The sequence below is a fragment of the Nonlabens xiamenensis genome, from assembly GCF_003865345.1.
In the GTDB taxonomy this organism is placed as follows: Bacteria; Bacteroidota; Bacteroidia; order Flavobacteriales; family Flavobacteriaceae; genus Nonlabens; species Nonlabens xiamenensis.
On sequence record NZ_RMVE01000003.1, the window covers coordinates 115,344 to 173,014 of the forward strand.

General features: G+C 38.5%; 47 protein-coding genes (2 of these 47 cut by a window edge). 39 read left to right on the forward strand and 8 right to left on the reverse strand.

Features of this window, described 5'->3' with window-relative positions; all coding sequences use genetic code 11:
- The 31 genes from EGM47_RS09000 to thrC form a co-directional block, all read left to right on the forward strand.
- Nucleotides 1-262, forward strand: the final stretch of a protein-coding gene (locus tag EGM47_RS09000; RefSeq protein ID WP_124980478.1) for a diacylglycerol kinase catalytic domain-containing protein. Its footprint begins 671 nt before the window's first position; 262 of the gene's 933 nt are visible here — the last part of the coding sequence; its start codon lies beyond the left edge, outside the window; it ends in the stop codon at nucleotides 260-262.
- A gap of 73 nt (nucleotides 263-335) precedes the next feature.
- Nucleotides 336-866 (forward strand): hypothetical protein, encoded by a 531-nt coding sequence (locus EGM47_RS09005; protein ID WP_124980479.1) that lies wholly within the window; start codon nucleotides 336-338, stop codon nucleotides 864-866.
- 158 nt (nucleotides 867-1,024) lie between these two features.
- Nucleotides 1,025-1,546, forward strand: a complete 522-nt coding sequence (locus tag EGM47_RS09010; protein WP_124980480.1) for a hypothetical protein — start codon at nucleotides 1,025-1,027, stop codon at nucleotides 1,544-1,546.
- Between the two features lie 610 nt (nucleotides 1,547-2,156).
- The gene (locus EGM47_RS09015; protein WP_240642375.1) at nucleotides 2,157-2,816 is read left to right on the forward strand and encodes a metallophosphoesterase family protein; all 660 of its coding nucleotides are present in this window, start codon (nucleotides 2,157-2,159) and stop codon (nucleotides 2,814-2,816) included.
- A 177-nt stretch (nucleotides 2,817-2,993) separates the two neighbouring features.
- Nucleotides 2,994-3,653 (forward strand): hypothetical protein, encoded by a 660-nt coding sequence (locus EGM47_RS09020; protein WP_124980481.1) that lies wholly within the window; start codon nucleotides 2,994-2,996, stop codon nucleotides 3,651-3,653.
- Between the two features lie 278 nt (nucleotides 3,654-3,931).
- Nucleotides 3,932-4,486, forward strand: coding sequence for a hypothetical protein (locus EGM47_RS09025; protein ID WP_206052154.1), 555 nt, complete (start codon nucleotides 3,932-3,934; stop codon nucleotides 4,484-4,486).
- A 143-nt stretch (nucleotides 4,487-4,629) separates the two neighbouring features.
- Nucleotides 4,630-5,613 carry an SH3 domain-containing protein gene (locus tag EGM47_RS09030; protein WP_124980482.1) on the forward strand — a complete coding sequence of 328 codons (984 nt, stop codon included), beginning with the start codon at nucleotides 4,630-4,632 and terminating at the stop codon, nucleotides 5,611-5,613.
- 159 nt (nucleotides 5,614-5,772) lie between these two features.
- Complete coding sequence (locus EGM47_RS09035) at nucleotides 5,773-6,159, forward strand: hypothetical protein (RefSeq protein WP_124980483.1); 387 nt, start codon at nucleotides 5,773-5,775, stop codon at nucleotides 6,157-6,159.
- Between the two features lie 449 nt (nucleotides 6,160-6,608).
- The gene (locus tag EGM47_RS09040; RefSeq protein ID WP_124980484.1) at nucleotides 6,609-6,827 is read left to right on the forward strand and encodes a hypothetical protein; all 219 of its coding nucleotides are present in this window, start codon (nucleotides 6,609-6,611) and stop codon (nucleotides 6,825-6,827) included.
- 164 nt (nucleotides 6,828-6,991) lie between these two features.
- Nucleotides 6,992-7,882, forward strand: a complete 891-nt coding sequence (locus EGM47_RS09045) for an ATP-grasp domain-containing protein (RefSeq protein WP_124980485.1) — start codon at nucleotides 6,992-6,994, stop codon at nucleotides 7,880-7,882.
- A gap of 66 nt (nucleotides 7,883-7,948) precedes the next feature.
- Nucleotides 7,949-8,812, forward strand: a complete 864-nt coding sequence (locus EGM47_RS09050; RefSeq protein WP_124980486.1) for a hypothetical protein — start codon at nucleotides 7,949-7,951, stop codon at nucleotides 8,810-8,812.
- Between the two features lie 205 nt (nucleotides 8,813-9,017).
- Complete coding sequence (locus EGM47_RS09055) at nucleotides 9,018-9,863, forward strand: DUF4262 domain-containing protein (RefSeq protein WP_124980487.1); 846 nt, start codon at nucleotides 9,018-9,020, stop codon at nucleotides 9,861-9,863.
- A gap of 131 nt (nucleotides 9,864-9,994) precedes the next feature.
- A complete protein-coding gene (locus tag EGM47_RS09060) occupies nucleotides 9,995-10,510 on the forward strand; it encodes a DUF7738 domain-containing protein (protein WP_124980488.1) in 516 nt (171 codons plus the stop codon).
- Nucleotides 10,511-10,716: 206 nt separating this feature from the next.
- Complete coding sequence (locus EGM47_RS09065; RefSeq protein WP_124980489.1) at nucleotides 10,717-11,295, forward strand: hypothetical protein; 579 nt, start codon at nucleotides 10,717-10,719, stop codon at nucleotides 11,293-11,295.
- A 401-nt stretch (nucleotides 11,296-11,696) separates the two neighbouring features.
- On the forward strand, nucleotides 11,697-12,266 hold the full coding sequence (locus EGM47_RS09070; protein ID WP_164510851.1) for a hypothetical protein: 570 nt from the start codon (nucleotides 11,697-11,699) through the stop codon (nucleotides 12,264-12,266).
- 146 nt (nucleotides 12,267-12,412) lie between these two features.
- Entirely contained in the window at nucleotides 12,413-13,147 is a 735-nt protein-coding gene (locus EGM47_RS09075) for a flavodoxin family protein (RefSeq protein ID WP_124980491.1), read from the forward strand.
- 310 nt (nucleotides 13,148-13,457) lie between these two features.
- Nucleotides 13,458-14,051 (forward strand): hypothetical protein, encoded by a 594-nt coding sequence (locus EGM47_RS09080; RefSeq protein WP_124980492.1) that lies wholly within the window; start codon nucleotides 13,458-13,460, stop codon nucleotides 14,049-14,051.
- 523 nt (nucleotides 14,052-14,574) lie between these two features.
- Nucleotides 14,575-15,423, forward strand: coding sequence for a hypothetical protein (locus EGM47_RS09085; protein WP_124980493.1), 849 nt, complete (start codon nucleotides 14,575-14,577; stop codon nucleotides 15,421-15,423).
- A 122-nt stretch (nucleotides 15,424-15,545) separates the two neighbouring features.
- Nucleotides 15,546-16,265, forward strand: coding sequence for a hypothetical protein (locus tag EGM47_RS09090; RefSeq protein WP_124980494.1), 720 nt, complete (start codon nucleotides 15,546-15,548; stop codon nucleotides 16,263-16,265).
- A gap of 528 nt (nucleotides 16,266-16,793) precedes the next feature.
- Nucleotides 16,794-17,549 carry a carboxylesterase family protein gene (locus tag EGM47_RS09095; RefSeq protein WP_124980495.1) on the forward strand — a complete coding sequence of 252 codons (756 nt, stop codon included), beginning with the start codon at nucleotides 16,794-16,796 and terminating at the stop codon, nucleotides 17,547-17,549.
- Nucleotides 17,525-17,998: a CPBP family intramembrane glutamic endopeptidase gene (locus tag EGM47_RS16645; RefSeq protein WP_124980496.1), complete on the forward strand. Its 474-nt coding sequence runs from the start codon at nucleotides 17,525-17,527 to the stop codon at nucleotides 17,996-17,998. The genes EGM47_RS09095 and EGM47_RS16645 overlap by 25 nt, the downstream gene beginning before the upstream one ends.
- A gap of 471 nt (nucleotides 17,999-18,469) precedes the next feature.
- Nucleotides 18,470-18,745 carry a hypothetical protein gene (locus tag EGM47_RS09105; protein ID WP_124980497.1) on the forward strand — a complete coding sequence of 92 codons (276 nt, stop codon included), beginning with the start codon at nucleotides 18,470-18,472 and terminating at the stop codon, nucleotides 18,743-18,745.
- 186 nt (nucleotides 18,746-18,931) lie between these two features.
- The gene (locus EGM47_RS09110) at nucleotides 18,932-19,363 is read left to right on the forward strand and encodes a PH domain-containing protein (protein ID WP_124980498.1); all 432 of its coding nucleotides are present in this window, start codon (nucleotides 18,932-18,934) and stop codon (nucleotides 19,361-19,363) included.
- 638 nt (nucleotides 19,364-20,001) lie between these two features.
- The gene (locus EGM47_RS09115; protein ID WP_124980499.1) at nucleotides 20,002-21,822 is read left to right on the forward strand and encodes an AAA family ATPase; all 1,821 of its coding nucleotides are present in this window, start codon (nucleotides 20,002-20,004) and stop codon (nucleotides 21,820-21,822) included.
- A gap of 4 nt (nucleotides 21,823-21,826) precedes the next feature.
- A complete protein-coding gene (locus EGM47_RS09120; protein ID WP_124980500.1) occupies nucleotides 21,827-22,462 on the forward strand; it encodes a 4Fe-4S single cluster domain-containing protein in 636 nt (211 codons plus the stop codon).
- Nucleotides 22,459-28,650, forward strand: a complete 6,192-nt coding sequence (locus EGM47_RS09125) for a protein kinase domain-containing protein (RefSeq protein WP_124980501.1) — start codon at nucleotides 22,459-22,461, stop codon at nucleotides 28,648-28,650. Before EGM47_RS09120 ends, EGM47_RS09125 begins: the two co-directional genes overlap by 4 nt.
- On the forward strand, nucleotides 28,647-29,987 hold the full coding sequence (locus tag EGM47_RS09130; protein WP_124980502.1) for a V-type ATP synthase subunit I domain-containing protein: 1,341 nt from the start codon (nucleotides 28,647-28,649) through the stop codon (nucleotides 29,985-29,987). The genes EGM47_RS09125 and EGM47_RS09130 overlap by 4 nt, the downstream gene beginning before the upstream one ends.
- A gap of 376 nt (nucleotides 29,988-30,363) precedes the next feature.
- Nucleotides 30,364-31,179: an alpha/beta hydrolase gene (locus tag EGM47_RS09135; RefSeq protein WP_124980503.1), complete on the forward strand. Its 816-nt coding sequence runs from the start codon at nucleotides 30,364-30,366 to the stop codon at nucleotides 31,177-31,179.
- A 355-nt stretch (nucleotides 31,180-31,534) separates the two neighbouring features.
- Entirely contained in the window at nucleotides 31,535-33,979 is a 2,445-nt protein-coding gene (thrA, locus tag EGM47_RS09140; protein ID WP_124980504.1) for a bifunctional aspartate kinase/homoserine dehydrogenase I, read from the forward strand.
- Between the two features lie 2 nt (nucleotides 33,980-33,981).
- Nucleotides 33,982-34,920 (forward strand): homoserine kinase, encoded by a 939-nt coding sequence (locus EGM47_RS09145; RefSeq protein ID WP_124980505.1) that lies wholly within the window; start codon nucleotides 33,982-33,984, stop codon nucleotides 34,918-34,920.
- On the forward strand, nucleotides 34,917-36,209 hold the full coding sequence (thrC, locus tag EGM47_RS09150; RefSeq protein WP_124980506.1) for a threonine synthase: 1,293 nt from the start codon (nucleotides 34,917-34,919) through the stop codon (nucleotides 36,207-36,209). The genes EGM47_RS09145 and thrC overlap by 4 nt, the downstream gene beginning before the upstream one ends.
- A 239-nt stretch (nucleotides 36,210-36,448) precedes the next feature.
- On the opposite strand, the gene EGM47_RS09155 is transcribed toward thrC, so the two are convergent.
- Entirely contained in the window at nucleotides 36,449-37,522 is a 1,074-nt protein-coding gene (locus EGM47_RS09155) for a sialidase family protein (RefSeq protein ID WP_124980507.1), read from the reverse strand.
- A gap of 162 nt (nucleotides 37,523-37,684) precedes the next feature.
- Here EGM47_RS09155 and EGM47_RS09160 point away from each other — a divergent pair, with 162 nt between their 5' ends.
- Nucleotides 37,685-38,899, forward strand: coding sequence for an RsmB/NOP family class I SAM-dependent RNA methyltransferase (locus tag EGM47_RS09160; protein ID WP_124980508.1), 1,215 nt, complete (start codon nucleotides 37,685-37,687; stop codon nucleotides 38,897-38,899).
- Between the two features lie 19 nt (nucleotides 38,900-38,918).
- On the forward strand, nucleotides 38,919-40,946 hold the full coding sequence (locus EGM47_RS09165; RefSeq protein ID WP_124980509.1) for an endonuclease: 2,028 nt from the start codon (nucleotides 38,919-38,921) through the stop codon (nucleotides 40,944-40,946).
- Nucleotides 40,947-40,992: 46 nt separating this feature from the next.
- On the opposite strand, the gene EGM47_RS09170 is transcribed toward EGM47_RS09165, so the two are convergent.
- Nucleotides 40,993-42,000 carry an alcohol dehydrogenase gene (locus EGM47_RS09170; protein WP_124980510.1) on the reverse strand — a complete coding sequence of 336 codons (1,008 nt, stop codon included), beginning with the start codon at nucleotides 41,998-42,000 and terminating at the stop codon, nucleotides 40,993-40,995.
- 183 nt (nucleotides 42,001-42,183) lie between these two features.
- Between EGM47_RS09170 and EGM47_RS09175 the strand changes: the two genes are divergently transcribed.
- From EGM47_RS09175 to purL, 3 genes are all read left to right on the forward strand, one after another.
- Nucleotides 42,184-43,458 carry a M48 family metalloprotease gene (locus EGM47_RS09175; protein WP_164510852.1) on the forward strand — a complete coding sequence of 425 codons (1,275 nt, stop codon included), beginning with the start codon at nucleotides 42,184-42,186 and terminating at the stop codon, nucleotides 43,456-43,458.
- A 13-nt stretch (nucleotides 43,459-43,471) separates the two neighbouring features.
- Nucleotides 43,472-44,992 carry a DUF6770 family protein gene (locus EGM47_RS09180; RefSeq protein WP_317126885.1) on the forward strand — a complete coding sequence of 507 codons (1,521 nt, stop codon included), beginning with the start codon at nucleotides 43,472-43,474 and terminating at the stop codon, nucleotides 44,990-44,992.
- Between the two features lie 163 nt (nucleotides 44,993-45,155).
- Nucleotides 45,156-48,800 carry a phosphoribosylformylglycinamidine synthase gene (purL, locus tag EGM47_RS09185; RefSeq protein WP_124980513.1) on the forward strand — a complete coding sequence of 1,215 codons (3,645 nt, stop codon included), beginning with the start codon at nucleotides 45,156-45,158 and terminating at the stop codon, nucleotides 48,798-48,800.
- Between the two features lie 95 nt (nucleotides 48,801-48,895).
- Here the strand turns inward: purL and EGM47_RS09190 are convergent, their stop codons facing one another.
- Nucleotides 48,896-49,480 carry a hypothetical protein gene (locus EGM47_RS09190; protein ID WP_124980514.1) on the reverse strand — a complete coding sequence of 195 codons (585 nt, stop codon included), beginning with the start codon at nucleotides 49,478-49,480 and terminating at the stop codon, nucleotides 48,896-48,898.
- Between the two features lie 184 nt (nucleotides 49,481-49,664).
- On the reverse strand, nucleotides 49,665-50,528 hold the full coding sequence (locus tag EGM47_RS09195; protein ID WP_124980515.1) for a helix-turn-helix domain-containing protein: 864 nt from the start codon (nucleotides 50,526-50,528) through the stop codon (nucleotides 49,665-49,667).
- A 181-nt stretch (nucleotides 50,529-50,709) separates the two neighbouring features.
- On the opposite strand from EGM47_RS09195, the gene EGM47_RS09200 reads away from it, so the two are divergent.
- Nucleotides 50,710-51,285, forward strand: a complete 576-nt coding sequence (locus EGM47_RS09200) for a hypothetical protein (protein ID WP_124980516.1) — start codon at nucleotides 50,710-50,712, stop codon at nucleotides 51,283-51,285.
- Nucleotides 51,286-51,419: 134 nt separating this feature from the next.
- Nucleotides 51,420-52,676, forward strand: a complete 1,257-nt coding sequence (locus tag EGM47_RS09205) for an MFS transporter (RefSeq protein WP_240642377.1) — start codon at nucleotides 51,420-51,422, stop codon at nucleotides 52,674-52,676.
- 54 nt (nucleotides 52,677-52,730) lie between these two features.
- On the opposite strand, the gene EGM47_RS09210 is transcribed toward EGM47_RS09205, so the two are convergent.
- The 3 genes from EGM47_RS09210 to EGM47_RS09220 all read right to left on the reverse strand — a co-directional run bounded on the left by EGM47_RS09210 (nucleotide 52,731) and on the right by EGM47_RS09220 (nucleotide 56,392).
- Complete coding sequence (locus tag EGM47_RS09210; RefSeq protein ID WP_124980518.1) at nucleotides 52,731-53,645, reverse strand: EamA family transporter; 915 nt, start codon at nucleotides 53,643-53,645, stop codon at nucleotides 52,731-52,733.
- A gap of 118 nt (nucleotides 53,646-53,763) precedes the next feature.
- A complete protein-coding gene (locus tag EGM47_RS09215) occupies nucleotides 53,764-55,143 on the reverse strand; it encodes an NAD-dependent succinate-semialdehyde dehydrogenase (protein ID WP_124980519.1) in 1,380 nt (459 codons plus the stop codon).
- A gap of 190 nt (nucleotides 55,144-55,333) precedes the next feature.
- On the reverse strand, nucleotides 55,334-56,392 hold the full coding sequence (locus EGM47_RS09220) for an NAD(P)-dependent alcohol dehydrogenase (protein ID WP_124980520.1): 1,059 nt from the start codon (nucleotides 56,390-56,392) through the stop codon (nucleotides 55,334-55,336).
- 178 nt (nucleotides 56,393-56,570) lie between these two features.
- Here EGM47_RS09220 and EGM47_RS09225 point away from each other — a divergent pair, with 178 nt between their 5' ends.
- A complete protein-coding gene (locus tag EGM47_RS09225; protein ID WP_124980521.1) occupies nucleotides 56,571-57,026 on the forward strand; it encodes a tRNA (cytidine(34)-2'-O)-methyltransferase in 456 nt (151 codons plus the stop codon).
- A gap of 49 nt (nucleotides 57,027-57,075) precedes the next feature.
- Here EGM47_RS09225 and EGM47_RS09230 read toward each other — a convergent pair whose 3' ends face one another.
- A protein-coding gene (locus EGM47_RS09230; RefSeq protein ID WP_124980522.1) for an OmpA family protein crosses the window boundary here: on the reverse strand, nucleotides 57,076-57,671 show its 3' portion. It continues 91 nt past the right edge of the window; 596 of the gene's 687 nt are visible here — the last part of the coding sequence; its start codon lies beyond the right edge, outside the window — the gene reads right to left on this strand; the stop codon is at nucleotides 57,076-57,078.

Below are 57,671 nucleotides of genomic sequence, written 5' to 3' on the forward strand. Positions count from 1 at the left end.
TAAACATCCCAAACTAAAAGAGAAGGATTTACTTTTTGCCGTTAGAGAACCGTTTAAAAGTATTAGAACTCAAACAGAAATAACAGCGGGAATTATAAGAAATAGCACTTTAACAATAGAATCATTTATGCCAAATAATGGGATAATCTTTAGTGACGGAATAGAAAAGGACTTTTTAAATTTCAATAGTGGCTCAATAGCGACTATCGGAATCGCCAAAGAAACAGCAAACATAGTAATGAATAACGCCATACAACAATAAATATAAGTAATAGCCGCCTATCGGCAGGCTACTACTCATATTCAAACCGTTGTTGTTAATTTGAGAATAAACTATGGGAACACATATTGACTGTATAATTCCGAAAGAAAAGGAATATTCAGTTGAGGAAATAAGACAAAAACTGAAAAGTGCTTTTGACAGACTGAAATCTGAATTTTTGCATTTAGAGGAATACGGAACATTCACAAAAAAAGTAAATGGGAATTGGTGGATTAGCTATATTCCTTCCGAAAATGGAAATCCTGAATACATTACTGGAGAAGGAGATAGTTTTCATATTGATATTTATAAAAAAGTCATCCATATTGGTTGTATAGAAAGATTCTCAAGTTTATACTTAAACGAAAAAAATGTTTCAGCTGAATTGTTAAAAATAATAACTGAATTAAGTAGAGAATTTAGAACATCAGATAAGATATTAATTGGAGCTGGTGGATTTGGAGAAACAGACCTAATAATGGATATGGCTTTCAATGCAAGTGCGGATTTTGAACAAATTTGCGGAAAAATGACCGAATTGAATGGAATTCCTGCAAGTGATTTGATTGAATTAAAAGACAGGTCTTGGTATCTGAAAAAATAAAAAAACTGCCTCTAACGCCGTGTATAATTCATTGCTAGTACTTGCCTATTTACAAATCCCGATAGCTATCGGGACGCGGATTTTCTTTTCGATTTGTATTTGCTAATTTAGTTGCTGAAACACGCCATTAACCTTATACATAAACGTTAGCACACATTATGACAATCGAATGGAAAATAAAAAATAAAATTAAGCAAACTTCAATTAGAGGTCGATTCGCTTTTGGAGTATTCTGTCTTGAAAAATACATTACTGAAAACGACTTAAAAAGTAAGTGGATTGAAAAGCTAATTCCAATTTTATGGCAATTCACGAATACGGATAGAATGGATTTATGGGAGGAGAAGATTAGCGATTTAACACCACTAAATATATTGGATGAGTCGCCAAGAAATTCTCATTCTGATTATCCAAGCTTAACTGAATCGGAATTCATTGAATTGAAAAAGTATTATGGCGAACTTGACAATGAATTTGTGCAAATGATTAATGAAACAATTGAAATAGGTTTAAGTAACATATATGGTGGAACTGGGGATTTTAGTGAAAGTACTTATGATTCAACTATACTCGTTTATAAACTAGCGAATAAGCTTTTAACTGAAAAACCGAATTTTGACAATTTTTATAAATCAAAATTTACCGAATTTCACGGTTGGGGAAATAATGTGAATAAATAATTTTTTAAATAAAAAACATGTGCTATCAACACCTATGTGGCATGCCGCGATTTAGCTGGGTTTTGCTTAAATTTAGAAAAACAATAATTGGTCTCGGCTGAAAGCACCACCGATGGACTTGCGCCGCAGCCGCATAAAATTGCGGAGTTCACCTTTTCGGTGCTATGCAATTCACGTGCGGCACGCCACATAGCCAGGACCCTTACCATCTATAACCCTATGACTTCAGAGCTTTAAACTTTTACGCCGATTTAAAGCTTGAAAGATGCCTTAAGTACTCTCTCACACCCCACTCTTTGGCAAATCAACTCTTGAGCAGATTGAGTAGCGGAAACCAGTTGCAGCGCCATATGTGGACCCGCTGATCAGCAAGCAAACAAAACGAGCAGAGACTAACAATTAAAACTTAGTAGCGAACATAACTCCAGTGTTTATGCAACTGCGGACTTTGAAGTTGACGGCGAATCTGTCAACTCATCTTAAGAGTACGCGGCGCTCAAAAAGAAGTCATGAATGTCATTGAGAGCATAACAGATGGTAACAAGGGCTATGATTCATTGCTATGGAATTTTGAGCCGAAAATTCCTATCTTGCCAGCAAAGACTTTGTGATGAGCGAAAATCCTAGCGGATTTTCACCGCAACGAAATCAAAAGCTGGACCGTTGTGCAACATATGAAAACAAATCGAAAATGAAACAATTTATCTTACTTTTTCAACCTTTTAGTAAAGGTGGAGTGGTACAAATTGATTTTAAATCGGAAAAACCAGCATCTGACTTTATTGAATTTACCAAATTGGATGGATATAATGTTTATCAATATATCCAAAGCGATTTCACTTACAATATGTCTATTGCAGAATTAGAATCTGAAAATATAGGATTTAAAAAGCTATACCGAGAAAAGAAGACTTGGTTTGGACTTTCAAAAAAGACTGTAATAGATTTACTAATTGAACAACAAAATGGATTTTATTACCCATACGGTTTTGGAAATTATCTGTACTTATTTTCAAAGCAAAAAATTAACCAATCTGAATTTGAAAAGTGGTTGAACAAGGAATTCCCAAGTCGATTTGGTGACATTGACGGAACATTTGCAGGATTCAATTCGGAACTTTCTAATTTGATGAATGAAGATGACTATCTAATAGCAACGAATCACGATTACCAAGAACATTTCGGATTGACAGGTAAAGCGGAAATAATTGAACAAATTATTTTGAAATTTAATGACTTAAATTTAGCAGAATACGAAACGGAAAAATAGATCTGAGAATCAAAAAAAACGTAGCACAGCAATTTATAACCGCAATTACGATGGTTTCGACTACGTCCGAATCCACTCGGAATTTCGCACGTCAGTGCTTAACCGAAAATCAACGCCTATTAACCCGAAACTGAAAGTAATACGGGACCGTTATGCAAGCTAGGACAAAGCATATATATGAAGAGATTCAGGAAAATATTAATAATGGTTTTAATCATCATTTCCCTTGCTATAACAGGTGTTTTGATATACGGATACTTTAAGATTAGTAACTGGAGCGAAATCTGTTCAAAAGAAGAGATGAAGTTTAATGCGCAGAACCTAAATGATATAGAAAAACTATCTCCGAATTTTTATAATGTGTGGGATAAACTATTTCCTGATTCAAGAAATGTTTCAATGACAAAACAATCAAGAGGAGAAGTTTTTCACGAAATCGGATTACAAAAAGGCTGGAAAAACTGTATGTGCGATGAGATTGGATACAATTCATGGAACAATCACAACTTTGAATGGAAATACAATCATAAAAAACTTTTGCAAACAGCAGGATATAGAAGATTTGGGTTTGGTTTAAATAAATATTCCTCGCCCGACAAATGCTTTGACTTCTGGATAAACCATGACTTTTATTTTAGGGCTGAACAGAGATACTTTACTAGCTTGAATGAATTTTCAAATATTTTGTATCAAAAAGACATTCATGAACTATCGGATAATGAAATTATTGAAATGATTTCATATAGACTTATGGAAACATACCCTGTATACCGCGAAAAAAGATTTAAAGAAAAGAAGGATGAATTAATAAGAAAATGGAAGAAAGCCAGTTTATAAAAATGCATAAACATAATAGACTGAATAGCAATATTTTCAAGGGCTGTAGCCCGCTTAAACTTTCTTGTAACGTATTTTATCAATTTCCGATAACCGCGAAATTTGACGTCACGAAATAAAATCACGGAAAAATACTGTAAGCAACACCGTATATAGCTCATGGCTTAAAAGGATAGACCTATTAATTTTCCTACATTTTAACTACCTTTAACAAAACGAAAAAAACCACCTAACAAAACGCTACAAATCATATACAATTACGTTGTGCAACATTTGAAATGACATTCGAAATTGGAAAATATCAAATTGAATTATTAAACGAATCTGACTTCAAATCAGGATCGAAGGATAACGTGAATGAATATTTAAAAAACTATTTAACGGAATCTGATTTTAAACTACCGACAAAAATCGGAATAAAAACATTCAAGAATGGAACTGAATTAGATAGTGCAATAATTGGAGCTGAAGGTGGGGCAACTGGGTTGCACAAAACTTCCCAAATTATTGAATCAAATCGGATTTTAATCTGTTGTTGCGATTCAATTTTCTGTTTGGAATTACCTACTCTAAATCTAAACTGGAAAACTAAAGTTGACCAAGCAACTGCTTTTGAGATTTTCAAAATAGAAAATGGTTTTATAGTTCACGGAGAATTAGAAATAACCCGAATTGAAAATAATGGCCAAATTAAATGGCAGAATTGTGGGGCGGACATTTTTGTCTCGCAAAACGGAAATGATAACTTTGAAGTTCAAAGCAATTTTATAAAAGCAACTGATTGGGACGATCGAATATATAAATGGAATTTAAACGGAGTAGAAATTGAATAAAAAACGTTGCATAACAATATATAACCGCAATTACGGCGGATTCGACTATGGCCGAATCCACTCGGAATTGCTAAAGTACCAAATCGAAAATTAACGCATATTAACCCTTAATTCACGGTTATACGAGAGCGTTGCCTACAATTATGAAAAACATTATTCTGACTATAATATTTCTTTTATTTACAATATCTATTTTTGGACAAGATAGAATGTATGTAACAGCCGAAAGTGGATTGGTTGTTAGAGATAAACCATCTTTGAAGTCCAACAAAATTGTTCACATACCGAAAAATACAATGACTTATGTTGAAGAAAAAACAGGAATCAATTTAGCCATTTTAGATGAAGGAAAAGAAATTAAAGGAGAATGGATTAAAGTATATGGATTTGATAATAAAAACACTAAAGGCTATGTTTTTGGTGGTTTTTTGACAACAGAAAAACCTGAAATTTGGTTTTCTGGAAAACAAGCATATTATAAAACTTACGATAATCTACAAGAAGGAACATTTGAATCAAATAGTTTATCTGAAAAATATTTGATTAGAGATTTACCGATTATTGAGCCAAATATTGAAACCCTAAATCCAAAAGATTTTCCTCACTTTCTAAATCCACAAAATAGAAAAATCGTGCTTTTCGAAAACCATAAAATGAATGACTTAAAACCAGCTGGAATTCTTAACGGTTTAACTCAAGTTAGAATTGATTCTACTTTTTACAAGCTCAAATTTAAAGATTTGACTAATTGTGTTTGGAATAGAATTGACATAAACGGAAAACATTATTACACAGATGTGGATATTCACGACTTTTCTTTATCAAAAGAATTAGTAAATCTAAAACAAAAAGTTGAAATTATTGGTCAATATGATGGTTATGATGGAGCATATCATTTAGGATATCCTGAACATTTTTTTCTAATTTTCACGGACAATAAAAACCATGTAATATACAAAACAAAGGTTCTGGAATTCGATCTGAATGATGAATTTGCTATGGAAAAAGATATATTAAAATTAAACTGGAACCAAAATATTAAGTGCTATGAAATCACATTAATCGGACGTCAAGAAAAAGTGAGAATTAACTGGAATGGAAAAAAAGCTGAAATAAAAAAACTGTAGGCAATACCGTATATAATTTATTGCTAGTTCTGGCCTACTCACGAATCCCGATAGCTATCGGGACGCGGATTTTTCATTCGGTTTTTGTTTGCTAAATTATGTGCTAAACAACGCAACAAAACCTATACAAACATGTTGTGCAAAATTTGAAATGACCAAGTGATAAAGTCGAAATTCATACAAGACATTCTAACATTACTTCTTGACGGAGACAAAGACGGTGAAGAAGTAAAAGAACAATTAGACTTCATTTCTGAGACTGAATTGAACTACACAGGAGTTGGAGTTTTTATCTCATTTGAACACGCAGAAGGTATTGAAGATTTTAAAACAACTAAATCTAATTTGGTTCTAAACGGAGTGACTATTAAATCACCAGAATTGGAAATCGGAGCCGATTCAACTTTGTTCTTCAAAAATGGATTTATAGACTATTTAGAATTATGGTCATTCAATGGTGAATATCCTAAAAACGAACTGACCAAATACGAATTAAAGCAAGAATGGGCCGGTTCACCCGAAAAGAAAATAGTGAGAAACAAATAAAAATTTGCACAACAAAACCTATACGCAATGCCCATTGGGACACTGCGCATAGCCAAAACGTTCGTTCCCCACAATATGTGAAAACAGAATATGACACAAACTTTACTCTTCATTTTAGTAATCGGAATAGGATTATTTTAAGCAATTAAATACGGAAATAAAGCCAAAAAAGATATTGCTGAATATGAGCAAAAACTGAAAAACAAACGGAACAAAATCCTTATCCCGATATGCGGAAAATGGCATTTTTAGTTACCGCCGAATAATTGGAATTAAATGAGACTAAAGAAAATGACGTTTACGGAATAATAGCGGAAATGGATATGGGAGGAGCAATTGCAACAGTTTTAACTTTTATTCCAGGAGACATAAGTTTATATTTAAGTTCTGGGGCATGATTTATTGGCGCAGGACAACACGAAGAGGTTCGGAAAATTGTAAAAAGATTTGTGGAAAACGGACAACATTTTTTAATTAAAACAAACAAAATTGAGGAACCTGAATTACCAAAAAGCGGAATGACAAACTTCAATTTTTTAATTGGAAATGGAATTTATAGCATAGCTAAAAATACAAGTGAACTTGAATCTGGAAAATCGAAACTTTCAAATCTGTTCGCTGAATTGAACGAAGTAATAACACAAATCCGACTAAAAAGCGGTGGATAAAAAATACTGAGGGTAACAATGGCTATGCGCAATTGTTCAGTTCTTGCTCATCCGAAAATTTCTGCGAAATTTTCTATGATTTGGGAATATTTGGGAAGACAATGCTAACGAACGCAACTGCATATAGCCTAAACCGATGTTGTGCATTACGGAAAAACTAAATAATGAGAATAATATATTGCGATAGCGTATTTGATAATAAAATAATCGAACCTAATTATGAGGAGGAAAAGAATTCGGCTTTGAATGCTGGATTTGACTTTTCGCTAATCAACTTCGAAGAATTGATCGATGGTAATATTGCTACTTCTTTCAGGTTTGTGAAAGAACCTGAAAATAAAGAATTGGGGGTTTATCGCGGTTGGATGCTTACTCCAAATCAATACCAAAATTTGTATGATGGACTTCTAAAAAAGAACATTGAGTTGATAAATTCTCCAGCTGAATACAAACACTGTCATTATTTACCTAATTCGTACCAAAAAATAGAATCGAAAACTCCCAAATCAAATTGGACAACTGAATTAGATGTTGATTCTATACTTAAACTGACTAAGGAATTTGGGGATAGACCAATAATCTTAAAAGACTTTGTGAAGTCTGAAAAGCATAATTGGAAAGACGCTTGCTTCATTCCTAAAGCTTCAGATTTTGATAAAGTAAAATCTATAGTCGATAAATTCATTGTATTAAGAGGAGATTCTTTAAACGAAGGCTTAGTATTTAGACAGTTTGTAGAACTTGAATTTCTGGCTGTACACTCAAAAAGTGGAATGCCTATAACTAAGGAGTTTAGAATCTTTTTTGCAAATAAGAGAATAGTTAAAGTATTTGATTATTGGGATGAAGGAGAATATGGAGAAACGAAACCTGAACTTGATGACTTTTTCGAAATAGCACAAAATATTGACAGTAATTTCTTTACAATGGATATTGCTAAAAAGAAAGATGGTGACTGGATTATTATGGAACTTGGAGACGGACAAGTCGCCGGATTACCAGATAATGCGGATAGAAACGAATTTTACAATAATCTTAAAGAAAACATACTATAACAATAGGTATAGTGCATGCCCTGCGGGACACGCACCATACCCAAATCATTGCATGTAATTAGAAAAATGACAAGAATACTAGCCATAATAATGATTCTAGCTTCTGCAAATACGTTTGCTCAAGACTCCAAATATTGTTATGCAGAATGGTGTAGTCTCCCGAAAAATCACGAAGCTCATTCTGACCCATACTACAATGCACATCTGTGTGAGAACTTTGATTCTAAGCAAGCTGATTTTAGTGCAGAGTATTTAAGACTTCAAACAGAAAGGCTATCAAAAATAACTTCCAATAAAACTGAACAATTAGTCAAGTATAACTTTGATACTGACTCATTATTTAACACAGGTGAATTTCAACAAAATGGAATCATAGGGTTAGATTACAAAAGAATTAGAATCCATATTTCTGACACCAAACAAAAAGAAGGTGTATTAGAATTTATAATTAATGGTAAATCAAATGTTTCAGGAAATATCTGTGACTTTAAGGGATCTTTAAAAGTTCTCCAAGTGTACGAGGTTATTGAAAATTATGATTTTCCTGGACAAGCTACACTTTTTGCAGAGTATGAATTCTTTGAAGACAGCACTCAAAATAATGTGGGAATATTCAAAGGAATATTTGAATGTTCTATTGTGATTGACCACCAAACAAAAGAAATTAAACTTGACGAAAGTTTTGCACTTGCGGACGGTTATAATAACCGCACTTACGTAGGCACTTGGGATAGTTATAATTCCGGAAAAAGAAAAAAATGCATTTGGGGTGACTATCGTTTACCATTCACATTTGACTTTGACCGTGGAGATGGCGAAATGATGGTCAATGTAAAGTATGTGAAGAATGGATGGGAAACATTTGGAGATGGTTCAGAATATGAATATACCAAAGGTAAACCCAAACTAAAAAAACAATGGTGGAAATAAAAAAACTACAGGTCACACTGCATATAGCAAATAGGGCGTTCAGTGCTATGTACCAACACCGCCAAATCGTTGCTTTGGCTTTTAAAATGAATAAAATAAAAAAAAATACGACGTTTTGGCTCAGTGTAATTCCGATAGCTATCGGGATGAAAGATTATCGCTTTCCACTGCCCTACTTGCCATATACTAACCTTTGCCGCCAATTATGAAAAAACCGAATTCAAAAACTTTAAAAACCCTTCTTGCGATTTGGATTTTGACAATTTTAGGATGTAACAAACTAACCGAAAACAGAGAGCAAAAAACAATGACTAACCCATATGAATTGAAAACATATGCTGACCCTGAAAAGAAAATTATTGAAGATGTCGAACAATTCGGATTTCACATTGCTTTCATTCCCGAAGATGAATACTTACCAGGATTTGCTTACACAATTGGACTAAAGAAAACCTATAATCATCCAGAAATAATATTATTTGGACTTAACAAGCAATTACTCGGTGGAATTTTAAGCGAAATTGGAGAAGAGATAAAAAACGGAAAGAAATACAATACAAATACGGAATATGAAAATATAATCTCAAATTTTCCTGTAAGGTTCCTTGAAATAAAAAAAGAGCATTATCAAGATTATCTTGGATACGCTGGCTGGTTTTATGATAACAAATTTGACTTTTCTGCTTATCAATTGGTTTGGACTGACAAAGAAAATAATTATCCTTGGGATGATGAATTTAACGAAAACTGGAAATTTAAGCAACCCATTTTGGATAGAAATACGGACTTCAAATTTTATGAGGAACGGAATTTAGGAGTTTTTACCACTCAAGAAACATTGGATGGAAAACCAATTTTGTGGGTTTATCACAATGAAGATGGCGATTGGCAGTTTCACAGCGAAGAAAATCCTAATTTGGATAATGCTAAATTGGTAAGTTTAGAAAGTTTGGTCAAAATCGACCCCACTCTGAACGAAATATACTATCTGAATTTCGGACAATCAGCTCAAAGAGAAACTGCGGAATCAAAATGGAAAATAATAGAATAAAAATAACTGGTGGCAACAGCTTGTATAGCTCCTTGCGACAGAATTCCTAAATCGGCATTCATTGCAATTTGCTATCTTCGCTATACGGCGGAACCATAGTCCAACCATTAGAAAATATTAAAAACATAATAATGATAAAAAATTTAATACTGATTGTATCAATTTTTATTTCGAGTCTGTTAGTAGCTCAAAATGATGTAAATATTGAGTTTATAAATGAAACCAATGTCATTCTAAATGATTTAAAAATAGATAAAAACACATCTTTCGAGGAGATTAAAGAAATTCTCGGAGAACCTGAAATTTACAAGGAATATCCAACCGGAAAAATAAATTATCACTATGCTGATAATGGAATTACATTACAAACAGTAGATGGAAAATTACTTTTATTAGGTTTTAACTACAATTGGGATGGAGATAAAACATTTCCAGAATCTACTTTTACAGGTAAATTAAAAATTGACAGTATTCCGTTTGATAAAAACTCAAATCAAAATAAGCTAGATGAAATTAAAAATACAGAATTTTTAGAAGTAATTCCAGGATTCATTATTTCGAAACCTAAAACTGACCAAAAAAATATACTTATAGCGCTGGGATTTAAAGATGATAAAGTGACGCAAATAGGATTTGAGTTCCATTAAAATAAAAACAATTGCTAACACGTTGTATAAACAATAGCGTAGGCTTTCCGAAAAGCGGTAACTATAAATCCACTACTGCTCATACACAAAACCATTAACATTCATTTAGAGTAAATAAAATGTCAAAACAAATTTTAATCTAATTAATTACCTTATTGGGTTTTACTTCCTACGGACAATCATTTGAAGGGACTATTACCTATAAAATGGAAGTACTTAATCCTAATCCTGAGATGATTCCCGACAGCACTTGGGAAGAAGGAATAAAAAGTCAATTTGGCGAAAAAGGTTATATGGTTCAAAAGTACTTTTATAAGAGAGGGAATTATATTGCAGAAATAGAAGCAGGAGAATCGAAGGGATTTCAAGCATACAATTCAGAAGACGGACTTCTATATTCTTGGCAAGACAAATCTGACACGGCAATTACTTTGAATAGTAAAAAGTATTTGGACGAATTGATTGAAATAATTGATTCAGAAGAGACAGATACAATTTTAGGGATTCCTTGTAGAAGTGTGATAGTGAAATCAAAAATGGGAAAAATGACACTTTTTTATAATTCAGACTATCTTAAAATGGATTCTAAATTTTACGAAGGTCATAAATATGGACATTGGGAACAAATTCTTAAAAAGATAGGGGGGTTACCATTAAAAATGGAACAGAAAGGGTTAATGACCCACGTTGTTCAAACGGCAATAGAGTTTGAAGAAATATCTATTGATGATAAAAAGTTTGAGATTCCAACGTTTAAAGAAGTGATTGAAAATCCAATGAATTGAAAAAACGAAAAGCTAACGAGTATATAAAAAATAGGCGAGATAGTATTATATTCAATGCTTTTGGCTCGTTTCAATCTTTGTGCTTAACCGAAATTTTGGTGCTTCGAAAACGCCACAAGCCATATGCCAACCATTGCAAGGGAAGCCTTCACAGCAACCTCTACTCCTGCGAAGATATCTCTGCATCCAAAATAACATCCAGAATATCTTAGTGGGTGTAACGATTGATAAAAGGACTTTAATTAATGAGTTCGCTATTGACAAAAGCAAGCGATTTTCCAGATCGTAACAACAGTATTATAGAAAATGTCGGACAATGCCCTGAGCAGCAGTTGTAGCTTCAAAATTTTCGGCGTAATTTCAATGCAATGAAATTATAGTATAGGTGTCACCTGCCAATAATGAGAATGGAATTAGAAGATTTGGGATATACTAAAAAATGGGTTGATTATGGATTTCTTACGGAAGAAATCCTGGACTATCAATTGTCTGAATTTCAAAAGGGTGAAGATCAAAATTGTGAACATTACCGATATGGAACCTTTAAGAATTGGATCAATCAGAAAAGCGGATTCACAAATCTTGAAATCAAGCAATTTATCGAATTGGCGCTTGAAGATTCTGATCTAATTATGGCCGGTTCAGCGGTTAAGGATTTATTCACTAACCCTAAGATCTCAAATCACCAATACGACTTGATTAAAAAAGAACTATCTAAATTTGGAGATTGGACGATTAAATTGATTCATAGAGAAGGTTTAAAGAAAAGACTTGAAAGTGAACCGTTGACCAATGAGCTTGTTCACTCGTGTATTCATCACCTACAATCATTTAATGAAAACTTTCTTATTGAATTGATTATAGATAAAGCAGATAGAATTGAGATGATTAACCAGTTCACTACAAGTGACTTCGGTAAAAAAATCAGGAACTTGGCAAACGAAAAAATTGAATGTATAAAAAGACACTAACAATTTATAACCGCAACTACGGCGGATTAGATAACATCTTATTCCACTCTGAAATGCTAAAGTCTGTGCCTTACCGAAAATAAATCTCTATTAACCTGTGAATGATGGGTATTGATAACGGCTAGCATTCACTTAAAAAAAACAATATGAATAGAATAGACTTCAGTAAATTAAAAGCAATTTATATTAATTGCACGCTCAAAAAGACACCACAAAAAAGTCACACCGAAACTTTAATGGATGTGTCTAAAGCCATAATGGCCAAAGAACATGTCAAAATTGATGAAATAAGATTGATCGACCATCAAGTAGCAAGTGGTGTATATCCAGATATGACCGAACATGGCTGGGAGGTTGATGAATGGCCAGAATTAACAAAAAGAATTATGGATGCTGATATTTTGATTGTAGGAACACCCATTTGGTTGGGCCAGCAATCATCTGAAGCTCAAAAATTAATTGAAAGATTGTACGCATTAAGTGGTTTGACTAATGAAAAAGGTCAATATAAATTTTATGGCAAAGTTGGAGGCTGCGTGATCACAGGAAATGAAGATGGCGTCAAGCATTGTGCAATGGGAATTTTATATTCACTACAACATATTGGCTATTCAATACCACCTCAAGCAGATTGTGGATGGCTTGGAAAAGTTGGTCCAGGACCAAGTTATGGAGATAAAGAGTGGAAAGGGGAAAAATTAGAAAAACCTGTAGGCTTTGATAGTGATTTCACAAATAGAAATACTACATTTATGACTTATAATTTACTTCATTTGGCATTGATGCTTAAAAACAATGGTGGTTACCCCAAATATGGGAACTCTCGAGAAGAATGGGAAGATGGAGAACGTTGGGAATTTGAAAATCCAGAATATAGATAATGATGTAAGTCAAATGTATGGAATACTCTATTGAAATTGTAGCAAAAACTATTGGCGAAGAAATTGGGATGAAAAATTTCCTTGATGAGGAATTTATGTTAGCTTTTTAAAATTTGGATGATGCGCTGAACAGAGTTGGTAACAGCGTTAGAAACGCAGAAACAAAGGTGCTCACATTGCAAAATATTAATGGCGGTTAAAGTGCGCTAAAGCGAAAGTGAAATAGATCAATTAAACGACAACATCAAACGGGATAGGTAAGTGCATAAAATCCGCTAGCATTTTTAATGTTGACATTAATAAGTACATCATGAAGAAAAAGACCATATCATATTTACTTATAATATTTATTGTAATCAGCTGTGGCGATAGTAAAACAGACAATGATAAAGAGCAGGCGTTAACTTCTTATGAGATCGACAAGAATCAGGAAGATTCTACTTTAGAGGTTGCCGATCATGATTCTATTTACAGAAATTCAGAGGCCGATTTTCAATCACATGTCAATAGCAAAGTGAATATAGATAGCTTAATTACAAAATATCCTCCCAATCAGTATAGTGAACTGAGAAGTCATATGGAGTGGCTTGTTGAGGAATGGAAAAATGTGCCAAATCCTATGACTGCAAGGTATGAAGGAAATGACTTTGGAGATTATCATCATGTCTATTTCAAAGCTTCGAATGGAATAAACTATGATTTTGGACAAGCAAATAATAATTATGGACAATTTGAACTACATGAACTTTCTGGACATTTTATTGACAATCCAGCCTTTTTAGAACAAGAGTTTAAAGTGTTTTGGGATTGGAAATTGTCTAAGTTTTTATGTTGTGAAGGCGAGTATGGAGAGGCCGAAGCATATTTACCCACCATAACAAATCTAGAATTAATTAAAAAATAAATCCAATTGATAGGTGGTTTATCAGAACTGTTACCATCCATTACACTATTGACAATACAATACCCAAGGCTTTACTTTACCAGATGATAAGCTTGAAAGATCTGAGTAAGCCTATTCCCTATTCCATTGTTAACCAAATCGGCTCTTGAGCGGATGATGTATAGAAAAACAGTTCCAGCGTCATTTGTGAATCCAGCAGCGAATAAGACAAGCCGATACACCCAAATCAACTTTAGTACAGTATAAAACTCCAGTTTTCAAACAGCTGCAGTATTCTATACTCCTGCGAAGATGTCTCAGCACTGAAAAGGCCGTCCTGAATTTCGTCGTGGAGGTGACTGATGATAACATGGGATATATTTCACTGCATGAGTTGGCTGTTGCCAAAAGGATGCGATTCTCTAGATCGCAGTAACAGCAGTTTAGAAAATTAGGATAAGGCACTGGGCTAAAATTGTAGCTTCAACATTTTGGGCGTATTTTCCATGCAACGAAATCATAAACCAAACTATCAGCATTTATTATGACAAAAAACATCGCAATTTTATTAATGCTTGTTCTTTCATTCAGTTATTGTCATTCTCAAATTCCTATTGAAAAATTTCGAGCAGAAATAGAGCGTTTAGACACGGAAAAGCAAATAACCCAATATTGGAATAATCTATATAAAATTGACCAAGAAATATTAGTGAACACGACTGATTTAAAAGTAACCGATAGTATTTCTATTTCGAATATGATAAAGACCGCTTTAATTTACGAAATTCACGGAACTAAAGGTTATAACTCAAATGGATATAGCGGATTTGTGCCAATTCTTAATCTTTCTCATAATCGAATTGGTAAAAGCCAAATAGCATATTGGCCAATTATTGAAAAATGCAAAGAAATAGGTGGAGCTATCGAAAGCTTCGGTGGAAAATATCCTGCATATCAACTTGAAAGTGTAGCTCTTACTTTTTACAATTACTCACTATTCAATCAAGAGGACAAATATTCAGCTCTCATTAGTAAATTAAGTAAAATTGAAACTGGAAATATTGTTGACGAACTTCTAAAATCGTTCGAGGAACAAAATGAATTACGAAAATTTAGTGAAGTTGAAATCCTTAATAGTTGGTATAGACAATCATTTAATGACCGAACGGACAAAGGGGAATTTTCCATTGTAAGGATGTCAGATGATAATTTATATTTAAAAAAATACAATAGAATTCAAAAGCTCGAATTAATTAAAACAGATGCCAAGTCAAAAATTTACCGAATAGAAGACGAACCTTTTGGTTGGAATTACCTTTATGGAAATGATGGGAGTTTAACTTTAATAGATGACAAGGAAAACGTATTAATTAATTATACACTCGCTAAATAACAAATGCGGTCTGATTAAATAAAAAGTAGGATATTGCAATTAAATAAAATACGTTCCGGCGGACCATAATTCGGTTTCAAAATCCCTCACTTGCCATAGCCATGGACGTCGTGCTTCATTAGATGAATGAAATAATTCAAAATAATATCAAATTTTCTGATTTGGCTTATGATGTCAAGTTGAGAATTGATTTTCTCGAACAAGTTACAGAAAGTGATTTAGATGCCATCGATTCAGAATTAAGTACTGGACTTATGAAATTGGGCATAGGATTTGACTCTGCTCACGGTATTAATTTTATTTCAGCAGCTCTTCTCGATTTTGGAGAATCTCCAAAATTTAGCGATTTAAGGAAGTGTGTCAATGAAGTTTTAACCACTTACGAATCAATAATTAAACAGATTACCTTTAACAAATCAGAATTTACTCAGGCGAGCTTTGACTTTATAACAGAGAAGAAAATTGAGTTTGAGAAGATATTGAAGGAAACCAAATCAGTTTTTTCTAAAGTAGATTTTAAGCCCATAAGCTCCTCTCCTGATAGTCCTGAATACAGACATTTCTCCGGCTCAGATACAGAAGAGACGATAACACTGTTCATTTCAGAAATCAACTATGACCAAAAAGATTGGGTTAGATTCTCTGTTGGCTGCAAAAGGCTCAATGAAAATGAAATTGCCGCCCTATTGGGTCAAATAAATCAAATTCACCCAAACGCTGTGCAAATCAAATGGAACGGGTTGGAATATAATTATGAGATTGAAAAGTGGGAGCTGCCCAAACATTATAAATTATTTGAATTAATAAAAAACGAAAGCACTACAAAGCCAAAACTGAATTGAAACGCAGTTCAGCCAAACCGTCACCATCCATAACGCTATTATTAAAAAAATTACCCAGAGCTTTTCTTATGCCGATGATAAGCTTGAAAGATCTGAGTAAGCCTCTTTCCTATTTCATTGTTAACCAAATCGGCTCTTGAATTAATAAGAAAAAACTAAAACAATTACGGCGCCAACTTCAAATGACCAATTCATACACGGAAATGGTCGATCGGAGTTAGTCAATAACTTCCTGATAGCACAACGGATCTCTAATTCAACACCATTGCGGTATCTCAAGTTGATTGCAAATTCGTCCGCTCTTGTGAAAAGCAAGTAGCACTCAAAAAGACTTCCTGAATAGTATAGCAGACGTTACAGATTGAGACAATTGCGATCATTCATGACGACGAAATTTTGTGGTTAAAATTTCTATCTTTCAGCAATCGCTTGATAGTTGGTGAAAATCTTTTGCAAGTTTTCTCTGCGAAGATATTATAACCAGAGGCGTTGGTAGCAATAATTATAACCTTGATCTAACTTTAAAAAATGAAATTATCTACTCTTTTATTAGTCTTTTTATGTATTGGAAGTATTTCTAATTCATTTTCACAATCCTCACTTTTTAGTTATGAAAAGTATATTAGTGCCAGTGGTGATACATTAAATTATAGACAACTTGTATCTGATTATGATCCGAAAACCAAATATCCCCTGGTCATCTTTTTGCACGGTGCAGGGGAACGCGGCAATGACAACGAAGCTCAATTAAAATGGGGAGTTTTAAATTTCGCTTCAAGCGAAAATATGAAAATGCACCCTTCCATTATTATCGCACCTCAATGCCCTAAGAATATGGTTTGGGCCAGCTTTTCTGAGGATAACGTGTCTCTTCAACCTTCACCAACAAGGCCGATGAAACTTGTAATGGAACTGATTAACGAAGCTATTGCAAAATTACCTGTTGATACTGATCGCATTTACATAACAGGACTCTCAATGGGAGGTTTTGGGACTTATGATGCCATAACACGGCATCCAGAACTATTTGCTGCAGCAGTACCTGTTTGCGGAGGAGGTGATGTTACAAAGGCACCATCGATTGCACATATTCCTATCTGGATTTTTCACGGAGCACAAGATGCGACCGTAAATCCCGTTCTGTCGCAAAATATGGTTGAAGCTTTAACTAAAGAAGGAGCTCATCCAGGATACACACAATACCCTACAACTGGACATTTTTCTTGGATAGCTGCTTACAGCGATAACATGATGATGGATTGGTTATACAGCCAACGGAAGTAATTTTTGATCCATATCATCATTCTAAAAAAGCGCAGCCATCAAAGTACCCTGTAAACAGCCTTATCAGGGCATTTAAACGTGCCATTGCTATTTTAATTATCCTGATAATCATGTGGGTCTTCGCTGCATTTGGAGAGGAGTTTTTATTTAGGGGATTCTCCTTGAAAGGATTGGCGAACTTATTCGGAAGCTCTAATAAAGCTTGGTTGTTAGCAGCGCTAATTTCCTCTGTGTATTTTGGGGTTTCGCATTCTTATCAAGGATTGGTGGGAGTCATCTCTGTACTTCTATGGTCATTTTTAATATCTCTGATATTCTGTAAAAACAAGAAAAATTTACTTTTATTGGTCCTCATTCATGGATTTAGTGATACCATTGGTCTCAGTTTAATTTATTTCAATAAAGATCATCTTATTTCTGAATGGATAATACAAATGCTTTTAACGTAAATTAAAACTGTAGCGACCAATGACCTAAGCTAAAATGCAAGTCATTTCATATTTTTTTCTTGTATAGTTTTAACATTAAGACAGTCCCGAATTTGCTAGGACGAAAGCTTGTTTTATCATTTCATTGCAGACGGCGATCAACGCTATTTTTACTTTTCCCTTTGGCCAAAAGTCAATCATACAAAGCCTTGTATTGTATGAAAAACAGGGAAGTCTTCAACACAACGAATTATTTGCACTTATTCCTGACAAACCTTCGAAAATGGCAGATGTTTGAATAGAAGATAGAATTATAGCGTACTTCAAGAAAGAGAAAATGATGGATCTGGCTAACAAATAAACAAAGTAGTGCCGATAGAGCCAAATGATGATCAATGGGAACCAAGACAATTGAAACCAATAAAAATCTGTATACCAATGATACATCATATTCATATCTTTATACTATCAACCAAACAACATGGGTAGAGGATGAATTTTAAGAGTTTAAACAAGAAGAAAATCTGGGAAAACTACTGTTCAAAGCATGCTGATTTTATTTCAGAATTGAATGTTAACGAATGGGTTTTTCATACAGAAAATAATTTCCGCGAATTTGCGACTTATGGATTTATAAGTAGTACTAAAGACACTACCTTTTCTTTTCAAAATTTAAATAGTCAGCAGTACGAAAAACTATTTGATTTCATCAACAATTACTTTGATATGGACATGCTGTATTTTACGCATTTCAATGACAATATTTGATAACAAAATCAATTGGGTGATTTAATTCTACAATCCTTAAAATGACCATTGCTGGTAACGAACTTACCTCCTATTCCATTTCTCAATTCCCTGCCTTTTTTTATTTTTATAGGACTATCAGCTAAACACTTAAATAGCCGTCCGCAAAAAAACCTAAGCTTAAATAAATTTAAGGAGACCAAAAAAATGAAATTTAACAGTAGAAAAGACATATTATTTAGTACAATTATTTTTGGAATGAACGCCTTTCTGATAGGTGTTACTATACTCGGAATACTTTACGGTGAATTGGGGGGAAATAATTACTGGATCTTAATACTCCTGTTAGCAGTTATAGGATTTCTGTTTTGGATATATTTTGGAACGAACTATGAATTGAACAAAAACAATGGACTGATCTACAGAAGTGGCCCCTTTCATGGAACAATAAGTATTGACCGAATAACTGAAATTGTAAAGGGAAAAACACTCTGGGTAGGATTTAGACCAGCGACTGCTAGAAAAGGCCTGATTGTGAAGTATGATAAATTCGATGAGATTTATATCAGTCCCAAAACAAATGATTCTTTTATTAGAAAAATATTAGAACTGAACGGAGAGATAAAGATTTCGGAATGAAACTCTGAACTCTAAAATACAACTGACGTAAATACAAAAACTACCTCTATTATGATTCTGTATACTGTCCTTGTTCAATATTTAGTAGCTTTCTCAATCTCGTTTTACAGCACGCAAGCTTTAACCTTGTAAATACTGCAATTGGCGGCTCAAGAATAAATTACACAATGATGGGTTTGTTTATCTGTGTAGTAATTCTTGAAGTCCATGGAAATTGTCAAGCAGAGATCTGCCTATTTGGTGTTCTCAAATGACTAGACTTCGTAAAGCCTTCAGAGAGTAAAGCCTTAAAGAATATCATTCAGATATAAGATTAAGAGGAACCAACCTAGCTTAAATACATTGAACTACCCTCCCACTCAACCAATAATTGGTCATTAAAATCTAAAGAGCCGGTCATTTTAGTAATAAACATCATATTTTTAATGCGCGTTACAGCAAATAATAAGTGGAATTTGTACGCATTAAATAGGAATACAGAACGTCATTATCTTGAAACGATTTTTGAATAAGCATTATATATATGCTTAAATACCCAATGACTTGAGATAAAGTTGGAGATTTCTTGGCATGATTTGGACGAAAAACATAATTAAGGTACATATTGTTGGGTCAGATTCCGAAAACATATGAATAGAATGAAAAGCACCAAACAAAGATGGTTAAGAGATTTTATACGATTTCTTCCACTTAAAAGTCAATTTGTCCTTTCTGGAAACACCAAAGATCTTCAACTCCTTCTTAATGAGTCAGATAGTTTTGGGTGGCATACCTTGGAAGAAGTAATTGACGCAGAATTGAAGAATTACGGTTATCGACATGTTGTTTACTATAATCCTTTACAGGGTTTTAGCGTTCCTTTTTATCAGGGTACGCCCGAAGAAAAGGAAGAGCTTTACAAGCGGTTGGGCATCCCTTTAACGAAAGAAACGGTCTATAATAATCTGCCTAATTTTGATAAAGTTCTTAAAAATATTGTGGAATGTCGGGACTTTCCTGTTGCACTGGTCATTGACTTTGCTTCTCAATTTTTGATGAATCCAGAAAGCCTATTGAAGGTGGAACACGATACTTTTGGTCAGGCCCATGTATTATCACAAAAAACAACCACCCAACCCTTTGGCTCTCCAAGTAAAGCCTTTTACAACACGGTTATATGGGTAGTGGATAAGGAAGGTGACCTACCAGACTGGATGATCATCAACAACCCCAAGATCAGGCATATTCCTATTGGAAGACCTGATCATTATTCCAGAAGGAGATTGGTTACTCCCATGATCCATGGAATGCTCAACGATCAGGATAAGACAACACAAGTGATACAGGATTTTGTAGACGAAACAGAAGGTTTATTACTACTGGATTTAGTGGCCATCTTAGAATTGGCGCGATCTGAATCTATACCCATCGTAGATATCGCAGATGCCGTAAGACGATATAAACTTGGAGTAACTGAAGACCCTTGGATGAACATCGATCGTTTGAAAATTGAGCATGCGGAAGAATTTATCAAATCCAGGGTCAAAGGTCAGGATCATTCTATCCAGCATTTGATTGATATTGTAAAACGTGCCATAACTGGTGTGGGCTCTTCCAAGCGCAACAACCGTCCAAGAGGAGTCGTGTTCTTGGCAGGCCCGACAGGAGTTGGAAAGACCGAACTTGCCAAAACAGTAACTAGTTTGCTGTTTGGTGACGAAAGCTCCTATATCCGATTTGACATGTCAGAATTCAGTGCTGAACATGCATCACAACGCTTGATCGGTGCACCACCAGGCTACGTGGGTTATGACGTGGGTGGAGAATTGACCAACGCTGTTCGAGAGAAACCGTTTAGCGTCGTGTTGTTTGATGAAATTGAAAAGGCACATCCTCGCATTTTGGATAAATTTCTGCAAATTTTAGATGATGGTGTACTCACTAGTGGACGCGGAGACAAAGTCTATTTTTCTGAAACCCTGATCGTGTTTACTTCTAACCTGGGAATCTATAAAGAGACCTTGACTGGAGAACGTGTTCCTAATGTCAACTACAATGATACATTTGATGTAGTGGAAGCAAAAGTGAAGGAAGAAATTGATCGCTATTTTAAATTTGACTTGAATCGACCAGAGTTACTGAACCGTATTGGAGAAAACGTCATTGTATTCGACTACATAAGAAAAGACGTGGGAGAACTCATATTTGATATGATGATTGACGATCACATCAGGGCCATAGAAGAACAATTAGAAATTAGGTTGAAGCTGGATTCAAACGTCAGGAATCAGCTAAAGGAATTGGCCGTAGCTGATTTGTCCAATGGTGGACGTGGTGTTAGAAATATGATTGAATATCATTTTATCACGCCGATTTCAAGAGCATTATTCTCGTTGAATCCTTCCAAGGGAGAGGTAGTAAACGCTACTGAAGTTTTTAACAAAAACAGATCTACCCATATCAAATTGCAAAGAAGCTAGCAATATGAAGATTGAAATATCACGACTGCACTTCCCGGTAACCACCCTGGGACCAGGAAAACGCATCGGCATCTGGTTTCAGGGATGTTCAATTCATTGTACCGGATGTATTTCGGTAGACACATGGCAATTTGGAATTAATTCTGTCTCGTTGGATGAAGTAAAACTATTATTGAGCGAATGGTTGCCCAAAAGTGATGGTATCACAATTACAGGAGGAGAACCTTTTGATCAGGAAGCCGCATTTTTTGAATTATTGGAATTTTTAAGACCCTATCAACAATCTGTTTTGGTATATAGCGGCTACTCATTTCAAGAGTTACAAAAGAAAGTAGAGATGGATAATGGATGGATAGATGTATTAATCTCAGAACCCTATGACCATACACAACCACAAACCAAAGCTTTAATGGGAAGTGACAACCAACAAATGCACATGCTCACGCCTTTAGGTGAGATGGATTTTAATAGTTTTCAAAGTCATGGATTAGAAAAAAAATTAGATGTGCATTTTGAAGAAGACAGGGTTTGGATGACAGGTATTCCTAGTAATGGGATGACTGAAATTGTCAAATCTGCTCAAGATGACCGTGTATTCTTAAGACACACTCAAGGTGCAATAAAAAAGAAGGAATCATGAAATTTGTACGAGTATGTCCATCATGTGGAAGTCAACGTCCCGTCCACGAAATGTACTGTCAATCCCAAATGGAAGACCAAGCTTGTGGTTGGTTGCTCATGAATGTCAGACAAACGCCTGTTGGCGGAAACGTTGAGATAAATATTGAAAACCAAAGGGATCAGCGCTACTGTGAAAACGGTCACGAAGTTGGTTCGGATGATTTTATGTGCATGGAATGCGGCGCCGATATTAGAGACGGTTCGTCAGTTGAGGTCCAAGAAGTGATACCTCAAAAGATTGACACTTATACGGTTCTGGAGAATATTCAAAATTCTAATGCAACAAAAGAATGTTTTTTGGTCCAAAATGATCAGGAGCAAGTCTATTTTCTGACACTCTATCACAAGGATTTCGAACCTGATACAGCAATTTACCAGGTACTTCAAAAATCAGATACGGACCATGTGGCAGAATTGATTCACACCGGTCAGTGGGAAGATCGTTTTTATGAAGTCACCGAGCGCATCACAGGAGGATCAATTGCAGAATCAAACTACCTGGAGGAAGAAAGAATAGAGAAATTAGTCGATGAAATTGGAAGGGCTTTACGAGATCTTTCTGAAGCTGGAATACGACATAGGGACTTGAGCCCAGATAACATATTAATTCGTGAAAAGGAAAGCTTCGATTTGGTCCTGATTGATTTTAGTTCGGCTCGATTGTCTGATTATGATCTGGATACTGATACGCCCTTAGAACTCACTCGGTATACAGCTCCAGAGGCGATTATCGGCGCGGTGAGTCCGTCTTCAGATTGGTGGAGTTTGGGAATGATCGTTTTGGAGCAGGTGACCAAAGGAAGCTTTTTCCAAGATGTGAACAACAAAGCATTTATGATCCACTTGGTGACCAGAGGAGTACAATTGCCAACGGAGATCGACGAGCGATTTTTGCTTTTACTGCAGGGATTATTATGTAGAGATCCCTTGAAACGATGGAATTGGAATCAGGTCGAAAAATGGTTGAATAATGAACCCCTCGATCCACCTGACGAATTTAATTCTTCTGACCAACAGAAATATGGTAAATCCATCAAATTAGGTGATGAAATCCATACCAACCCGAGCTTCTATGCTTTATCAGCGGCCGAAGAAACCCATTGGAAGGATGGCCTGGAAGCTTTTACATCAGGAAGCTTATCCAGTTGGTTGGAGGAAATCATCCCAGATGAAAAGCTCAAATCTAGGATAAGACATCTTAGAAATATGGAGGATGTTGACCTCGAGTGGCGGTTCTCATTGGCTTTAATGCTTTTAAATGAATCTCTCCCACTAACATGGCGAGGCCAAATTATCATACCCGCTTGGTTGTTGAGCAATACTGAAACAGCCACACAACTTATAGAGGGTAAGATACCGGCCTATCTAGAAGAAATCGACCGTGAAAAATGGTTGGTCCATCTAAAATATAGAAAACAAAACATTACCAAAAAGGCAGCGAGTCTGGAAATCCAACTCAATGCAAATAGATTCAAGCTCAACTCCCTGAGTACGTCACGGGTTCGATTGAATGCCGAAATAGAATTGTTGCGCCAACTCTATCCTGATGCCAACAATATTAGTTTATCAGATTTGATGGCTGATCTCAGGCCTAGCGAAGAAGATTTAATTCTTATCCTCAGCGCCAAACGTAATCAGCTAATTTCTCTGGAGAAGTTGGTTAATGATACAGTTAATTTGGCAAGAAGAAATGATATAAATGTCAACCCCAATTTTTACAAGGAGTTTCTCATCAAATCCAGATTGAAAATTTATGATCTACTTACTCGACATCTGGAAGGCTTTTCAAAAAGCCAAAACCATGCCTTGAATCGCTGGGCTGATCAATTCAGAATTGAAAAACGTTTGTCGCTCATCCAGTCGGTTTTGTGCCTTTCACTACCTAAGGAAGAATGGATCACACCGCCCAAACACGAATACGCCACTAGACTTTTACGATTCTATGAGAAAAAAATAGTTCATGCCTCTTCTCGTGGACCACTGGTAAGACTCATCCTTTCCACCAACTCTGCACGTTTAGATATTACTGAATTAGGAACCGCATTGAAACCAGCCGAGAAGTTCTTACAACCTATAATTTGTAGAACTTCTAAGACTGAAACCGTAGATCCTATAGCGTTTAGTGAGCATCCCCTATTAGAACGTCGTACAAGAAGAATGTTGCTGAAAGCGGCCAATTTTAAACGGGACACTGGATTAGATTCCTTGTATTTGGGATTTCCATTTTTAATAAGCCCAGGAAATTCAAATAAACGCCCCAGGATACTACCTATTCTATTGTGGCCAGTCGATCTTGAATTGAAAAATCGCCGCCAACCAAGGTTGGACATTGGATTTGACAAATACAACAATGAGGTGCGCATCAACCCAGCCTTGTCCAGTGTTTTTGACGATGAATCATTGAATAGAATCAAAAAAATCTGTTCAGAGATTCTAGCCACACAAAGTTTGACCATTCAAGAAATAATGGATGCCTTAGGGTCTTTTATCACACCTAAAAATACCAGCCTTACAAGCCATCCCACCGTCTCATATCAACTGAGTGAACCAGGCTTGGAGTTGTATTGTTCAGCAGTTTTTTTTAATGCCAATTTTACAGGGCAAGCCATTAGTGAGGATTTACGAAGACTACAAAGTTTGGCTCATTCTGACACAGCAATGGAAGCCTTATTGAAGATCCGAGAGCCTGAAATCTCCACGTTTCAAGACAAAATAAAAGAAGTAGATCGGTACACCGTTGTGGCGGTCGATCCTTCCCAAGAAAAAGCCGTATTACAAAGTCGTTTAAATCCGGGTATTGTCATTGAAGGTCCCCCGGGAACAGGTAAAAGTCAGACGATTGTGAATATTATTGCCGATTGTATTGGTCGTCAGGAAAAAGTATTGGTGGTCTCACAAAAAAGAGCCGCAATTCAGGTGATCTTGAAACGTTTGGAAGCCACTGGATTGGATCAGCGCGCAATCGCTATCACGGATATCAATAAGGATCGGCAAACAACCATACAAAGTGTCCGTGAGCAGGTACCCGGATTTATGGAGAAAATCCAGTACCAAAATGTGCTCAGAGGGATAGATATTGAAAGAACAAGTCTTGCCAAACAGATCGACCGGATTGAATCAAGCTTAAATGTATTAGCTGAAGAAATTCATGTGGTGGATGACCTTTCAGGTAGCACTTACAGAAATATTCTTTCAGAATTGATAGGCCTACAAACTTTTGCCTATATCGATGTGCCCGAAGCTCGAAGGTTTCTTGAAGTTAAAGATATTGACGAACTCAATACACTCATCCAACAATCAAAAAGTTTAATTCAGCTTTGGTTACCATCGCATTACGAAACCAGTACTTTACATAATCTCAAGCTTGCACAGATTGATCAATCCACTAAAGAAGCAATTGGCAATGATTTAAAACATTTCTTTGAAGCGGAAGAAAAACGCATCGACTGCCTTAAAAAAACCTCAAATGCATTTGACGGCACCCAAGCTCAATATTATGGTAGCTGGTTGGAAGAAAATGCCCGTCCAATTAAAAATACTTCAGAAAATGTCATCATCAACGTGCAAAGCTGGTTTGACCTGTTGTACGACGATTACAATACATCTTCGATTGCCCAGGATATCTCTGAAAAGCTTGAGGCGATCTACCGCCGTGTTGGAGAATTGATCGCGGATTTTCAATTCGACTATTTTTCAGAAAGCTTACATACGATCGACGATAAAACTTTGCAAAAGTTAGCAAACAGCTGTGATTATTGCTTGAGCACTTCCTTTTTGAAATACCTGAATCCTTTTGGTTTCCTTCATATGCTTCGTGTCAAAAGGTTCTTGCAGCCACTACAAATCAAAGCTATACCTGAAACTTTAAAAGAGTTTAAAATTGCTCTTGAACAAGAACGTTCATTTCGGAAATACAGGTTTCAGTTCTTTAGACAATTGGAAAGACTCAAAATAACTAAAAAAGATATTAATGATCCTAAGTATTTACGCTTAAAAATAGGAAGCACTAATAGCGAATTGCAGGAAGCCATTCAAATGGTAAACCGCATCAAGGCATGTCCATTAAAAGATGAAGCCAAAAATCTGTTGAAGACAGGATCAATACTACAATATCAAGAGTTTGTTGCTAGGTTGCATGATGCGCATGATCGCTACAAATCCAGGCTATTCTCTCAAGAAGTACTTCGACCCTTAACGAAATGGCTGCAGCCTAATGTCGCAGAGGACTTTTCTGAGAATATCAGAAGGAATGAATCTGATGTTGATATCTTAGAACAAATGCTTCATGATATGGAGCATTACATCCAATTTCAAACCTTCAGAATGCGTCTGGGAACACAAGGTGAATACGATTCACTTTTAAGATTTTTCAGTCACCTCAGAAAGTACGAGCATAAAATAAATGAATTCCCTTCACAAGAATGGAGTAGCCTTATCCAAAATACCATCCGCAGAGAAGGGTTGCTAGGATGGAAACACCGCATAGAGCAAGCCTCGCCTACCTTATTAATGAGCGAGCAGGAGATACAACTGAACGTGGAAACATTGGAGGATCTGCTGGAAAAAATCCGCACCTTGAACCGACGTTTTCTAGACCGGAGTATAGAAGTGGATAAGTTGGGATCACAAACCGAATGGAATCGCATTACTCGACTACGTGGAAAGAATTATAAAAAACTACGGGAATTTATAAGCCTAGGAATTGATATAGGATTGATTGACATGCGTCCTGTCTGGTTAATGAGCCCAGAAGTTGTGTCACAAGCTATTCCATTGCAGTCAGGACTTTTTGATGTGGTTATCTTTGATGAAGCCTCACAAATGCTCATCGATCATTCCATCCCTGCCCTGTACCGCGCTAAACGAGTGATAGTAAGTGGGGATGAAAAACAAATGCCTCCGACAGGATTTTTCTCTCAAAAAATGGATGATGAAAATGAGGAAACCCAGGAATTGCGTTTAAGTGAGGATCATTCTGAAGAGGAGCTCGCAAATTACCAAGACGCCTGGAATCGTCGAGAGGTTAAGGATTGTCCTGATCTACTCAGCCTGGCAAAATCGACATTACCTGTTACAACGCTTGAAATTCATTATCGTTCTCAATTTCAATCCCTCATTAAATTCTCTAACCATGCCTTTTATGGAGGAAAATTGCATGTACCCGCCTATCACCCTAAGCAGGAGATCATTAACAAAAAACCATTGGAAGTTTTACGAATCGATGGTGTCTATGATGAGCAAACCAATGAAAAGGAAGCGGATGCCTTGATCAACTATATCGCTCAACACTGGCAGCAACCGGAGTCAGAACGATTCAGCGCTGGAATCGTTACTTTCAACAAAAAGCAGGCAGAACTTATTGAGGATAAAATTCACGAACGCGAAATGCAAGATGAGGCCTTTAGATCTGTTTTGAATCAGGAAAGAAATAGGCAGCAGGAAGGTGAAGACATGGGATTCTTTGTTAAAAATGTCGAAAATGTTCAGGGGGATGAACGTGATATGATATTGTTCAGTACAACTTTTGGCCTCAATCAACACGGCGTCTTTCGAAGGAATTTTGGGGCCTTGGGTCACCGTGGAGGTGAACGACGTTTAAATGTCGCTATTACACGAGCACGTTTCAAAGTAGTGATTGCTACGTCTATGCCGATCAAAGATATATCAGATATTTTATCTACTGGTCGACCACCATCCAAACCCAGGGATTTCATTCAGGCCTATTTAAATTATTCAGAAATTCATTCTAATGGGCAAGTGGATGTGGCCACAGCCACAGTGTCAAAACTATCTGCACAAAACTCTACTACAGATGCGCTGTCAAAAAATGATGGATTTAAAAATACCGTAAAATTCTATATTGAAAGTCTAGGTTACCAGGTGGTAGAGAACAATGATTACAACGTATTTTATTTAGATTTGGCCATTGAAAAGAACGGAAGATTTGTTTTGGGTATCGAGTGCGATACACCGAGAAATATGTTATTGAAAGCTGCGAGATATCGCGAAATATGGCGTATCCAGGTCCTAAAAAAGACTATTCCACTGATCCATAGGACCACCTCCTATCGCTGGTTGAAAGAGCCCGAAAAGGAACAAAACCGATTGAAAGAAGCTATAGAACTTGCCTTAATGAACAACCCATGAGCGGACCTAAAGTAGTACGTGTAGTCACCCCAAAAGAACGGGAAATAATCAAAAATAGATGGCTGACACAGTTGGGTCGGACCATCCAACAATTCAAAAGTTATGCCCAAAAAAATGGGGTGCTGGATCAAGAACTTAGCCAGGGACTGGAAGAAACTTTAGCACATTATCAGGCAATTCCCGCAGAGGACTACCAGAGAATCGAGCGCGAGGTCCCAAATCAAATTAATTTTTTAAAAGCAGAGAAAGCCAAGTTGGTCAAAAAGGTAAATAAAGAAAAGACCAATATATGGAATGAATACCGCCAACTCAAAAGCACTGAGGTAGAACTAAAGAAAATGTTGTTGGAAAGAAATATTTCTTTTGAATCTATTGACCAACCCAGCGTGATTACCAAGAAAAATCTGGCCCAATATAGCAGACAGATTGACGCGATGTACGATAAACTGAAGGAAGCTTTGAACCACAAAAGCAGCTTAACCGCTGAGCAGCAGGAAATTCAAAAGAGACTGTCGGCAGGAGATAGCTTGTTGTCCGTAAAAGAATGGCCTAAAGAATTGCCAATGGCTTCCAGCCGCGAGCAGAAGTTAGAGCAAACATTACGGGAATTGTTCCTTGAAGATATTGCCCAAGATAAAATTCAAGAATTTATTGATCGGGTGGAACAACTGCACCAAAATGACCAAGGCTACGATTTGCAATTAGATTCCATCATCTTGGAGGCAGCGACTTTCCAAAAGGAACAAGTGGAACTGAGAATCGCCGAACAAGCATTGTCTGAAGCCTTAGACCAATTAAAACAAATAAACGAGAAACTGACCATCATCTCTAAATGGGAGTCTTTACTCCAACAGGAAGACATCAAACAAATTAAAAATGCTACGACAAAGGCCAATCAACTTTATAAAAATACGACGGAGTTAATCATCGTAGAGGCACGTCGGACAGCGATTAAAATGGCGTTGACCAAAGCTGGTTATGAAGTCAATGACAGTATGGAAACTGCCTGGGTAGAAAACGGAAGGTTGGTCGTAAAAAAAGCCACCAACTCACTGTATGGAATAGAATTTATGAACCCAAAAAACTTATCCAAAATTCAAGCTCGTGTCGTGGCAGATGAAGACCGGACGCAAGAAAGAAGCCAGAGCCAAGACTTGCACCAAGAAGAAATCTGGTGTGATGAGTTTTCTGAAATCAAAGAGATCCTGGAAAGGGAAAACCTGTCCATTCACATCGAAAAAGCCATGGCAGTAGGCGCTATTCCCATTAAAGAAGTAAAGCTGGAAGGTAGTTTTAAGAAGAGTAGCTCAACGGTTAAGAAAAAGAAAACGCTGTAAAAGAATACATTGTGTTCTTTTCTTTTATTGAACCATTGTTAGAAATCTGAAATATAATCAAGCTATGAACATGCAACTTGAATGAAGTTTAGCCTTCTTAGTTGTTTGTTATCGTGGTACGCTTTCGCGAAAGCGAAATTGACAACATTATTTTTACCGTATTGAAATCGAAAGCTAAAAATAATCTGACATCAACTATGTGGACACTACCGCTCTTTGTCCAGTCTTTAAGTTCTCTCCTGCTGCGTTAAGGATACACCTATTCAAAACTGACTTATGAATGGATCTGTGCCAACGAATTGGAACTGATTTCTATGACCAGTAATGATTTGACCAGATCAACCTTTATATTTATAATTCTAAATCACAAAGTTTCATGCAGACTTTAAAAAAATGGTTCGTACGGTTGTTAAAATTTATTGTAGCCGCATACGTGGTAATCTGCGCCCTACTATACTTTTTCCAAGAAAAACTGATTTTCTTACCACAACATTTGGATAAGGATTATTCCTTCGAATTTTCTGGTAAGTATGAAGAAATGATTTTTGACACCAGTGATGGTAAAGAGTTGCATGGCGTTCTGTTTTCTGTGAAAGAGCCTTTAGGTCTCATTTTCATTTTACATGGAAATGCGGGTTCCATTGCCGGTTGGGGCAAGAGTGCCGAAGTTTATACTACGGCAAATTACGATGTATTTGTGCTGGATTACCGCGGCTATGGAAAAAGTGAAGGCAAAATCACCGGAACCGAACAATTATTCAATGACAACCAACTCGTGTACGATGAGCTCAAAAATAAATATGGTGAAGAACATATCATAGTATTGGGGTATTCGTTGGGCACCGGACTTGCAGCTCAACTCGCTTCTAACAACGATCCAGGATTATTAGTTTTACAAGCTCCTTACTACAACATGACGGCAATGATGAAAGAAAGATTTCCTTTTGTCCCCACCTTCCTTTTAAAGTACAAATTGGCTACCAATGAATATTTAAAAGAATGCGATATACCTGTTGTCATTTTTCATGGAAAGGAAGACCAGGTGATTGACCATAGCATGTCCCAAGCCTTAAAAAATGAATTTAAGGACAAAGTTGAGCTAATATTACTTGAAGGGCAAGGCCATAATGGAATGACCGATAATTTCACCTATTTAATCGAATTGGGCAAAATTTTGCAATCATATAGATGAGTCGACACCCTCATTTGATAGAAAAATTTCAATAATTCTTCCATTAAAATGCCCTGTATCAAATAAATCTTAGAGCTATTTTTATTTTTCTGCAAAAATCCAATTGATTTGGTGTAAAAAAAGTTTGCATTTGTGGTTGAGAAGTTTACTTTTGAGTATGGTTTGTTATCAACAGCAATATTCAATCCCTTTAAATGAAGCTGGCGTGTTCTGCGCTTTTGCATTTATTGATGGCGTGATAACAAATTTTTTTAACGGTATTATTAGCCGTACCCGTAAGGGTTACTAGCATTCTACCTCCGCCAGTGGTATATACCACATCCCTTCATCACTAACTAACCTAAACTGAAACTTCATGAAAGTTCTCAAATTCGGTGGTACTTCTGTAGGAAGCGCCACTAACATCCGTCAAGTCATTGACATAGTCTCCCAAGCAAGCTCCAAAGAAAAAGTAATTGTTGTGATGTCTGCTGTGGGCGGAGTAACCGATCAATTATTATATACCGGACAGCTTGCACAGGCAGCAGACCCTTCATATCGCATGCCTCTTGAGAAAATTCGGCAATTGCACTTTGAACTATGGAAAGAATTGGTTCCTGATGCTTCAGATCAATTGACCAATGAACTTCATCAAAGGCTAGATGCATTACAGGGACTGTTGGATGGTATTTATCTGATCAATGAATTATCTCCCAAAACCATGGACAAGCTTTTAGGTTTTGGCGAGTTGCTTTCTTCATATATCATCTCCCAGGCCTGTATTCAAACCGGTCTACAAACAACACTGAAAAACAGTCAGGAACTTATTGTAACGGATGACCAATTTACCAAAGCACAGGTAGATATCGCCAGTACCTATTTGAACATCAACCGTTACTTTTCAGCTGAAAATTCACCGGTACATGTGTTACCTGGATTCGTGGCACGTTCCTCAACCGGTGTCTCCACAACACTAGGCCGCGGAGGATCAGATTATACCGCTGCGATGCTGGCTGCTGCTTTGAAAGTCAACAGTTTAGAGATATGGACGGACGTAAGTGGTATGTATACGGCCAATCCAAAATTAGTCAAGCAGGCCTATCCAATACCTTCAGTCAATTATCAGGAGGCCATGGAGTTATCCCATTTTGGCGCGAAAGTCTTATACGCTCCTACCATTCAACCCGTCTTGGCCGCCAATATCCCGCTGTGGATTAAAAATACCATGAACCCAACAGCTGAAGGAACCCAGATCACACAAGCTCCTTCTTCTACCCAAGATAAAGCCACGGGAATCAGTAACATCGACAACATTGCCTTATTAACACTAGAAGGAAGTGGTATGGTAGGCATACCTGGATTTTCTAAACGTTTATTCGAGGAATTGGCCAATGCGCGCATCAATGTAGTGTTGATTACCCAGGCGTCTTCAGAACACTCCATCTGTCTCGCTATTGATGAGGAGGAGGTCCAACGTGCTGAACGCTTAATCAATCAAGCATTCACCTATGAAATTACCCAAGAGAAACTGCGCCCGGTAACGGTAGAAAAGGACCTGGCGATCATTGCCCTGGTCGGACGTAACATGAAGCAGCTGCAAGGCATCAGTGGGAAAATGTTTGGCGCATTAGGACGTAACAATATTAATATCAGAGCCATCGCCCAAGGCGCTTCTGAGATGAATATCAGCGCAGTGATCCAGTCCAAAGACGTCAAGAAAGCACTCAACACTTTACATGAGCGTTTCTTTGAAGGCAACCACAAGCAAATTAATCTCTTTATTGCGGGTGTTGGTAACGTAGGCGAAAAATTACTGGAACAAATCCGCCAGCAACGCAGCTTCCTCAAAAAGAACCATAAGCTCAATTTGCGGGTGGTCGGGATCTCCAATTCGCGAACTATGTTTTTTGATCAGGAGAGTATACCTCTGGAGAATTGGAAGGAGCTATTGTCCACTGGTGAAAAAGCCCAATTGGAAGAATTTAGGAAAAAGGCTGTGGCATTGAACCTGCGCAACAGCGTTTTTGTAGATGTAACTGCCAGTGAGTTGGTAGCTCAGGAATACGAGCATTACCTCAAACAAAGCATCAGTGTTGTGGCCTGTAATAAAATTGCCTGTAGTTCAGATATAGAGCATTATAAAAAGCTCAAACAATATGCATTGACTTATAATGCAGCCTTTTTTTATGAAACTAATGTAGGAGCAGGTTTACCTGTGATCGATACGTTGCGAAATCTCGTAGCTTCTGGTGATCAAATTCAGTCTATTAAAGCAGTGCTGTCTGGGAGTTTAAACTTTGTCTTCAATAATTTTGATGATCAGAGCAATTTTCACGATGTCGTTAAAGAAGCTCAAGTACAAGGTTTTACTGAACCTGATCCAAGAATCGATTTAAGCGGAGTAGATGTGGCCAGAAAGATTTTAATTCTGGCTCGAGAAGCTGGGATGGAACTCAGCCTTAAAGATATTGAAAATCAGGCTTTCCTGTTGCCCGCCCATCTCGAGGCAGATCAGGTAGCCGACTTTTACAAGTTACTGATACAGGATGAAGCCCATTTCCAATCGTTGTACGCTTCCGCGAAAGCGAAACAATGCCAACTCAAATATGTGGCATCCTTGGAAGGTTCAACAGCAAGCGTGGGATTACAGGAAATACCAGCTGGACATCCATTTTACAATTTAAAAGGGAGCGACAATATCGTCATGTTCTATACCAAACGCTACCCAGAACAGCCCATGATTATCAAAGGGGCTGGGGCTGGTGCTGATGTAACGGCTTCTGGACTTTTTGCAGATATCATTAGAATCGGAAATAGCTGATTATGAAAAGACAAGAAATTCACGTCTTAGCGCCGGCTACTGTAGCCAATGTTTGTTGTGGTTTTGACATGCTGGGCTTTTGCCTCAATGGTATAGGCGATATCATGCACCTGAAACGTGTGGATCAACCAGGTATAAGAATTACGTCAATCAATGGCTTTGATTTACCACTTGAGGTGAGAAAGAATGTTGCCGGAATGGCGGCACTGGCCATGTACGATGCTCTTCAACCTCAAGGTGGCTTTGAAATCAGCCTGGATAAAAAAATAAAACCAGGAAGCGGGATCGGCAGTAGTGCAGCTAGCGCTGCTGGTGCGGTGTATGGAATCAACAAACTTTTAGGAGAGCCTTGTTCTAAAGAGGAGCTTACTGGTTTTGCGATTAAAGGGGAAGCAGTGGCCAGTCAATGCGAGCACGCAGACAACCTCGCTCCTGCCCTATTTGGTGGAATGACTTTGGTAAAATCTATTTCGCCTGTCCAAGTGTTGAAAATTCCAATTCCTGAAGAATTAGTGGCTTGTGTACTTCACCCACACATCACGATAAACACCGCCGAAGCCCGTGCTCTGCTTCCTGCACAGGTTTCCCTGGAAAATACAATCACCCAATCTGGTCATTTGGCCAGCCTGATTCACGGTATGCATACCAACAATTATGATTTGATCAGTGATTCCCTGACCGATGTGATCGTAGAACCGCACAGATCCAAATTGATACCGAACTTTTCCGAGATCAAAAGCCAAGCATTAAAAGCTGGTGCATTGGGTTGCGGTATCTCAGGCTCGGGCCCAAGTATATTTGCGCTTTGTCGAGGTATGGAAATCGCTCAACTAGTTTCAAAATCTATGGCGGCCGCGCTGGTCAACGCTTCCTTTACTTTTGACCTCTATACTGCACCCATTAATTTACAAGGTTGTCAACCCATAAACCAAACCAAATGAAGTATTATTCCCTGAACCGCAAAGCACCTGTAACCGATTTTAAGTCGGCTGTTATACAAGGTATCGCACCTGACCGAGGGCTCTATTTCCCTAGCCAGATTGAACCGCTGTCCAACAACTTTTGGAACAACATAGGTGATCTGTCTAGAGAAGAAGCTGCTTTCCATTGTATTCAACCTTTCATCGGGAATCAAATTCCGGAAGATAAGTTAATGGAGATCATCAAAGAAACCGTTGATTTTGAATTTCCAGTAATACCAATCAATGAAAAGGTATCGAGTCTCGAACTTTTTCACGGACCTACGCTGGCATTTAAGGACGTGGGTGCGCGATTTATGGCCAGAAGCTTGGGCTATTTTAATCAAGATAGCGATGTAAATACAACCATACTGGTAGCTACCTCTGGTGATACTGGAGGTGCAGTAGCCAATGGATTTTTGGGAGTTTTGGGCGTTGATGTGGTCATACTCTATCCCAAAGGCAAGGTAAGTCCGGTACAGGAAAGTCAATTGACCACTTTGGGACAAAACATCACGGCTTTGGAAGTGGATGGAGTTTTTGATGATTGCCAAGACATGGTAAAATCAGCATTTTTAGACCCTGATGTCATCCAAAAACGAAGACTTACCAGCGCTAATTCCATCAACGTTGCCCGGTGGTTACCTCAGATGTTTTATTATGTTTTTGCATATCAGCAACTCAAGGATCAGTATGCATCCCTCTCATTTAGTGTTCCTAGTGGTAATTTTGGAAATATTTGTGCAGGAATGATGGCTCACAGACTGGGTATGCCGGTAACTCATTTTATTGCTGCCAACAATAGCAATGATGTGGTTGCCCGCTATTTACAACATGGTGAGTATATCGATAGGCCTACCATCGCTACCATTAGCAATGCTATGGATGTTTCCAAACCCAGTAACTTCGTACGTATTCAAGAATTATACGATCGGGATTTGGCATCGCTCAAGCATAAATTATATGCTTATGCTTTTAGCGACCAGGATACCAAGAAAGCAATAAAAGATCTCGAAAATCAATATCAATATATCGCAGATCCCCATGGTGCAGTGGGCTACCTTGCAGCGATAGAGCACCTACAGAGTCATCCCGATCAACATTGTGTTTTCCTGGAGACCGCACATCCATGCAAATTCTCTGATGTGATGGAGGAAGTCTTAGGACGACCCGTTCCGATTCCTGTCAAGGTTGCATATTTAATGCAAAGGAAACAAGAGAAAATTGAAATAAGCAGTTACAAGGAGTTAAAAGATTTTTTACTGGCATAAAAAAGAGAGGATTTCTCCTCTCTTTTCCAGCGATCTCCACCGCTTAACTTTAATAAACAATTCGTTGTAAAACCATTTGCTTATTTACTTAAACCGAGACAAAAGTAATATGCACACCTCATTGAGACTAAAAATAAATAACTTTTAACCGTGTATTTTTTACGATTAACAGTAAATATCTGTAACTAAAACGATTATCAGCGAAAAATAAGTGCCGTTCATCGATGATTCAAAGATTATTAATTCCTGCTTATGGTAAAACGGCTAATGTTATGATGCCCGGCCAGGTAACCGTTGGATTGATCTATCATTTTTACCGTATAAAATCCTTCGTCTGAAAGTTGACTCCAATTGGCGCCTTGATCACCGCTCCACCATATGCCATTAGTTCCAACAGCCATTAATTCTTTTCCTTTGGTACCAGGAACAAAAATGATATCACTGCAATAACCAGGATCATTTCCATTAGCCATTAATTTCCAATTTCGGCCGCCGTCATAAGTAATGGCTTTGTTATAGGTATTCATCTTTTTGTCTTCCCAGTTGCCACCGATCATCACACCCAACTCTTGATCGTAGAAATCAATGGCAAATATTCCTGCCATTTCAGAACCAGCTATCATCGGTGTAGCATATTCTTCCCAAGTGGAACCTCGGTCCTTGCTGTGCAGAATACGTGCTGCGGCACCGCCTGTTGCCAACCATACGTGGTCTCCTTGAACAGCAATATTAGAATTGCTGGCGGCAAATGCAGCTTCGCCAGGAATGAATTCTGGCATATACGTACACTTGCATTTAGCCCAACTCAATCCTCCATCAAATGTCTTAATCACGGACAGACAATCTTCAGTAGGATCTCCAAAGGCAATGCCTTCCTGATCATCCCAAAAACGCATACTATCATAAAAAACCCTTTCTTCATATTCTGTATAAACCAATTCTACTTCATCATTGGCATGCGCAATCTTATATATTAAGGCAGGGTTGCCCGCCGTAAGGATATAAGTGAATTGGTCTGTTACAGCAATTGACCTGAACTCCAATTCCTTATGATCCTCCAGTTGTATTTTCGATTTTTCAAGGGTGCCGGTTTTAGCATCAATCTTACCGTACGTGCCTGTATTTCCAGCAAACCAATAATTGTCGCCCCCATAGTCCAAGGCTCTAACGCTGATCGAATCATTCATGACAGAACTCAATGATATGCTGGGAATCGCATTTAATGTAGTAGGCGTAGCTGGCAAAGATTCTCGCTTCTCCTGATTACAGGACGCCAGAATTAGTAAGCTTAAGAGCAAGTAAAATTTATTCATGACGTAAAAATACTGTTTTGAGGCAATACTTGTGGGTTCAGAAAATCTAGGAAAGAGTAGAACAACAGATATGCAGCAACTGGGTATGAATTTGGGCAGATTATATCTTAAAAAGCTAGTGTACAGGTATCAAAAACTTGAGATAAGCCTTACTTTTGCAAAATGAGATTTCACCATAACTTAGTTCAGGCGACGGTAGACGCCTTGCACAATATCTTCAATGATGGCAAGTATGCCGATCAAGCCATACAAAAAATCCTAAAACGAGATAGCCGTTGGGGCTCCAGGGATCGTGGTTTCATTGCTGAGACTACATACGACATCGTCCGCTACAAAAGGTTATATGCTGCAATTGCTGGTGTGAGCGAACCATTTAATAAGCAAGATTTATGGCGATTGACCAGCGTTTGGATCGTTCTCAATGGCTACGATTTGCCTGCCTGGGAAGAGTATTACAATACTCCGGTAAGACGTATCAAGGGTAAATTGGACGAATACCAAAAGGACCGGAAACTCAGGGAATCTATACCTGACTGGTTAGATGAAATGGGGATCAAAGAATTAGGTAATCTCTGGGAGCAGGAAATTGCCGCCTTGAACAAGCAGGCTCCAGTAGTGTTGAGGGTCAACCGACTCAAAACCGACCTAGATACTTTAAAGGAAAAGATGGTCGCTGAAGAAATCGCAACCACCAAACACGAACGCTTTCCTGATGCGCTAATTCTGAATGATCGTGCCAATGTATTCCGCACGCAGCCTTTCAATGACGGCTTGTTTGAAGTTCAGGATGCTGGTTCGCAACTGATTGCCGACTTCCTCAAACCAGAACCAGGGACTCGAGTCATGGACGCTTGTGCTGGTGCAGGTGGAAAAACTTTACACCTGGCCGCCATGATGGAGAACAAAGGCCAGATCATTGCTACCGATATTTATAAAAATAAACTGCACGAGCTTAAACGTAGAGCGCGCAGGGCTGGTGCCCACAATATTGAAACCAGATTGTTAGATTCTACCAAGGTGATCAAAAAGCTGGATGGCAAGATGGATGCTTTATTGATCGATGCTCCATGTAGTGGATTAGGTGTTCTAAGGAGAAATCCGGATGCCAAATGGAAACTACAACCTGAATTTGTTGAAGAGATCAAAAAAACCCAGCAAGAGATTCTACAATCCTACAGCCGGGTATTAAAACCAGGTGGTGCCATGGTCTACGCAACTTGCTCGATATTCCAATCTGAGAATGAACACCAGGTAGAGACATTCCTAAATTCTGAATCCGGGAAGGATTTTGAGTTGGAAGACTCACAAACCCTCTATGCACACCGAGATGGTTTTGACGGTTTTTATATGGCAAGGCTCAAGAAAAAGAATGTCTAATTGCGGACACCTATATATTATGAAAAAGTTATTTTACACTTTGCTCGTTTTTAGTTTATTGGCAAATGCCCAGGCGCCTAGTGGCTATTACAACAGCGCCAACGGCTTGACTGGATATGCCTTAAAAACTGAGCTTAAAAACATCATATCCAATGGGTATAACGCCCAATCTTATAGTTCGCTGATCGGTCTCTACGATACTTCCGATAATGATGCTTACTACGACAATGGTACCCAAACAAATACCATTCTGGATATTTATTCTGAAATCCCGAATGGAAATGAGCCCTATCTCTATTTTATCGGAAGTAATTCGAATTGTGGTAATTTTAATAGTGAAGGTGATTGCTATAACAGGGAGCACATCTTTCCACAAGGATTTTTTAGCCAGAATGAACCTATGCGCAGTGATGCCCATCACGTAATTCCAACCGACGGATTTGTTAATGGTGGAAGAGGTAGTCTTCCCTTTGGAAGAGTAAATCCCAATGGCGCAAGTATTACTACCTACTCCAATGGTACCAGAAGAGGTCCGTCAATCACACCTGGATTTTCAGGAACTGTTTTTGAACCCATTGATGAATTTAAAGGCGATGTGGCACGAATGCTATTGTATTTTGCTACCAGATATGAAGACAACATTAATGATACTGGCTGGGACAATCCCTCTGCCAGTGTCAACAATCCGCGAGATGGATCAGCCGACCGTTTCTATGAGCAATGGTATATAGATCTTCTGTTGGATTGGCACGCGGCAGATCCGGTTAGCCAGCGGGAAATAGATAGAAATGATGACATTTATGTGCACCAAAACAACAGGAACCCCTACATTGACAATCCTCAATATGTCACCATGATCTGGACCGCCAGCAATACTGCTTCTGGTGAACTCTTTGCTACGCTTACGGGCACCTATATGGATACGAATGCCAACAATATGGCGGATGCTGGCGATGAGATCATTTATGAATACGCTATCAATAATATAGGCAGCACCACTCTTTATAATGTGACCAGCAATGCGCTCAATGGTACATTTAATAATGGTATGACGCCTATTCCATCGATTGCACCAGGGACTAATCTAAGTAATCCATATGGAACATTAACTTATACATTGACCGCAAGTGATGTTCCTCCTAACAATCCCAGCTGTATGATCACTAATCAATTGACGATCATGGCCAATTTCAATGCCGCTGGAACTAACGGAACCTTAAATACATTGAGCGATGATCCTAATGATTTTGCCAACGTGGATTCAAACAACGATAACCTCCCTGACGACATCACTGAAGTGGAAATTTGTCAGAACAACAACCCCAGTTTTACCACCTTGTTCATCAGTGAGTACGTTGAGGGTAGTAGTAACAATAAAGCGATCGAATTGAGTAACTGGACGGGCGCAACGGTAAATCTTGCTGGATACAGTCTGATGAGACAACCTAATGGAAGCGGAGCTTGGGATGGTGAAGTACAGTTAATAGGTAGCGTGGCAGACCAGGACGCTTTTGTCGTGGCTAGAGGCGCTGCGGGTCCAGCTATCTTGGCAGAGACCGATCAAACCGTTGGTTCAGGTCTGGCTTTAGACTTTAACGGAAACGATCCCGTAGGGTTATTTCTGAATGGGAATCTCATTGATATAGTAGGAGATTTTGATGGCGGTAGCACTGATTTTGCGGCCAATGAAACTTTGGTTCGTAAACCTAATGTTCAGGCGCCAAAGGTACCATGGGATAAGTCTGCCGATTGGGAAGTATTCTCCCAGGATGATATCACAGACTTGGGGCAACATGATGCAGTAACTTTAAGTCAGTCGGTTATAGAGTTAACCGAAATATCCATTTTCCCAAACCCTTCCAACGGATACATCAATATCGAGGATCCAGAACGGCATATCCAATCCATCGAGCTGTTTGACCTTGCTGGAAGACGTATCCAAGACTGGCAAGCCAACCAGCAGATATATATCGCCGATAGTGGCATCTACCTACTTGTACTGAACACCGATGCAGGAAGTATCAGCAAAAAGCTGGTCGTTAGATAAACTGAAAAAGGAGGTCGGTTAATAAAATCCACCTCCTTTTTTGATGTTATAAAGACATGTTGATGACCGCCCGAAACCTGGTTTTATTCTCCATCATTTTAGAAAAAGCTTCTTGAGCATTATCTAGGGAAAACTCCTCGATCATAGGAATAGCCCCAGTTCGTGCGCTGAATTTTAGGGTATCCTCACTGTCAGGCGCTACACCACTAGGCCAACCTTTAAGGCTTTTTCTGGCTTGAAGTAATTGTAGAGGTGAAACTTTAATTTCATCTCCAGCAGCTGCGATTAACAACATAGTTCCGTCGATGGCCAGTCCATCTACCACACTTGAAATCGCATCGGCATGCGGAGCGGTGGCCACAATCAAATCAGCACCACCCAATTTTTGAAGCGCTTCTACCGGATCTACATCATCTGTAGCGATAAAATGATCTGCACCTAATTCCATGGCCAGTTCTTTTTTATCCTCTGTAGTACTTAAAGCGACAGTCGTCATTCCCATTTTGTGGGCATATTGGATGGCGAGGTGTCCCAAACCACCAATACCTTGAACTGCGACAGTATCTCCAGCTCGTAAACCAGCGTTACGCATCCCATTAAATACAGTTATCCCAGCACAAAGCAAGGGTGCTGCTTCGGTACTTTTTAAGTTGTCAGGAACACGGGCTACTGCTTCATAAGGAGCGGTCATATATTCTGCATAACCACCATCATAGGAGATTCCCGATATTTTGGCATTTTCACAATTGATGAATTTGCCTCGACGGCATGGGTCGCAATCAAAACAATGACCACCATGCCAGCCTACTCCTACTCTATCTCCACTTTTAAATAAGGAAACATTGCTACCGGTTTCTTCTATAATACCTATGACTTCGTGACCAGGGGTACGTGGGAATTCGTTGCCCATAGCTCCTTGACGGACAAAATCATCACTGTGACAGATTCCGCATGCCTCCACTTTAATCAATACCTCATTAGCGGCTGGTTGAGGTTTGGGCATGTCGACCACCTGTAGGTCTCCACCTTGCTCCATAAATCTTGCTGCTTTCATATTTTTTCAGTTTTGATAAAAGATATGCAATGACTAAGGTGTGCACTGTTAGTTTTTGGTTAAGATTTCTCCATGAAATACATGTTTTTGCTCATTACCCAAGCAGATATTCGATAATATGCAAGGGTGTTTAAACATATTCCGGATTTTCGTATATATTCGCCCACCAAGATCAACCAACTAGTGAAATTTCAGATTATAATTGCCCTCAGTATCCTTCTAGGTTCCTTACTGACAAATGCTCAAGAATTCTCTTTTAAGCCCGCCGATTCTGATGCTCTGGAGGATCGTGTAGAATTGTTAAACCATACATTTAAAGACAATATAACAGGACCAAACGCTCGACAGGTAAAAAAATACTATGCCGACTTTGAAGAATCCTTTGCCTCAAAAATTCAAAAAGGTCATTTTTGGTTTGACAGTGAGGTTCAGCAGAAACTAGATCGTATACTATCTAAAGTTTATGAGGTTATACCTGAATTAAATTCAGATGACCACTTATGGTTGATTGAACATTCATTAGTCCCCAATGCAGCTTGTTACGGTAATGGGATATTTACGGTTAATGCAGGTTTGTTTTTGACCATGGAACACGATGAAGAAATAGCTTTTGTGGTTTGTCATGAACTGGCGCATTACCTCGAGCAACATTCTATCAAGCGATTTCAAAATATGGCCGCCTTACTAAAAAGTAAGGAAATGAAAGATAAAATATCTTCCGCCAAAAGAAAACGATTCGGTTCAACAAGAGCAGGTTTGGAACTAATGGATGAGATTTCCATTGACATTCTTTCACATTCTGTAGAGGCCGAATATGAGGCGGATATGGTCGGATTAGATTTGTATAAGAAGTTGGGCTATCCCTTGGAGTTTGCTGCAACAGCTTTAGACAAACTTAGAAATTATGGAGAGGCCACAAGATCAGATCAAATCGATCTCAAAAGGGTGTTTCAAACAGAAGCCTATCCATTCAAAAGCTTTTGGACTAAAAAAAACCTGACGCTTTTCAGTGCCAATGCTGACGTTGATGATTTTGCTATGAAATCAGATAGCCTTCAAACCCATCCAGATATAGAAAACAGAGTAAAAAAAATGATGAGTTTTACCCAAAATGACTCGGTCCGTAATTCAACGATGAAAACCAAAAACCCTTTGCTCATCACTTTGTTGGACATGAACTTGGAGGCAGGAAATATTGATTATGGTCTGTTTCAAACTATACAACATTATCAAAATCAACAGCTCACTGAACAAGAGTTCCGTCATCAAATACTCAAACTGCTGGTAAAAACAGCTGAATTGAAAAAAAACCACAGCTTTGGTAAGAAAGTAAGTACCTATCTTTCTTCTTCCGAGCAAAAGGCAATCAACGAAATACGTAATTTTTTACATAATCTATCCGCAAGAAACCTTGACAAGTTAATTACAGCTTATCAAGGCCAATACAATTTAAATTAAATTCTATATAACCATGTCATTTAAAATCAACCTATGTACCATTTTACTGTTTTCATGCGCCTGGCTCATGAACGCGCAGTCCAAGAAACTTGAAGGTCTTACCTCGTTTAAGCTTCAAAATTCAGGAACCATGATGGACAAAAATAACAACGTTGATGGGTATTACTTTTTTTATGAAGTAGATAAACTCAAAAAAGGAAAACGTGAATACGCCCTCAAGTTTCTCGACAATAATCTAAACGAGGTAGCCACCAAATCTATCGTTGACGGCAAAAGAACTTTTGTAATTGATGTTCAGTTCAATAACCAGGCTTTACTGGTGACAATGATAGATTCAAAGGAAGATATGTTTAAATTGATTTCATTTGATAGGCAAGGGAACCAATTAGACACCAAAACCATCGAATATGACAAATATAAAATAGTGGAATTTATGCAGAACCAGGAGGCGATGGGTTTACATAAAATGGTCACTGCTGCTGATAACAAAGGTTTTATATTCTCAGAGCTGGTAAAGAATAAAAAATATGGATATCGCATTCAGTACCTTCCCACCGATGGAGGAAAAGATTGGGTCTTTGCCTCAGATCCAGAAGATAAATACCATTATAACATTAAAGTGTTGGAGGTAAACGATGATATGATCATCGCCCAGGAATCTTCCAGAAAATCTCTTTTCAATAGTAAAGGGAACAACAGTATAATTGCCATTGACATCAATACTGGAAAGGAATTATGGAGAAAAACTTACGAAAAGGAAACTGAACCTCGTTACGTTAAAAATGCATTCTTGACAGATGAGAATCAAACCGTTGTTTTGGGGGAGTATTTTTTAGAAGGTGAGAACTGGTATAGCGCTAAGGGTACTGGTCTATTTACCCAAACCATTGAAGCCGATGGATCTGTTTCCAGAGAATCCAAACTATCCTGGGACGAAGGTATTAAACCTCATATGCCAAAAAACGCCCAGTTTGAAAAAGAAAAGGAGAACATATTCTTCCATGACTTTGTGAGAATGCAAGATGGTACTTTTTACGCTATTGGCGAAAAGTTCAAAAAGAACTTCAATGCCTTAGGGCTTTTGTCACGTGGTGCCAAAACCAAGCTTGTCATTACAGATGCGATGATTTTTAAATTCAGTCCTACTTTTGAACTACAACATGTAGAAGTACTTGAAAAAGGTAAGTCAACCGTAGCAAGCTTATCTGATTTTGGAAGTCCTCAGATCAATGCCCTTGCTTTAAATGCTTATGGTGCGTTTGATTTTAACTATACGCAATTCAATTTGGATAGAGATCAATTTGTCGTTTCATTTACTGACTATGAAAGACTAAAAGGAGAAAAAAATAAGTACGCGTTTACCGCAATCTCTGTAGAGGATGGCGAATTCTTTAAAGATAAGATTTACCTTGAAAACAGTGACCGTAAGGTCAGTTATCGCGTACTTCCAGCAAAAACTGGAAATGTTACCATCATCGAATACAATAATAAGGAAGAGTCCACAAGTATCAGGTTAGAAAAACTGAACATCTAGAATCTGGTCTCAAAATATAAAAGGTCGCTTTAACCAGCGGCCTTTTTTTATGCCTTTAAGATTGTAAACAAGTCCGTTGATAATTCCGCTTTCGCGAAAGCGGAACCACCACAAATATGCTGGTAAAAATGTAACTTTGTGCTGGCCCATAAAAGCGCTTGAAATGATCCATTTTTACGGAAATCCTACCCAATCTCTTTATCTAGTTCAAACCCAGCAACCTCTAAGTCCAGAGGACGAAAAAAAATTGCAATGGCTCTTTGGTAATGCACCAAAACTAGAGACTGATGCCCTACCCGGTTACTTTACCGGACCAAGAGCGTCCACCATTACTCCATGGTCCACCAATGCCGTGGAAATTACACAAAACATGGAAATCAACGGAATCCAGCGTATTGAGGAATTTCACGCTTGTACGGCCGACTCGCACTACGACAAAATGTTGTTGCAAAAGTTTGATGGTTTGGACCAAAGTCAATTTGACATCAACCTAGATGCAGAAGGTGTGCTGGATATAGAGGATATTGCCGCTTACAATATGCAGGAAGGACTAGCTTTGAGCGATGATGAGATCGACTACCTGATGGCACTTTCAGAGAAATTGGGCCGCCCCTTAACCGACAGCGAAGTATTTGGATTCTCTCAAGTCAATTCAGAGCATTGCCGACACAAAATATTTAATGGAACATTTGTGATCGATGGACAGGAAATGCCGAATTCGCTCTTCCAAATGATCAAAAAAACTTCCAAAGAGCATCCCAACGAAATCGTGAGTGCCTATTCAGATAACGTAGCTTTTATCCAGGGACCACAAGCCGAACAGTTTGCTCCTGCTTCACCGGATAAGCCAGATGTTTACCAAACTAGCCTATTTGATTCTGTTATCTCCCTCAAGGCTGAAACCCATAATTTCCCTACGACGGTTGAGCCTTTTAATGGCGCTGCAACCGGTTCAGGCGGAGAAATCAGGGATAGATTGGCGGGTGGTCAGGGATCTCTTCCACTCGCGGGAACCGCTGTTTATATGACCAGTTATTCACGGTTAAAGGAGAACAGACCCTGGGAGGACGGTTTTGAAGCTCGGAACTGGTTGTACCAAACACCGATGGATATTTTGATCAAAGCCTCTAATGGAGCCAGTGACTTTGGAAATAAGTTTGGCCAGCCCTTGATTGCTGGATCTGTCTTGACATTTGAACACCAAGAAGCCGATCAGTATTTAGGTTTCGATAAAGTTATCATGCAAGCTGGTGGTGTAGGCTATGGTAAAAAATCACAAGCGATCAAAAAAACACCTGATGCAGGTGATGATATCATCGTTATGGGTGGAGACAATTATCGCATTGGGATGGGTGGAGCTGCCGTTTCTAGTGCAGATACAGGTTCCATGGACAGTGGTATCGAGCTCAATGCCGTACAGCGTTCTAACCCAGAAATGCAAAAACGTGCTGCCAATGCCATTAGAGGCTTGGTAGAAAGTGAGCATAACCCAATTAAATCCATCCATGACCACGGTGCTGGTGGTCACTTGAACTGTTTGTCAGAATTGGTTGAGGAAACCGGCGGAACCATTGATGTGGATGCCCTACCAGTAGGTGACCCTACCCTATCCAGAAAAGAATTGATCGGTAATGAATCCCAAGAACGCATGGGATTGGTGATGGAACCCAAAGACACTCCTATACTTGAAAAGATTGCTGCCAGAGAACGTGCGCCGATGTATAAAGTGGGACAGGTGACTGGTGATAACAAGTTTACTTTTAGCGAAAAAGATGGTCGGAGCCCGATGGATCTTGCACTAGAGGATATGTTTGGTTCCAGCCCAAAAACAATCATGAACGATACCAGTCTCAATCGCCAATATCAAAACATCAGTTACGACCAGGAAAAGATAGGTCAGTATATCGTTGATGTTTTAAAATTAGAGGCCGTTGCTTGTAAGGATTGGCTTACTAACAAAGTGGATCGCTGTGTAACAGGTCGTGTTGCCAAACAGCAAACTTGCGGCCCCCTACAACTACCACTTAATAATGTGGGTGTTATGGCGATGGACTACCAAGGGAAAAACGGTATCGCTACAAGTTTGGGTCACGCACCCGTAGCCGCACTGATTGATCCAGCCGCAGGTTCAAGAAATGCTATTGCCGAGGCGCTGACCAATTTGGTTTTCGCGCCATTAGAAAAGGGATTGAAAGGAGTGAGTTTGAGTGCCAACTGGATGTGGCCCTGTAATAACCCAGGAGAAGATGCAAGACTATATAAGGCCGTGGAGGCGGTAAGTAACTTTGCCATCGACCTGGGAATCAACGTGCCCACAGGAAAGGATAGCCTTTCCATGAAACAAAAATATCCAGATAAGGATGTCTTAGCTCCTGGTACTGTTATTATCAGTACAGTGGGTGCCTGCGATAACATCAACAACATCGTCGAACCTGTACTCCACCCAGACCCAAAAGCTCCTATCTATTATATCAACTTTAGTGGAGATGCCCATCACCTGGGCGGATCCAGCTTTGCCCAAATACAGAACCGGATTGGAGTTCAATGTCCGGACGTTGTAAATGTTGACGCTTTCGCGAAAGCGTGGACTTGCCTACAAGACCTGATCAAATCAGGTAAGGTACTAGCCGGTCATGATATAGCTAGTGGTGGTTTGGTCACTAGTTTATTGGAAATGTGTTTCCCTTCTACTCATGTAGGGATGGATTTGAATCTGGCCGATTTAGGGTCTGATTTGGTTAAAATTCTATTTGCTGAAAATGCTGGTGTGATTTTACAGACAACGGAGGATATCGAAAAAGAATTATCAGATTGTGGCGTGCCATTTTATAAAATTGGACATGCCAATGATCGTGCAGTGGTAGATATCAATGGTCTGGAACTGGATGTGGCTACCTTGAGGGATGAATGGATGGAAACTTCGCATTTGCTAGATCGTGAACAGTCCTTAAATGGAACGGCAGATCAGCGCTTTGCTAATTATAAGGAACAACCGCTCAACTACCAGTTCCCTAACTTTTTTACAGGTAATTTGCCTTCCTTACCAGAAAAACGCATCAAGGCGGCGGTCATACGTGAGAAAGGAAGTAACTCTGAACGCGAAATGGCCAGAGCAATGTATCTGGCAGGTTTTGAAGTACGTGATGTACATATGACTGATTTGATTACTGGTAGAGAAAACCTGGAAGACGTGCAGTTTATCGCTGCTGTCGGCGGATTTTCCAACTCGGATGTTTTAGGTAGTGCCAAGGGTTGGGCGGGAGCATTTCTTTATAATGATAAAGCCAATAAAGCATTAAAGAACTTCTTTGCCAGACCAGATACGATGAGTTTAGGGGTTTGTAACGGCTGTCAACTTTTTGTAGAATTAGGACTGATCTATCCTAATCACGATGAAAAGCCAAAAATGCTTCACAATGACTCCGGAAAATTTGAGTGTCACTTTACCAGTGTACAAATTGCTGAGAATAATTCGATCATGCTCCAATCCATGGCTGGAACGACCTTGGGTATTTGGGCTGCTCATGGGGAAGGAAAGTTCCAATTACCTAAAACAAGGGATGCTTATGAAATTCCGGCTACCTATGCCTATGAAGACTATCCAGCCAACCCCAATGGATCTGATTTTAATGCAGCCATGCTTAACTCTGAAGATGGAAGACACCTAGTAATGATGCCGCATTTGGAACGTTCGACCTTTCCATGGAACTGGGCCTATTATCCCTCAGAACGTAAGAATGATAGAGTAACTCCATGGCTAGAAGCTTTTGTAAATGCCAGAAAGTGGTTGGCAGATCAGACCAAGTGATCTCTACTTGATCTTTGATGATTGATCGTCCACAAACTAAAAGCTCCATCTGTGAAGATGGAGCTTTTTGTTATAATGGATTTGTATAATGACGACTATCTGTCTTCATTGGGATCACTTGGCTCCTTACCGCCAGAAGTACAAGCTAACGTATCCAGTTCCATATAGGTAGCCCAGCTACGACCAGGGAAAGGAACTCCTGCACCCCAAGCCGTTTCATTCTGACCTGAAGTACTGCTCACTACCGCATGGGTAGCGACACAAGTTTCTACTGGAAGTGTAGAACTATCTACCGTGTAAGTCACCACTTGAGTACCTGCACTGTGGATAGCGCTGTATTCAAAATGACCGATTTTTGGGTTTCCTGAACCAGTGGTTGGAATGTCATCGGTACAATTTCCAATAGACATGTGGGTTTCATCAATATTCCAACCAGGAATAGTGTTGTAAACGACAGAAAGGGTGAATCCATCAATATACACATCAACAGTTCCTACCACTATATTTTGACCTGCAATCAGGTCTGTACTTTGACATAGGGTAGCTGTTGGTGAAGTTGATTTGGCCAAAAAAGCACCAGCTTCAATCTGTACATCCAACTCTTGTACAGCGGTGTCAGTTTCTTCTACCGAACAAGCGGCAAGAAACAGAAAACAAAGGGAAAGAGTAAATAATCTCATAATTGTAAATAGGGTTTGTTAATTATGAGACAAACATAAACATACATCCAAAAGCAAAAGATAAAATTTATATTTCATCGATGAAATACTTTAATTTTAACATTCTTACAGGATTTATGTCGATTATCTGTCGGTAAATACGTTTTATCGATTATTTAATTCATTAATTTACCGTATGTTAATATTACAGTGTTTTAAGTTCGCGCCTGTACTTTCCCGCAGTTGAACCAGTCAGCCTAGAAAAAACATTATTGAAATGAGAGAAGTTGTTGAAACCGCAATCATAGCAAATCTGTTCAATAGGATGATCAGTCTCTGCCAGTAATTTAGTGGCATGTACTACCCGATACTCATTCACCATTTGTGTAAATGTTTTACCCGTTCTCTTTTTAAAATATCTACAAAAAGCCGGAGTGGTCATACTGGCCAAGTCAGCTATCTCGTCCACGCTAATGGGTTGTTGAAAATTCTGATGTACGTAGGAATAGACCCTCTCCAACCTGGAAGACTCCTGAAGATTTGCTTCAAAACTAAAGTGTTGTGCATTTAATAGTTCATATTCATCGGTCACGGATAGTCCATGTAAAATGCGTATCAATAAATGCAGTCGATCAAAACCCTGCAGATGGTTCAATTCATGTATACTTGCACCCCATTTATTTTCAACGCTTTTAGAAAATAACAGTCCGTTTTTTGCCCTTTCAAATAAAGCTTGAATTGGGTTGTACTCAATAACTTCCTTCCATCCTGCGCCCAAAAAATCTGGAAGAAACTGAACCAATAATTCAGAACCATGATTGGGCCGGTCAGTATATCCGATATGTGGTAGCATGGATCCAATCAGGATCAATTGACTATCTGTATAATAGGACATATGATTTCCAATATGCCTTTTTCCTTTACCCTTGTCCACATATACCATTTCAATTTCTGGATGATAATGCCAAAAAGGTTTTTGTTCAGCTCTTTCTATGGTACTCTTTTGAACAAATACAGAACTACCTAGTCCCGGCTGAATCTTTTTTAAGATTGGTTTCTGAATAGTCATGGCGTCAATTTAATCAGTAAAAGTATAGGCAAAATTCTTAAAAATGTTCTAAAATAACACTATAACGTTATAGATAGTATATCATATGTCAATATACTATATTTTATGGTCAAATTGGTTGTTTTTTATGCGAGCATAGCAAATTAACTTTGTACCGTCAATCACTCCTAAAAAGAAAATGATGAAAGCACTTAAAAAAATTCTGTTCGTATTGGTATTATTCAACGCTGTTATGGTATTTGCAGGTGAGCTCGCACCGAGCCGACCAGGTAAAAATATTACTACCATCAGCTTTGACAACGTTAGAAAAGGTCATTTGCTAAGCGTCAAAGATGCAAGCGAATTGGTTTTATATAAAGAAAATATTGTCCGCGACGGTAGTTATACCCAGTACTTCGATTTGACCACATTAGAAGACGGGATCTATAGCTTTGAATTAAATAAAGATGTTGAGATTGTTACTAAAAAATTCAACGTAAAGAATGGTGCGGTTAAGTTTATCAAGGATTCTGAAAATGTATTTTTTAAACCTACCGTAAGTCTGCGTAAGAACAGAATCTATATTTCTCAATTATCTACTGACAACCAGGACCTGGAAGTTCAAGTATATTATGAAGGTGTTTTGATACAAGAGGATGTTCTTAACGGAGAACAGTACTTAAAGCGTATCTATCAGTTGGCCGCAGATAAGCCAGGTACTTACATTGTACTCACAAAGTCTGCTGGCCATGAATTTATCCAAGAGTTTCAGCTGTAAGGGGCTTAACTATAACGTGAAGAATGGACTGCCTTGAAGGTGGTCCATTTTTTATGCGTATTGTTTTGGTTTCAGTATTTTTACCATAAAACTGACTTATCCATCCACAATTCACCAAGATAATTCAAATTGCTTTGCTGGTATTAGCTGGTGAAGCCAACTTTATCTTACCTTTTGTTCTTCCCAGGATATTTCGCCCTACCGTATTGGAATTGTTTGAATTGAACAACACTGAATTAGGAACCTGTTTTTCGATTTACGGCGTAGTCGCATTGTTTTCCTACTTGTTTGGAGGTCAACTGGCCGACCGGTTTTCTCCTAGATATTTAATGTCCATATCCTTGCTATTGACAGGATTGGGTGGATTTTACATGGCCACCTTCCCTTCTGGATTTTATTTAGGTTTGTTATACGGTTACTGGGGCTTTACCACTATTTTTCTCTTTTGGGCGGCGATGATTAAAGCTACCCGTATTTGGGGTGGAACATCGCGTCAAGGACTGGCTTTTGGATTGCTCGATGGTGGTCGTGGCGCGACATCATGGCTCTTTGGTTTTTTGGCCATTTCTCTTTTTGGCTTATTCCTGCTAAAAGACATCAATCTTTCCGCTTTCAGCGAGCAAAAAGAGGCCTTTTCTAAAGTTTTACAATTGGTCGCTGCCATAATTATCAGCGTGGGTGTTTTGGTGTTTTTCTTTATGAAGGATATTTCAGCAAACTTGCCATCCACCTCTTCTCGCCTGCCTTGGCAAGACATAGTCAGAGATTACTTCACAGTCTTGCGCATGCCTGCGGTTTATTTATTAATGGTAATTATCGTTTGCGCCTATACTGGCTATAAGATTACCGACATTTATTCTCAATATGCCAATGAAATAATGCAATACGACCAGATACGTTCAGCCGAGATAGGCCGCGACCTATTGGGTATACGCATATTTATATCCGTAATAATAGGGCTATTGGCTGACCAGACCCGAAGTTCGCTCATGATGATCATTGGTTTTCTCCTAACCTTGTTGGGAGCCTTCTTGATGGCCAGTGGCTGGATTGGACCTTCCACCAGTCTGCTTTTCTGGACTTCAATCATCATCACTGCAACTGGCGTATACGCTTTTAGAACTCTTTATTTTTCAGCCATTCAAGAAGGCCACATTCCGTTGGCGGTAACAGGAACTGCTGTGGGTCTGATCTCGCTGGTGGGATATACCCCTGATATATTCATGGGGCCTGCTATCGGATTGCTACTGGATGGTACTCCTGGCCCGGTAGGTTTTCAGCATGTATTTTTGATGCTGGCAGTTTTTGCTGTTATTGGGTTGATCGCAACAATTTTATTTCACCGGCTGCATAAGACACCGTCGACTTCAAGAGTTCAAGCAACAATATAATTCAGATTAGCTTAGATCGTATAACAGTTTGCGGCTTTCAACATTGGCGATGGATCAGGCCTTTGATTTTGCTGGAGGGAGTTTTCGTTTTTTTCTGTTGTTGATAAAGTAAACACCTGTAAGCAAAACAGCTGCAGCGATCAATGATTGCAGACTGATGCGCTCTTCTAAAAAGTACCAGCCTAAGAATAAAGCAATAACTGGATTGACATATGAACTGGTAGCGACTTTTTCTGGAGATATCTTTTTTAGCAAGTAGTTGAAAGAGGTAAAAGCGGCAATACTTCCGAATAAAACCAGACAACCCATCGCAATGAATGTATTTGGCGTCCAATCAAGAATATTTACCCATTCCTCTCCAATTAAAGGACTAACTATACAAAGAATCAAGCCTGCTGATATCATTTGGTATCCAGTGGATACAAAAAAGTTGCTAGGTACATCGGCCTGGGCAACAAAAAGACTTCCAGAACTCCAACTGAGGATACAAGTTAAGATCATGATTATCCCTATCCATCCATTACCTTCAGCAGAAATAGATTGCTGACTGACCAATAGGTACATTCCGAACAAACCGAGTAGAACACCAATGATGGATTTGGGTTGAAGTGCTTTCTTTTGCACAGCGCGCATGAGCAAGAGAATAAATAAGGGTTGTAAAGCCGCCAATAAAGCAGCAAAGCCGGTATCTACATATCGTAAGGCCCAAACAAAAACACCGTTTCCATAAGATAGGAACAAAAAACCAGCCAGCACCGAATTAAACAGTTGGCGTCTGGTTATTCCTAAAGAATGCCCTAATAATCTTGCAATGATGAAAATGATAGTGCCAGCCGTTGTGAACCGGATACCTGCCAGCATAAGCGGTGGTAATTGTGTTACTGCCATTTTATTCCAAAGGAAGGTGGAACCCCAAAAAACATAGATACAAAAGAAGGCCAGTATAAAGAGAATGGTTTGTTTTCTCATGTCCGCAAATTACAATTTATACTGTTGACGAGGCCCTCTTATTTAGTAAAAGGCACGTAAAAAAACCGTTGGTTGCCCAACGGTTTTTTTTTTACTTATCTAAATTAAAGAAATAGATTTACTCCAAAATGTTGATGGCCTTGGCATTAACAAATTCCTTGATACCAAACCCACCATGCTCACGACCATAGCCGCTATCTTTTACTCCGCCAAAGGGCATATCTACCTGCGCTAAACCAAACGAATTGATAAATACCATACCTGTATCAAAATGATCTCGAGCTAATTCGACCGCTTTTTCTTGGTCTTTGGTAAAAATTCCTCCTCCTAATCCAAAACGGCTGTCATTGGCAATACGCATAGCATCCTCTTGATCCTTAGCTTTGATTAAAGAAGCCACTGGACCAAATAATTCCTCATCATAGGCAGGTTGCCCAGGCTTTACGTTCCCCAATACCGTAGATGGGTAATAATAGCCATCACCATCTGGCAGAGCCCCACCACAAAGTACCTCTGCTCCGTTGTTGACACTTTCCTTCACTTGGTCATGAAGCTTTTCCCTTAGGTCCTTACGTGCCATAGGTCCTAATTGCGAACTCTCGTCTGTGGGGTCACCATGTTTGATTTTACTCATTCTTTCCACAAAGCCTTTTTTGAAGGTATCGTAGACCTGGCCTACAACTATAAAACGCTTAGCAGCAACACATGTCTCTCCATTGTTATAAATTCTACCGTTGGTACAGGTTTTTACAGCCATTTCAACATCCGCGTCTTCTAAAACTATATACGCATCATTACTACCCAGTTCCATCACGGTTTTTTTTATGGCCTTGCCTGCCTTCTCAGCGATTCCACTACCTGCTCCTGCGCTCCCAGTAAAAGTTACTCCCCTTACTAAGTCATGAGCTATAATCTCGTCACTGGTGTCGTGATCAATCACTAATACGGTAAAGAGGTGTTTGGGAAGCCCAGCCTCTTCAAAAATTTCTTGAAGTTTAAGGGCACATCCAGTTACGTTTTCAGCATGTTTTAACAAAACACCATTTCCCGCCATCAAATTAACAATGGCATATCGAATAACTTGATAAGCTGGAAAATTCCAAGGTTGGATACCGTAGATGACGCCAAGAGGTGAATAAGTGACAATACCTTTTCCTCCATCTGCAAGTTCCTTGGTTTCGTCCTGTAATTCTTCTGGTCCAGTTTGGGCGGTATAGTCACAGATCCCAATACATAAATCCATTTCTTGGTGACCTTGTTTGATCAATTTCCCCATTTCTTGGGTCATTAATTTGGCGAAAGATTCTTTGTGTTCTTCCAGCTTCTTGCCGATATTTTTTATAATCGACGCCCTGTGGTCAAATGACTGTCTCTTCCAATTTAGAAATGCATTGTGAGAATTGGTTACAGCCTCAATAGCTTTGTCCCTAGACATCAAATTGTAACTTTGTATTTCTTTTCCCGTGGCTGGGTTGATAGTGGTAATTGAATGACTCATAGTTTTTATTTTAAATGTAAACTATTAAAAGCCCAGGCTTAGTTAACGGTCTACCAACAAACACGGAGTAAGCGTTAATTTTGGGACAATTAATCGTCACTGCCTCCATCTCATCTCTCTCGCTCTACCTATGGTATATTAAAAAAGTTTGGGAATGACCCCAACCTTTGTAAGCAACAGCCTGTTGGCCCTAATTTTTCAGCGACTGCATATCGATCACAAATCTATATTTCACATCACTGTCTTGCACCCGTTGGAACGCTGTATTTATTTCGTCCATTCGAATCATTTCCACATCACAGGTAATATTTTTTTCACCACAGAAATCCAGCATCTCTTGAGTTTCTTTTATACCTCCGATTAAAGATCCAGACACACGCTTTCTACCCATGATCACATTCCCTCCGTGCATTGGCTCTAGAGGTTCAATAGCACCAACCATACACATCGTGGCATCTCTTTTAAGTAAATTTAAATAAGGGTTGATATCGTGTTTGACGGGTACGGTGTTGAGAATAAAGTCAAAACTGCCTTTATGTTTATTGAGTTGATCTTCCTCTTTGGATAAGATTACTCCGTCCGCGCCCAGTGCTTTGGCATCCTCTGCTTTATCTGGAGAGGTGGTAATCATATAGGTTTCTGCGCCCATAGCAGCAGCAAATTTAATCCCCATATGGCCTAAACCACCCAGACCGACAACGCCTACTTTATCTCCTTTTTTGATATTCCAATGGTTAAGTGGCGAATAAGTAGTAATACCTGCACACAGCAATGGAGCTACCGCTTTGGTATCAATATTTTCAGGAATTTTTAATACAAAATCCTCTTGAACGGTAATGCTGGTGGAATATCCACCAAAGGTATGATCACTCTCAGCACCACCAATTCGGTCTTTACCATTATAAGTTCCTGTCATGCCGTTCTCACAAAACTGCTCAAGATCCTCTTCGCATGCACTGCATTCCTGACAGGAATCCACCATGCAACCAACGCCGACTAAGTCACCTTCATCGTACTTAGAGACGTCTGCTCCTACTTGAACTACTTTCCCGATGATCTCATGACCTGGTACAATGGGATATTTGGCATTTCCCCAATCATTATTCTTGGCGTGAATATCACTGTGACATACGCCACAATATAGAATCTCTATTTTGACATCATTGGGATTCATATCCCTTCTTTTGATCGTCATTTCCTTTAGATCAGCATCTTTATCCTGCGCTCCGTAAGCCTTAATTTCTTGCATATTCTTTTTATTTAAAAATAAGGTATCAGTCCTGCTTTAGGGGTTAATAGTGCGTTAAAGCTAGTGGTATAAATTTGATCGCTAGAAAACACGGTAGAGCCAAGCATCTCTGAAAATCCTATCAAACTGTACCTGAATTCAAAACCTAAAAAGCAGTTTATCTTTGCAGAAAAAATTTATGCCGCTTCACATCGTACTAGTAGAACCGGAAATACATACCAATACGGGTAACATCGGCCGATTGAGCTTGGCAACAGGTGCAGCATTGCATCTGGTGAAGCCATTGGGGTTTGAAATTACGGACAAACGCCTGAAGAGAGCTGGGCTGGATTATTGGCAGCATATAGAACTATATATTTACGAAAGCTTTGATGAATTTCTACAGCGAAACAAGCATAGAACACTGGCCTTGTTGAGTAGTCACGGTAATCAAGATTATACGACTATTCCCTTTAAGGATGACATGATGTTGTTATTTGGAAAAGAATCAGCTGGGTTGTCTAAAGCTATTGTTGATCAATTTCCCCAACAGGTATATAAAATCCCCCTTCACAGTCCCCATATCCGTAGTATCAACTTGGCCAACGCGGTTGCTGTTACTGTTTATGAGGGATTACGGCAGTTACGAGCATAAAAAAAACCTGCCTTCAAAAAAGCAGGTTTTAATTAGTATTGATGGCAAATTATTGCTTGGCCTCCATTTCAGCCTCACGACGCATTTCTTCTCCAGCGACGATACCGATCTCTACCCTTCTATTTTGGGCACGACCTTCTGGGGTATCATTCGTAGCTACTGGATTACTTTCACCACTATAAGTCATGGCGATACGACTCATAGGAATACCATGTGTTCCTAAGTAATCTCTTACACTAGCAGCACGCTTTCGCGAAAGCTCCATATTGTAATCTGCACTACCCTGGCTGTCAGTATGACCAGACACCAAAACTTCGGTTCCTGGATATTCATTCATGACATTTAATAATTTATCCAAAGTGGCTTTCGAAGATTCATTCAATGAAGATTGATTTGTCGCAAACTTTACTCCGCTACCCTCGTCAAAAGTCACCACAATACCCTCTCCTACACGTTCAACTTCTGCACCTGGCAAAGTAGCTTCAATTTCCTGCGCTTGCTTGTCCATTTTACGACCGATGATATTTCCTGCTACACCACCGACAACTGCACCGATCACGGCACCTTCAGTTTGATTATCTCCATCTCCCACGTTGTTTCCAATGATCATCCCCAATACAGCACCACCAGCCGCTCCAATAGCGG

Coding starts and splice junctions, on each gene's coding strand:
- EGM47_RS09005 (WP_124980479.1), top strand. CDS start 336: ATGGGAACACATATTGACTGTATAATTCCGAAAGAAAAGGAATATTCA.
- EGM47_RS09010 (WP_124980480.1), top strand. CDS start 1,025: ATGACAATCGAATGGAAAATAAAAAATAAAATTAAGCAAACTTCAATT.
- EGM47_RS09015 (WP_240642375.1), top strand. CDS start 2,157: ATGAGCGAAAATCCTAGCGGATTTTCACCGCAACGAAATCAAAAGCTG.
- EGM47_RS09020 (WP_124980481.1), top strand. CDS start 2,994: ATGAAGAGATTCAGGAAAATATTAATAATGGTTTTAATCATCATTTCC.
- EGM47_RS09025 (WP_206052154.1), top strand. CDS start 3,932: ATGACATTCGAAATTGGAAAATATCAAATTGAATTATTAAACGAATCT.
- EGM47_RS09030 (WP_124980482.1), top strand. CDS start 4,630: ATGAAAAACATTATTCTGACTATAATATTTCTTTTATTTACAATATCT.
- EGM47_RS09045 (WP_124980485.1), top strand. CDS start 6,992: ATGAGAATAATATATTGCGATAGCGTATTTGATAATAAAATAATCGAA.
- EGM47_RS09050 (WP_124980486.1), top strand. CDS start 7,949: ATGACAAGAATACTAGCCATAATAATGATTCTAGCTTCTGCAAATACG.
- EGM47_RS09055 (WP_124980487.1), top strand. CDS start 9,018: ATGAAAAAACCGAATTCAAAAACTTTAAAAACCCTTCTTGCGATTTGG.
- EGM47_RS09060 (WP_124980488.1), top strand. CDS start 9,995: ATGATAAAAAATTTAATACTGATTGTATCAATTTTTATTTCGAGTCTG.
- EGM47_RS09065 (WP_124980489.1), top strand. CDS start 10,717: ATGGAAGTACTTAATCCTAATCCTGAGATGATTCCCGACAGCACTTGG.
- EGM47_RS09070 (WP_164510851.1), top strand. CDS start 11,697: ATGAGAATGGAATTAGAAGATTTGGGATATACTAAAAAATGGGTTGAT.
- EGM47_RS09075 (WP_124980491.1), top strand. CDS start 12,413: ATGAATAGAATAGACTTCAGTAAATTAAAAGCAATTTATATTAATTGC.
- EGM47_RS09080 (WP_124980492.1), top strand. CDS start 13,458: ATGAAGAAAAAGACCATATCATATTTACTTATAATATTTATTGTAATC.
- EGM47_RS09085 (WP_124980493.1), top strand. CDS start 14,575: ATGACAAAAAACATCGCAATTTTATTAATGCTTGTTCTTTCATTCAGT.
- EGM47_RS09090 (WP_124980494.1), top strand. CDS start 15,546: ATGAATGAAATAATTCAAAATAATATCAAATTTTCTGATTTGGCTTAT.
- EGM47_RS09095 (WP_124980495.1), top strand. CDS start 16,794: ATGAAATTATCTACTCTTTTATTAGTCTTTTTATGTATTGGAAGTATT.
- EGM47_RS09105 (WP_124980497.1), top strand. CDS start 18,470: ATGAATTTTAAGAGTTTAAACAAGAAGAAAATCTGGGAAAACTACTGT.
- EGM47_RS09110 (WP_124980498.1), top strand. CDS start 18,932: ATGAAATTTAACAGTAGAAAAGACATATTATTTAGTACAATTATTTTT.
- EGM47_RS09115 (WP_124980499.1), top strand. CDS start 20,002: ATGAAAAGCACCAAACAAAGATGGTTAAGAGATTTTATACGATTTCTT.
- EGM47_RS09120 (WP_124980500.1), top strand. CDS start 21,827: ATGAAGATTGAAATATCACGACTGCACTTCCCGGTAACCACCCTGGGA.
- EGM47_RS09125 (WP_124980501.1), top strand. CDS start 22,459: ATGAAATTTGTACGAGTATGTCCATCATGTGGAAGTCAACGTCCCGTC.
- EGM47_RS09130 (WP_124980502.1), top strand. CDS start 28,647: ATGAGCGGACCTAAAGTAGTACGTGTAGTCACCCCAAAAGAACGGGAA.
- EGM47_RS09135 (WP_124980503.1), top strand. CDS start 30,364: ATGCAGACTTTAAAAAAATGGTTCGTACGGTTGTTAAAATTTATTGTA.
- thrA (WP_124980504.1), top strand. CDS start 31,535: ATGAAAGTTCTCAAATTCGGTGGTACTTCTGTAGGAAGCGCCACTAAC.
- EGM47_RS09145 (WP_124980505.1), top strand. CDS start 33,982: ATGAAAAGACAAGAAATTCACGTCTTAGCGCCGGCTACTGTAGCCAAT.
- thrC (WP_124980506.1), top strand. CDS start 34,917: ATGAAGTATTATTCCCTGAACCGCAAAGCACCTGTAACCGATTTTAAG.
- EGM47_RS09155 (WP_124980507.1), bottom strand. CDS start 37,522: ATGAATAAATTTTACTTGCTCTTAAGCTTACTAATTCTGGCGTCCTGT.
- EGM47_RS09160 (WP_124980508.1), top strand. CDS start 37,685: ATGAGATTTCACCATAACTTAGTTCAGGCGACGGTAGACGCCTTGCAC.
- EGM47_RS09165 (WP_124980509.1), top strand. CDS start 38,919: ATGAAAAAGTTATTTTACACTTTGCTCGTTTTTAGTTTATTGGCAAAT.
- EGM47_RS09170 (WP_124980510.1), bottom strand. CDS start 42,000: ATGAAAGCAGCAAGATTTATGGAGCAAGGTGGAGACCTACAGGTGGTC.
- EGM47_RS09180 (WP_317126885.1), top strand. CDS start 43,472: ATGTCATTTAAAATCAACCTATGTACCATTTTACTGTTTTCATGCGCC.
- purL (WP_124980513.1), top strand. CDS start 45,156: ATGATCCATTTTTACGGAAATCCTACCCAATCTCTTTATCTAGTTCAA.
- EGM47_RS09190 (WP_124980514.1), bottom strand. CDS start 49,480: ATGAGATTATTTACTCTTTCCCTTTGTTTTCTGTTTCTTGCCGCTTGT.
- EGM47_RS09195 (WP_124980515.1), bottom strand. CDS start 50,528: ATGACTATTCAGAAACCAATCTTAAAAAAGATTCAGCCGGGACTAGGT.
- EGM47_RS09200 (WP_124980516.1), top strand. CDS start 50,710: ATGAAAGCACTTAAAAAAATTCTGTTCGTATTGGTATTATTCAACGCT.
- EGM47_RS09210 (WP_124980518.1), bottom strand. CDS start 53,645: ATGAGAAAACAAACCATTCTCTTTATACTGGCCTTCTTTTGTATCTAT.
- EGM47_RS09215 (WP_124980519.1), bottom strand. CDS start 55,143: ATGAGTCATTCAATTACCACTATCAACCCAGCCACGGGAAAAGAAATA.
- EGM47_RS09220 (WP_124980520.1), bottom strand. CDS start 56,392: ATGCAAGAAATTAAGGCTTACGGAGCGCAGGATAAAGATGCTGATCTA.
- EGM47_RS09225 (WP_124980521.1), top strand. CDS start 56,571: ATGCCGCTTCACATCGTACTAGTAGAACCGGAAATACATACCAATACG.